This window comes from Xanthomonas bromi, from assembly GCF_900092025.1.
In the GTDB taxonomy this organism is placed as follows: domain Bacteria; phylum Pseudomonadota; class Gammaproteobacteria; order Xanthomonadales; family Xanthomonadaceae; genus Xanthomonas; species Xanthomonas bromi.
The window spans coordinates 1-52,756 of the sequence record NZ_FLTX01000044.1; the positions used below are offsets into that span (position 1 = coordinate 1).

General features: G+C 66.0%; 49 protein-coding genes, 2 other RNA genes and 1 pseudogene. 16 read left to right on the top strand and 36 right to left on the bottom strand.

Annotated elements, in window-relative coordinates; translation table 11 throughout:
* Positions 1–49 precede the first annotated feature (49 nt).
* From XBLMG947_RS14350 to XBLMG947_RS14380, 7 genes are all read right to left on the bottom strand, one after another.
* Positions 50–1,075, bottom strand: coding sequence for an NAD(P)H-dependent glycerol-3-phosphate dehydrogenase (locus XBLMG947_RS14350; protein WP_065469333.1), 1,026 nt, complete (start codon positions 1,073–1,075; stop codon positions 50–52).
* A gap of 15 nt (positions 1,076–1,090) precedes the next feature.
* Entirely contained in the window at positions 1,091–1,603 is a 513-nt protein-coding gene (secB, locus tag XBLMG947_RS14355; RefSeq protein ID WP_065469334.1) for a protein-export chaperone SecB, read from the bottom strand.
* A 109-nt stretch (positions 1,604–1,712) separates the two neighbouring features.
* Positions 1,713–2,147: a rhodanese-like domain-containing protein gene (locus XBLMG947_RS14360; RefSeq protein WP_065469335.1), complete on the bottom strand. Its 435-nt coding sequence runs from the start codon at positions 2,145–2,147 to the stop codon at positions 1,713–1,715.
* 75 nt (positions 2,148–2,222) lie between these two features.
* On the bottom strand, positions 2,223–2,645 hold the full coding sequence (locus XBLMG947_RS14365) for a hypothetical protein (RefSeq protein WP_065469336.1): 423 nt from the start codon (positions 2,643–2,645) through the stop codon (positions 2,223–2,225).
* Between the two features lie 27 nt (positions 2,646–2,672).
* Entirely contained in the window at positions 2,673–3,143 is a 471-nt protein-coding gene (locus XBLMG947_RS14370) for a YiiD C-terminal domain-containing protein (RefSeq protein ID WP_065469376.1), read from the bottom strand.
* A gap of 274 nt (positions 3,144–3,417) precedes the next feature.
* A non-coding RNA gene (locus XBLMG947_RS14375) (sX9 sRNA) lies at positions 3,418–3,489 on the bottom strand.
* Between the two features lie 55 nt (positions 3,490–3,544).
* A complete protein-coding gene (locus tag XBLMG947_RS14380) occupies positions 3,545–4,354 on the bottom strand; it encodes a glycosyltransferase family 25 protein (RefSeq protein WP_065469337.1) in 810 nt (269 codons plus the stop codon).
* Positions 4,355–4,529: 175 nt separating this feature from the next.
* Here XBLMG947_RS14380 and XBLMG947_RS14385 point away from each other — a divergent pair, with 175 nt between their 5' ends.
* The 3 genes from XBLMG947_RS14385 (at position 4,530) to XBLMG947_RS14395 (ending at position 7,676) form a co-directional block, all read left to right on the top strand.
* Positions 4,530–5,333 carry a uroporphyrinogen-III synthase gene (locus XBLMG947_RS14385; protein ID WP_104536909.1) on the top strand — a complete coding sequence of 268 codons (804 nt, stop codon included), beginning with the start codon at positions 4,530–4,532 and terminating at the stop codon, positions 5,331–5,333.
* A gap of 103 nt (positions 5,334–5,436) precedes the next feature.
* Entirely contained in the window at positions 5,437–6,414 is a 978-nt protein-coding gene (locus tag XBLMG947_RS14390; protein WP_065469338.1) for a uroporphyrinogen-III C-methyltransferase, read from the top strand.
* Positions 6,411–7,676, top strand: coding sequence for a heme biosynthesis protein HemY (locus XBLMG947_RS14395; RefSeq protein WP_065469339.1), 1,266 nt, complete (start codon positions 6,411–6,413; stop codon positions 7,674–7,676). Before XBLMG947_RS14390 ends, XBLMG947_RS14395 begins: the two co-directional genes overlap by 4 nt.
* A 291-nt stretch (positions 7,677–7,967) precedes the next feature.
* On the opposite strand, the gene XBLMG947_RS14400 is transcribed toward XBLMG947_RS14395, so the two are convergent.
* Entirely contained in the window at positions 7,968–8,492 is a 525-nt protein-coding gene (locus XBLMG947_RS14400) for a hypothetical protein (RefSeq protein WP_065469340.1), read from the bottom strand.
* Between the two features lie 131 nt (positions 8,493–8,623).
* Positions 8,624–9,919, bottom strand: a complete 1,296-nt coding sequence (locus XBLMG947_RS14405; RefSeq protein WP_065469341.1) for an acetyl-CoA C-acetyltransferase — start codon at positions 9,917–9,919, stop codon at positions 8,624–8,626.
* A gap of 88 nt (positions 9,920–10,007) precedes the next feature.
* Between XBLMG947_RS14405 and XBLMG947_RS14410 the strand changes: the two genes are divergently transcribed.
* Entirely contained in the window at positions 10,008–10,892 is an 885-nt protein-coding gene (locus XBLMG947_RS14410; protein WP_065469342.1) for a hypothetical protein, read from the top strand.
* A gap of 17 nt (positions 10,893–10,909) precedes the next feature.
* Positions 10,910–11,268, top strand: a pseudogene (locus tag XBLMG947_RS23700) (VOC family protein); the annotation flags it as partial.
* A gap of 603 nt (positions 11,269–11,871) precedes the next feature.
* Here the strand turns inward: XBLMG947_RS23700 and XBLMG947_RS14415 are convergent.
* From XBLMG947_RS14415 to glnA, 7 genes are all read right to left on the bottom strand, one after another.
* Positions 11,872–12,519: a superoxide dismutase family protein gene (locus XBLMG947_RS14415; RefSeq protein WP_065469343.1), complete on the bottom strand. Its 648-nt coding sequence runs from the start codon at positions 12,517–12,519 to the stop codon at positions 11,872–11,874.
* 47 nt (positions 12,520–12,566) lie between these two features.
* Entirely contained in the window at positions 12,567–13,175 is a 609-nt protein-coding gene (locus XBLMG947_RS14420; protein ID WP_065469344.1) for a superoxide dismutase family protein, read from the bottom strand.
* Between the two features lie 360 nt (positions 13,176–13,535).
* Positions 13,536–14,969: a nitrogen regulation protein NR(I) gene (ntrC, locus tag XBLMG947_RS14425; protein WP_065469345.1), complete on the bottom strand. Its 1,434-nt coding sequence runs from the start codon at positions 14,967–14,969 to the stop codon at positions 13,536–13,538.
* On the bottom strand, positions 14,962–16,017 hold the full coding sequence (locus XBLMG947_RS14430; RefSeq protein ID WP_065469346.1) for a two-component system sensor histidine kinase NtrB: 1,056 nt from the start codon (positions 16,015–16,017) through the stop codon (positions 14,962–14,964). The genes ntrC and XBLMG947_RS14430 overlap by 8 nt, the downstream gene beginning before the upstream one ends.
* A gap of 264 nt (positions 16,018–16,281) precedes the next feature.
* Complete coding sequence (locus XBLMG947_RS14435) at positions 16,282–17,724, bottom strand: ammonium transporter (protein WP_065469347.1); 1,443 nt, start codon at positions 17,722–17,724, stop codon at positions 16,282–16,284.
* Positions 17,725–17,746: 22 nt separating this feature from the next.
* Positions 17,747–18,085, bottom strand: a complete 339-nt coding sequence (locus tag XBLMG947_RS14440) for a P-II family nitrogen regulator (protein WP_002808480.1) — start codon at positions 18,083–18,085, stop codon at positions 17,747–17,749.
* A gap of 274 nt (positions 18,086–18,359) precedes the next feature.
* The gene (gene glnA / locus XBLMG947_RS14445) at positions 18,360–19,769 is read right to left on the bottom strand and encodes a type I glutamate--ammonia ligase (RefSeq protein ID WP_065469348.1); all 1,410 of its coding nucleotides are present in this window, start codon (positions 19,767–19,769) and stop codon (positions 18,360–18,362) included.
* Between the two features lie 221 nt (positions 19,770–19,990).
* Here glnA and XBLMG947_RS14450 point away from each other — a divergent pair, with 221 nt between their 5' ends.
* Both XBLMG947_RS14450 and XBLMG947_RS14455 read left to right on the top strand, forming a co-directional pair.
* Positions 19,991–20,794, top strand: a complete 804-nt coding sequence (locus XBLMG947_RS14450) for an undecaprenyl-diphosphate phosphatase (protein WP_065469349.1) — start codon at positions 19,991–19,993, stop codon at positions 20,792–20,794.
* A 137-nt stretch (positions 20,795–20,931) separates the two neighbouring features.
* Positions 20,932–21,750: an META domain-containing protein gene (locus tag XBLMG947_RS14455; RefSeq protein WP_065469350.1), complete on the top strand. Its 819-nt coding sequence runs from the start codon at positions 20,932–20,934 to the stop codon at positions 21,748–21,750.
* A 49-nt stretch (positions 21,751–21,799) separates the two neighbouring features.
* Here the strand turns inward: XBLMG947_RS14455 and XBLMG947_RS14460 are convergent, their stop codons facing one another.
* Entirely contained in the window at positions 21,800–22,810 is a 1,011-nt protein-coding gene (locus XBLMG947_RS14460) for a zinc-dependent alcohol dehydrogenase family protein (RefSeq protein ID WP_065469351.1), read from the bottom strand.
* Positions 22,811–22,890: 80 nt separating this feature from the next.
* Here XBLMG947_RS14460 and XBLMG947_RS14465 point away from each other — a divergent pair.
* Positions 22,891–22,966, top strand: a non-coding RNA gene (locus XBLMG947_RS14465) — sX9 sRNA.
* A gap of 71 nt (positions 22,967–23,037) precedes the next feature.
* On the opposite strand, the gene XBLMG947_RS14470 is transcribed toward XBLMG947_RS14465, so the two are convergent.
* From XBLMG947_RS14470 to XBLMG947_RS14520, 11 genes are all read right to left on the bottom strand, one after another.
* Positions 23,038–23,649: a YbhB/YbcL family Raf kinase inhibitor-like protein gene (locus XBLMG947_RS14470; RefSeq protein WP_065469352.1), complete on the bottom strand. Its 612-nt coding sequence runs from the start codon at positions 23,647–23,649 to the stop codon at positions 23,038–23,040.
* 197 nt (positions 23,650–23,846) lie between these two features.
* Positions 23,847–25,919 carry a tetratricopeptide repeat protein gene (locus XBLMG947_RS14475; protein ID WP_065469353.1) on the bottom strand — a complete coding sequence of 691 codons (2,073 nt, stop codon included), beginning with the start codon at positions 25,917–25,919 and terminating at the stop codon, positions 23,847–23,849.
* 128 nt (positions 25,920–26,047) lie between these two features.
* Positions 26,048–26,335, bottom strand: a complete 288-nt coding sequence (locus tag XBLMG947_RS14480) for a hypothetical protein (RefSeq protein ID WP_065469354.1) — start codon at positions 26,333–26,335, stop codon at positions 26,048–26,050.
* A complete protein-coding gene (locus tag XBLMG947_RS14485; protein ID WP_065469355.1) occupies positions 26,332–27,321 on the bottom strand; it encodes a YheT family hydrolase in 990 nt (329 codons plus the stop codon). The genes XBLMG947_RS14480 and XBLMG947_RS14485 overlap by 4 nt, the downstream gene beginning before the upstream one ends.
* 59 nt (positions 27,322–27,380) lie before the next feature.
* A complete protein-coding gene (locus XBLMG947_RS14490) occupies positions 27,381–28,280 on the bottom strand; it encodes a lysophospholipid acyltransferase family protein (protein ID WP_181093270.1) in 900 nt (299 codons plus the stop codon).
* A gap of 21 nt (positions 28,281–28,301) precedes the next feature.
* Entirely contained in the window at positions 28,302–28,730 is a 429-nt protein-coding gene (locus XBLMG947_RS14495) for a hotdog fold thioesterase (RefSeq protein ID WP_065469357.1), read from the bottom strand.
* Between the two features lie 210 nt (positions 28,731–28,940).
* A complete protein-coding gene (locus XBLMG947_RS14500) occupies positions 28,941–30,953 on the bottom strand; it encodes a phospholipase D family protein (RefSeq protein WP_065469358.1) in 2,013 nt (670 codons plus the stop codon).
* A complete protein-coding gene (locus tag XBLMG947_RS14505) occupies positions 30,950–31,522 on the bottom strand; it encodes a YceI family protein (protein ID WP_065469359.1) in 573 nt (190 codons plus the stop codon). The genes XBLMG947_RS14500 and XBLMG947_RS14505 overlap by 4 nt, the downstream gene beginning before the upstream one ends.
* Positions 31,523–31,525: 3 nt before the next feature.
* Positions 31,526–32,002: a SixA phosphatase family protein gene (locus tag XBLMG947_RS14510; RefSeq protein ID WP_065469360.1), complete on the bottom strand. Its 477-nt coding sequence runs from the start codon at positions 32,000–32,002 to the stop codon at positions 31,526–31,528.
* A 15-nt stretch (positions 32,003–32,017) separates the two neighbouring features.
* Positions 32,018–32,650: a ParA family protein gene (locus tag XBLMG947_RS14515; protein WP_065469361.1), complete on the bottom strand. Its 633-nt coding sequence runs from the start codon at positions 32,648–32,650 to the stop codon at positions 32,018–32,020.
* A gap of 343 nt (positions 32,651–32,993) precedes the next feature.
* Positions 32,994–33,911, bottom strand: a complete 918-nt coding sequence (locus tag XBLMG947_RS14520) for an AEC family transporter (RefSeq protein WP_065469362.1) — start codon at positions 33,909–33,911, stop codon at positions 32,994–32,996.
* A 165-nt stretch (positions 33,912–34,076) separates the two neighbouring features.
* Between XBLMG947_RS14520 and XBLMG947_RS23225 the strand changes: the two genes are divergently transcribed.
* On the top strand, positions 34,077–34,244 hold the full coding sequence (locus tag XBLMG947_RS23225) for a hypothetical protein (RefSeq protein WP_167352033.1): 168 nt from the start codon (positions 34,077–34,079) through the stop codon (positions 34,242–34,244).
* 405 nt (positions 34,245–34,649) lie between these two features.
* Here the strand turns inward: XBLMG947_RS23225 and XBLMG947_RS14525 are convergent, their stop codons facing one another.
* Entirely contained in the window at positions 34,650–35,285 is a 636-nt protein-coding gene (locus XBLMG947_RS14525) for a tetratricopeptide repeat protein (protein WP_065469363.1), read from the bottom strand.
* Between the two features lie 158 nt (positions 35,286–35,443).
* Between XBLMG947_RS14525 and XBLMG947_RS14530 the strand changes: the two genes are divergently transcribed.
* The 3 genes from XBLMG947_RS14530 (at position 35,444) to XBLMG947_RS14540 (ending at position 41,217) form a co-directional block, all read left to right on the top strand.
* Positions 35,444–39,187, top strand: a complete 3,744-nt coding sequence (locus XBLMG947_RS14530) for an indolepyruvate ferredoxin oxidoreductase family protein (protein ID WP_181093268.1) — start codon at positions 35,444–35,446, stop codon at positions 39,185–39,187.
* 144 nt (positions 39,188–39,331) lie between these two features.
* The gene (locus XBLMG947_RS14535) at positions 39,332–39,943 is read left to right on the top strand and encodes a helix-turn-helix transcriptional regulator (RefSeq protein ID WP_065469378.1); all 612 of its coding nucleotides are present in this window, start codon (positions 39,332–39,334) and stop codon (positions 39,941–39,943) included.
* Positions 39,940–41,217, top strand: a complete 1,278-nt coding sequence (locus tag XBLMG947_RS14540; RefSeq protein ID WP_065469365.1) for a type II toxin-antitoxin system HipA family toxin — start codon at positions 39,940–39,942, stop codon at positions 41,215–41,217. Before XBLMG947_RS14535 ends, XBLMG947_RS14540 begins: the two co-directional genes overlap by 4 nt.
* A gap of 58 nt (positions 41,218–41,275) precedes the next feature.
* Here the strand turns inward: XBLMG947_RS14540 and egtD are convergent, their stop codons facing one another.
* Both egtD and egtB read right to left on the bottom strand, forming a co-directional pair.
* Positions 41,276–42,262, bottom strand: coding sequence for an L-histidine N(alpha)-methyltransferase (gene egtD / locus XBLMG947_RS14545; RefSeq protein ID WP_065469366.1), 987 nt, complete (start codon positions 42,260–42,262; stop codon positions 41,276–41,278).
* A complete protein-coding gene (gene egtB, locus XBLMG947_RS14550; protein WP_065469367.1) occupies positions 42,259–43,548 on the bottom strand; it encodes an ergothioneine biosynthesis protein EgtB in 1,290 nt (429 codons plus the stop codon). The genes egtD and egtB overlap by 4 nt, the downstream gene beginning before the upstream one ends.
* Positions 43,549–43,613: 65 nt before the next feature.
* Here egtB and XBLMG947_RS14555 point away from each other — a divergent pair, with 65 nt between their 5' ends.
* Positions 43,614–44,795 carry an aminotransferase class V-fold PLP-dependent enzyme gene (locus tag XBLMG947_RS14555; protein ID WP_065469368.1) on the top strand — a complete coding sequence of 394 codons (1,182 nt, stop codon included), beginning with the start codon at positions 43,614–43,616 and terminating at the stop codon, positions 44,793–44,795.
* A gap of 126 nt (positions 44,796–44,921) precedes the next feature.
* On the opposite strand, the gene XBLMG947_RS14560 is transcribed toward XBLMG947_RS14555, so the two are convergent.
* From XBLMG947_RS14560 to XBLMG947_RS14575, 4 genes are read right to left on the bottom strand one after another with little or no spacing between them, the layout of a single operon-like run.
* A complete protein-coding gene (locus XBLMG947_RS14560; RefSeq protein ID WP_065469369.1) occupies positions 44,922–46,394 on the bottom strand; it encodes an ABC transporter permease/substrate-binding protein in 1,473 nt (490 codons plus the stop codon).
* A complete protein-coding gene (locus tag XBLMG947_RS14565) occupies positions 46,391–47,128 on the bottom strand; it encodes an ATP-binding cassette domain-containing protein (protein ID WP_065469370.1) in 738 nt (245 codons plus the stop codon). The genes XBLMG947_RS14560 and XBLMG947_RS14565 overlap by 4 nt, the downstream gene beginning before the upstream one ends.
* A 48-nt stretch (positions 47,129–47,176) precedes the next feature.
* Positions 47,177–47,539: an EF-hand domain-containing protein gene (locus tag XBLMG947_RS14570; protein ID WP_065469371.1), complete on the bottom strand. Its 363-nt coding sequence runs from the start codon at positions 47,537–47,539 to the stop codon at positions 47,177–47,179.
* A 22-nt stretch (positions 47,540–47,561) separates the two neighbouring features.
* Positions 47,562–48,767: a DesA family fatty acid desaturase gene (locus tag XBLMG947_RS14575; RefSeq protein WP_065469372.1), complete on the bottom strand. Its 1,206-nt coding sequence runs from the start codon at positions 48,765–48,767 to the stop codon at positions 47,562–47,564.
* 145 nt (positions 48,768–48,912) lie between these two features.
* Between XBLMG947_RS14575 and XBLMG947_RS14580 the strand changes: the two genes are divergently transcribed.
* The 3 genes from XBLMG947_RS14580 (at position 48,913) to XBLMG947_RS14590 (ending at position 52,288) form a co-directional block, all read left to right on the top strand.
* On the top strand, positions 48,913–49,773 hold the full coding sequence (locus tag XBLMG947_RS14580; protein ID WP_065469373.1) for an ABC transporter ATP-binding protein: 861 nt from the start codon (positions 48,913–48,915) through the stop codon (positions 49,771–49,773).
* A gap of 101 nt (positions 49,774–49,874) precedes the next feature.
* Positions 49,875–50,885, top strand: a complete 1,011-nt coding sequence (locus tag XBLMG947_RS14585) for a TIGR00266 family protein (RefSeq protein WP_065469374.1) — start codon at positions 49,875–49,877, stop codon at positions 50,883–50,885.
* A gap of 365 nt (positions 50,886–51,250) precedes the next feature.
* On the top strand, positions 51,251–52,288 hold the full coding sequence (locus XBLMG947_RS14590) for a patatin-like phospholipase family protein (protein ID WP_065469375.1): 1,038 nt from the start codon (positions 51,251–51,253) through the stop codon (positions 52,286–52,288).
* A gap of 127 nt (positions 52,289–52,415) precedes the next feature.
* On the opposite strand, the gene XBLMG947_RS14595 is transcribed toward XBLMG947_RS14590, so the two are convergent.
* The coding region (locus XBLMG947_RS14595; protein ID WP_139074404.1) for a TonB-dependent receptor domain-containing protein at positions 52,416–52,756 on the bottom strand (341 nt) is incomplete at its 5' end.

The following is a 52,756-nucleotide window of genomic DNA, read 5'->3' on the forward strand; positions in this document are numbered from 1 at the left end:
CGGCATCGCCGGGCTTTTTGTTGATGCCAAGCAGCGCGCGACATGTCGATCAGGTAAACAAGGTCTGCGGGTACTCGGGCTTGCGCTCGCGTGCCAGCAATTCCTTCAAGCCTGCTTCCGGGGTGATTTCGCCATGCAAGACCGCACGCACGGCGTTGGAGATCGGTAGCTCGATGCCGTGGTGTTCGGCCTGGCGCATGACCTCATCGGCCGTCTGCACCGATTCGACCACCTGGCCGATCTCACGGATCGCATCGTTCAAACTCTGCCCGCGACCCAACGCCAACCCCAGCCGTCGGTTGCGCGACAGATCGCCGGTGCAGGTGAGCACCAGATCGCCCAACCCGGCCAGACCCATCAAGGTTTCCGGACGTGCGCCGATCGCTGCCGCCAGACGCAGCATCTCGTTCAGACCACGCGTGATCAGACCGGCACGTGCATTGAGACCCAGCTGCATGCCGTCGGCCACGCCGGTGGCCACCGCCAGAACGTTTTTCATCGCACCGCCCAACTCGGCGCCCACCATGTCGTCGCCGGTGTAGGCGCGGAAGGTGGGGCCATGCATCGCATCGGCCACCACCTGCGCAAACGCCGCATCGTCGCCATGCACGGTGATCGCAGTCGGCAGACCGAGCGTGACTTCCTTGGCGAAGGAAGGCCCGGTCACCACGGCCAGCGGAACGCCGGGGCCGAGGATGTCGCGCGCCACTTCATGCAGGAATCGCCCGGAACCGGGTTCGAAACCCTTGGTCGCCCAGGCAACGCCGGCGCCCGCGGGGCGCAACGGTGCGATCAGCCGGATTGTCTCAGTGAACGCATGCGAGGGCACCACCACCAGGATCCAGGTGGCGTCGGCAACGGCCGCCTGCAGGTCGGTGGTGGCACGCAGGCTGTCGGGCAGTGGAATGCCCGGCAGATAACGCGCGTTCTCATGGGTGCGGTCGATGGTGTCCACCATCGCCGCATCGCGGCCCCAGAGCACGGTCGGATGACCGTGTCTGGCGAGCAGCGCGGCCAGGGCCGTGCCCCAGGAGCCGGCGCCGAGAACGGCGATCTTGTGGGTCGAATCGCTCATCGGCGCAATCGAGGCTTAGGCGTTGCCAGCCGGCTCGGAATCGGCCAGCGAGGTGCCTTCGTTCTGACGCTGACGCAGGGTTTCTGCATACAGGGCTTCGAAGTTGATCGGCTGCAGGTAGAACGGCGGGAAGCCACCGGACTGGATCAGATCGCTGACCAGGGTGCGCACATACGGGAACAGGATGTTCGGGCACTGGGTGCCCAGCAGTACGTCGATCGCCTGCGGCTCCAGGCCGACCAGGCCGAACACGCCGGCTTGCTGCACTTCGGCCACGTAGGCGGTCTTGCCACCGGCGGTGCAGGTCAGGGTCACGGCCAGCACCACTTCGAAGGCGTTGTCGTTGAGGCGCTGGACCTTCTGATTGAGGTTCAGCTGCAGCTCGGGCTGGTTGGCGTCATTGAAGACGGCCGGTGCATTCGGCGATTCGAAGGACACGTCCTTGACGTAAATCTTTTCGATGGTGAAGGCGGGGCCAGCAGCGGCGTCGGCCGGCGCAGTGGCGCCGTTGAGGATTTCGTCGGACATTCCTAACTCCAGAAACGGTTCGGTGGATGCAGCGGTGAGTGATGCAGACGTGAAAGTGCGAGTCTCTCATGTCAGCAATGGGGGCCTGGCGGGCGCCGCACAAGGCGGATCAGCGGCCCTTGATCAGTGGCAGCTCGGCCATCTGCCAGGCAGCGACGCCGCCTTCGAGCCAGTACACCTGCTCGAAGCCAGCTTTCTTAAGCGTCTTGGCCGCACCTGCGGACGTGTTGCCGCTGCGGCAGACCACCACCACGGGCGAGGCCTTGGCGTTGGCCAGCAGCTTGCTGGCCGGGTCGAACTTGGCCAGTGCCACATTCCGGCTGCCGGCAATGTGGCCTTTTTCGAAATCGGCGGTTGGCGACACGTCGATCACCAGCGCGTTGTCGCTATTGATCAGACGGGTTAACTCGGCCGGCTTGAGCGCGCGATAGCCGCGGAACAAGCGCGCGACCTCGGTGACGATCAAGGCGATGGTCAGGCCCACCAGGGCCAGCGACAACATGGGGTTGCGGCCGACAAAGGCCTGCAGCTCTTCGAAATTCACGGGGTCAGGGTCAGTCGAGCGGGCAGGAATTGTCGCACAGCTGGCGCACGCGACGCCCAGCGCGCAGGGGCCGGGCTACTGGCCTTTCCACAAGTCGGGCAGGCCGCTGGCCAGCCACCAGCGCTTCTGGTCGGGATTCCAGCGCCAGATCTCGATGCTGCGCACCAGCCGTTCGGCCTGGGTATTGCGGTTGATCACCCGCAATTCGACCTCGCGGCGCAGATCGCCGTTGGGATCTTCGCCCACGCGCACCTCGCGGTAGCCGGAAATCTGCACTTGCTCGTAGCGCGACCGTTCCAGGTCGCTGAGCGGGTGCGCCTGCGCATACGCCGGCTCGACGAAGCCCAACGCAGCGTCGAAATCGTTCCAGCGCACGGCGGCCGTGTAGGCGGCCTGGGTGGCTTCCAGCGCGCGCGCCTGGGCGCGGCTGCCGGCATTGACCACCCCGCTCAGCGTCGCCAGCCCCAGCAGCACGATCATTGTGATGACTGCACGCATGCGTATTCCCCTGATCCAGCCCGCATCCTACCGTTTTGGAAACGCCACGAAACGCCCGCTCAACGTGGCCGCAGCCGCGCCCGAACCCAACGCGATCTGCGCGCGCATGCCGATGCGCGCCTTGCCGCGCTGCCGGAACGTGGCCAGAAATGCCTCCCAGCCCCCCAGCTCGGACGGCTCGGCATTGGCCACCAGGTCTTCGTACACCGGCGCGACATAGCACAGCTGGCTATCGGCGACGTAGACATCGGCATGATGCCCGGCCAACTGCAGCTGCAGGGTCAGCCATCCCCAGCTTGCCAGCGTCATCAGCGACGCCAGGCTGCCGCCGAACGCATTGGCCTTGTCGTTGACGTTGGCCTGCAGCGGCGCCCGCAGGCGCAGTGCACCATCATGCAAACCGTCGACGGCGATGCCCATCGCCAGCACCGGCGGCATGGCGATGAACTGCTGCTGCAGCGACTGCAGGGCGGATGCGAGCGTGCACGAAGAGGTCATCGGAAGAGACTGAAAGACGGCGAAGGCCGGCATCATGCCGCAATGTCCTGCGAGCGTCTTGTGCACTGGCATGACATGCGGTACCGCATGGTGGATGCAGTCATCGCCGCGCGCTTCGCAGGCTGACATCGCCTTGGCGTTGCATGCAACAGATCGACCGAAATCTCATGCCAGGCCGATGGCGCGCAACGTCGCACGACGCACGCGACCGGCACGCCACGCGACCACCTGCCTGCCAGTGGACATGGCAACCATTGGCGCATGCGCCAAGAGCGGCTAACAAAACGTCGCAAGCGGCCGTCAGGTGCGGGCGGCGCGGAGGAACCGGAGTGTCCACGTGGTCCATGCCGATTCCGAGCACCGACCGCGCCGGCGGCCGCGCAGTAGTTTTGTTAGATGCGCTAAGGCGCAAACACGACCTTGCGATACCCCTGCGCCCCCCGCAACAACGCGGTGGCTTTGGCTTTCCAGTGTGTGCTGCGCTGCTTCTGCGCTTGCGTCAGCGGCGCATCGATCGTGCTGGTGAACACGATGTTTTCCGCCGCCGCATGAAAAAACTTGTCCTGAATACAGGCAGCCGGCGAGAGCTGATAGGTGGACAGTTGATGCGCTACCGGCGATTCGTTCCATCCGAACAGGAAAATATCGGCCATGGTGTGCCAACGCGCCTGCGCAGCCAGCAGCAATCGCGCGGCATCCCTGCTGATGATCAGCGCACCGGCGCACACCGGCCAGCAATGCTGGTAGGTCGATGGGCGGACCAGGCGCAGTTGTCGCCCGGCGACGTCGGCCACCTTGGCATCGAGTTTGATCCGGTTGTAGGACGGCTCCAGCCGCACGATGCTGTTGCCGCCCGGTAGCCAATCGGTGCTGCGCAGCAGCGCCGGCAGCGTTTCCGACAGATGCATGTCGTCTTCGAAAATCGCGGTGTAGGCGTCGGCGGAGTCGGCCGCAATGCGCCACGCCGCCTGGTGACTGAGAAAGCATCCGATATTGGATGCAGTCCACTTCCGCGGGCCGGTGCTGAAGGCATCGCCCGACCCCTCCAGTGGACGCTCACGTACGAAGTCGGCGATCTGCTCGGCCGTCAACGTGGTGCCATCCACGGCAGCGATGCGCTCGAACGGCATCCCCAACGCATGGAAGCGCGCCGACATGGCCTGTAGCCGGTCGCCACTGCGCTGCATATTGATGAGGTAGGACTTGATCAAGACGCCACTCCAGCAAGGTTATCGGACCGGAGCGTGACGGGATTCCCAGCGGGTGCAAGAGGTTCTGCACCGAGACGAAGGGCGCCAGTCAGCGTGCCGAAACAGCGCTCCGGCTGTCGCCGCTTCGCCATTGCTGCGCACTGGCGCACCTGGATGCGGCGACATTGCGGCGCAGGTGACAACGCTCTCGCATAATCACGCCATGACCGGCCCTTCTCATTCCGATGCTGCCTGGACGCTGATCTCGCTGCGGCCCAGCGGCGAACACGCGCCGCTGCGGCGGGCGGTTGCGCGGCATGGCGGGCGTGTGCTCGCGCTATCGCCTTGGCGCTTGCAGACCAACGACACCGCGCAGGCGCGGGAGGCGTTGCGGCAGGCACTGGCAGCGCCGATTGCGGTGTTCACCAGCCCGGCGGCCGTGCAGGCGGCGCATCGTCTTGCGCCGCTGCAGCGCCCGGCGCAGGCGCATTGGGTGAGCGTCGGCGACGGCACTGCGCGCGCATTGCAGGCCTGTGGCATCGACACCGTGGTGCGCCCGACGCGGATGGATAGCGAAGGACTGCTCGCGCTACCGCTGCTGCAGGCGCCACTGCAGGCGGTCGGGCTGATCACCGCCCCCGGCGGACGCGGCATGCTGGCGCCAACGCTGCAACAGCGCGGCGCGCGCATCCTGCGCGCCGATGTCTATCAGCGTATCCCGCTGCGCTTGCGCGCGGCGGCCATCCAGGCCTTGTCGCACGCATTGCCGCGCAGTGTGCTGGCGTTGAGCAGCGCCGAAGCACTGACGTTGGTGCTGCAACAGCTGCCTGCAGCGCTGATCGCGACGTGGCAACAGCGTCCCGTGGTCGCCTCCAGCGACCGCATGCTGGACGCTGCGCGCGCGGCCGGCTTCATCCATCGCATGCGCGCCGAAGGCCCGTTGCCGGTGCAGCTTGCCGCTGCTGCGGCAGCGATCGTGACACCACCACGACCTTGCTGAACTGCGGACTCAAGTACAGCTTGCGGGTGTCCGCCGCTGCACGCCATGCTGTGGCGGATGACCGCGGCGCCTGCGCCGGTCGTGACCGCCCGAGGATGTCCGAATGACAGAAATGCCGGCTACCACGCGACGCTTTCCCTTGGCATGGCTGCTGCTGGCGATGGCCGTGGTGGCTGTCGGCGTGGCGCTATTCCTGGGCTGGCGCGCGTGGCAAAGCTATCAGGCCGCACAACTGCAGGCCGCGCAGGTGCAGCAGCAGCGTTGGGACGGCACCCAGCAGATGCTGGAAACGCTGCGCCGCGATCAGCGCCTGGCCAACGAGCGCTTGCAGGACGCGGCCGCCACCAACCGCGTGCTGCGCGATGAGATGCTTGGCCTGAGCCAGCGCGGCGCGTTGCTGGAAGACACCGTGCAAAAGCTGGCCGATCCCAATCGTCACGGTGCACAGGCGCTGCGCCTGGACGAAGTGGAGTTGCTGCTGCGGCTCGGCCAGCAACGCTTGAGCATCGCTGGCGATGCCGATGGTGCGCGGCGCGCCTATGCGCTGGCCGATGGCGCGCTCAACGGCATCGACGACCCCGGCTACCTCAATCTGCGTCAGGCACTGGTGCAGGAACGCGATGCGCTGGATCGTCTCGGCGCCGGCCCGCAGGCGAAAGTCGGCCAGAACCTGGACAGCCTGGCGGCCGAGTTGCAGCGCCTGCCGGAACAGACCGCACAGCGCAGCGGCGCGGCGCACCCGTGGTGGCAAAAGGTGCTGGCACCGCTGGTGGACATCCGGCCCAGCCGCGGCGATGCCTTGCTGAGCGGCGGCGACCGGCATGCCGCGCGCGATGCGTTGCAGATCGAAATCAGCCTGACCCGCGCGGCTGCGGAACGTGGCGATGCCGCCGGTTTCGCACAATCGCTGCGTCGCGTGGATACCTGGACGACCCGGCTGTGGCCGGACTCACCGCAACGTCGTCAACTGCGTGCACGCCTGCGCAGCCTGCAACAAGCGCCACTGCGTCCGCGCCTGCCGGAGCTGGGCACCACCCTGCTGCAACTGCAGGCCATGCGTGAAGGGAGATCCACCCAATGAAAATGCTGCGTACCGTCTTGATCCTGTTGGTTGCCGTGGCGCTGGGCGTGCTCGGCGCGCAGTGGCTGTCGCACCAGACGACTTACGACCTGGGCAATGTGGTGGTGAGCGTGGGTGGAAACGACTACCACGCCGCGATGCCGCAGGCGCTACTGATCCTGGTCATCGCGCTGCTGGTGGTCTGGCTACTGTGGACATTGATCAGCCTGCCGTTCCGCGTGTGGGGCAAATACCGCAGCAGGAAGGGCCGTGCGCGTTTGATCGAAGGCCTGCGCGCTGCCGATCATGGGCAATGGCAGCGTGCCGAGCGGCTGCTGGTCAGTGCCAGCGAAGACGATGAGGTGAGCGGCATTGCCCTGGCCAGCGCGGTACGCGTGGCCGATGCCCGCGGCGACGATGCAGCCGCCACTGCACTTGCACAGCAACTGGCCGAGCGCGACCCCACCGCACATGCGCTGCTGCAGGGCGAGCGATATCTGGGACGCCAGCGCCCGGTGGAAGCGATCAATGCGCTGGACAGTGCCAACGCGCAGCCGTTGCCGGCACGTGGCCTGCTGCTGCGCACGCATGCGCTGACCCAGATCGGCCGGGCCGACGAAGCCTACGGCCAGCTCGGTGCCCTGCGTCAGCAGGCGGTGTTGGCGCCCGATGCCTATAGCGCACTGGAAGCGACGCTGGCCGAGCAGACCCTGTTGCAGGCCAGTGACGCCAATGCGCTGGCCGAGCGCTGGGAAACATTGCCCAAAGCCTTACGTACCTATCCGGCAGTGGTAGGCGCCTATGCGCAGCGCGCGGCCGTGCTGCATTGGGACGATGCGGCGGTGCATAGCCTGGAGCAGGCGCTCGATACCCAGTGGGACGAATCGCTGGTGCGGCTGTACGGCGTGCTGCCGTTGGAAAAATACGATTCGCGCCGCGCCAGTGCGCAGCGCTGGTTGACCCAGTATCCAGACAGCCCGGGCCTGTTGCTGACCCTGGCGCGGCTCGCGCGTCATCAACAGCAGTGGTCGCAGGCCGAGGAATTTCTGCACCGCGCGATCGCCAACGGTGCCGGCAGCGAAGCCTGGGAAGAGTTGGGACACAGTTTTGCAGCGTCCGGCGATCTGCTGTCGGCACAGCATTGCTACGCCAACGCCTTGCGCGCTGCACGTGGCGAACCGGTGCATGAAGCCATGCCGCAGCAGTCCGTGCGCGAGCCGATCGTGGCGACGTATGACACCGCGCCAGTCGATCCGCATGCAGCGGACGATCCTCTTCTGTAATCCAGACAGCGGCGGTATGCGGTCTGCGTACCGCCGTCCTTGTTTTGCTGACAACGCTTGCCGATGGTCGTCATGTGAGCAGGCAGTTCGTCGATGAAGTCGCGCTTGGCATATCGCCGCTCACAGCGGTTGGGCGTCGAGACGAATAGATGTCGCGGCACATGCATAAGGCACGAGCCATCACCGCTTAGGTACTGCCCTCTTGGGTATGCACTGCGTAGAAGACCCTAGCTCACGTAGCCTCTGACACCACGGTCCGTGTGATGCGCAATCTTGATCGAATCCACAGGTTTACGGCGCGGGAGGCAACGCCCGCAAGAAGTCTTCGCAAGCGCCGAGATAACGTGCCTGCTGGTGATCGATCGACTGCACCGACAGCACCCGCGCACCGAGTCTGCCGGCCACCAACATCGCGACCATTACGCCGGCGCCGGTCACCCAGCGCAGCTCAGTCTGCAACGACAGACCGCACACCAGTAAGGCAAGCACCGATGCCATCGTGATGGCCACAGAGCGCACGCGGCGTTGCTCGTGTTGCGCGCACAGCGTCAACACATGCGCGCTGCGCTTGCGCAACACGATGGCCAGAATCACATACGGCAGTACCCCGATCAGTAGAGCCAGGTAGATCGCCGGGTGATGCCAATGGAAGATGTAGCGGCGCGGCGACATGTCGGCCGGCGCATTGCACTTGACGCAACGCGGCGGCAGATTCGCGCCCGGCGTGCACACCACGACGTCGCCCTCGCGCCACACATCGCCATGTGCGGGGGTCAGATACAGCGTGGGTGGCTCACGTCCATCGGCATTCGACATCTCATGCGTCCTTGCAGGGTTAGATTGGGGATTCGGCATTGGAAATTCGGGATTCGCAAGAGCAGGATTCCCTTGCCGCTTGTGCGAATCCCAATCGCCAGTGCCCAATCCCGTGCCGCGTAGCAGCGGCATCAGCGCTCGACGATGGCCACCACACCCATGCCGCCGGCGGTGCAGATCGAAATCAACGCACGGCCGCCACCGCGTTCTTCCAGTTGCTTGGCGGCGGTGGCCACCACGCGCGCGCCGGTGGCGGCGAACGGGTGACCGGTAGCCAGCGACGAACCCAGCGGGTTGATCTTGTCCGGGTCGATACGGCCCAGCGGCGCGTCCAGGCCCAGCCGGGTGCGGCAGTAATCCTCGCTTTCCCAGGCGCGCAGGGTGCACAGCACCTGCGCGGCGAAGGCTTCGTGGATTTCGTAGATGTCGAAGTCCTGCAGGGTCAGGCCCTGGCGCGCCAGCATCTGTGGCACTGCGATGGTCGGCGCCATCAGCAGGCCTTCGCCGTGCACGAAATCCACCGCCGCAACCTGTGCATCGCGCAGGTAGGCCATCGGCGCGTGGCCGTGCGCCAGCGCCCAGGCCTCGCTGGACAGCAGCACCGCGGCGGCACCATCGGTCAGCGGGGTGGAATTGGCGGCGGTCAAGGTGCCGCGGCTGGAGGTCTTGTCGAAGGCCGGGCGCAGCGTGGCGAGTTTTTCCAGCGAGGTGTCCGCGCGCAGGATGTTGTCGCGCGAGACGCCGCGGAACGGCGCGATCAGCGTGTCGAAGAACCCGCGCTCATATGCCGCCGCCAGCTTGTGGTGCGAGGCCACCGCCCATTCGTCCTGCGAATCGCGCGAGATGTTCCATTCCTTGGCCATGTCCTCGCAGTGGTCGCCCATGCTCTTGCCGGTGCGCGGCTCGGCCACGCCGGGGAACTCGGGCTTGAGTTCGGCCAGCTTGAAGCCGCGCAGCAGCGCCTTGAGTCTGTCGCCGGTGGCCTTGGCGCGGTTGGCGGCCATCAGGCGCGCGCGCAGTTTCTTGCCGTAGACGATCGGCACTTCGGAGGTGGTGTCCGAGCCGCCGCCGATGCCCGAATCGATCTGCCCCAGCGCGATCTTGTTGGCGATGGTGATCACCGAATCCAGACTGGTGCCGCAGGCGCGCTGCAGGGTGATGCCCGGGGTCAGCGGCGACAGACCCGACGACAGCGCGGCCTCGCGCGCCAGGTTCCAATCGGAGGAGTGCTTGATCACCGCGCCCATCGCCACTTCGCCCAATTGCTGCCCATGCAGCCCGAAGCGCTCGACCAGCGCGCCCAGCGTGCGCACCGACATGCCCAGATTGCCCACGTCCGCGTATGCGGTGTTCTGACGACAGAACGGGATACGAACGCCGCCCAGAATGGCGACGGGACGGGCTGCGGGCATCGATTGACCTGGCATGAAGGACTCGGGGACATGGCCTGCACAGGGCCGGCAGGCATAATGTCGGCAGTGTAGCTTCGACCCTGTGATGGGCCAACCGCGAATCATGAGCAAGACCGAACACGGCGTAACCGCCATGGGTGTGCTGGCGCTGGAATTGACCGGCGGAAGCGCGCCCGAGCGCGGCGCATTGGCGCCTGCGCAGGCCGGCATGCTGGCCGAACGCATCGGCCGCGACCTGGCGCAGTGGATCCCGGAAGTCCGCGATCTGGAACTGAGCGTGGCGCTGGCGCATTTCGATCCCGCCGAAGTGCTTCGGCCCGGCTGGCCGCTGCACCGGCGCCTGGAAGAGCTGCAGGCGCGTGCGCCCGGACGCGATCAGGGGCCGCGCGTGCTGGCCTTCGGTGCCGATGCGCAGGGCGAGATTCCGCTGCCGTTCCAGGCCGATGCGCAGCTGGTTGGCGGTGGTTTGCGCGTGCTGCCGTTCCTGCTGTCCGGCGATCCGCAAACGGTCGCCACCGTCGCCGAGGCCATGGAAGAGGTGCTGTTGGCCCAGGGCATGGCGCAGGCCGATACCGCGCTGCTGGCGCAGGAAAGTTTCGGCGCCCGCATCGAACATGCACGGTATCTCACCGCCAACGATCTGGCGGCGATGATGTCGATGCAGTACGACAACCAGGGCCTGGCGCCGCTGTGGCCGCTGATCGAAGCCGCCCTGCTGGCGCCCACCAGCGAAGAGTGGCTGGAGCAGGCGCCGGAGCCGGTCCTGCGCTACGTCGATGGCGAAGTGCGCATTGCTCTGTTCGATCCGGCTGGCTGGTGCGATTACTACGCGCACGACCGCGAACACTGCGAGCGCCTGCGTGGCGTATACGAGCACTATCTCGCGCGCCAGCGGCAGATGGCCGCGGTGTTGGAAGCGCATGGGTTGCCGGTGCTGTATGTGCATATAGAGCCAGGCCAGGATCCGCGGCAGGCCCTGGCAGCGTAAGTCGGACGCCGGTACCCATTGCCCCTTCTGCATTACAAGGCGCGCTTGAAACTGGCGTGTCTGTGGCCGACCTAGAACGCCCATGCGCCTTTTACGCACGCGTGCTGGGTCTGCAACCAATGCATCGCGATGCGCGCATCGCCGCATCCGCGATTGCGCCAGAGCAAGTTTGTTGTTTGCGTGCAAGGCAGCACGTCGGCCACTGTCACGCGGCCGGGCGACACGATTCCGCCGCATGACAGCAAGGGGCGCCTGCATGTCGCACTGGCTATCGCAAGCGATGCCCTACCCGGCTGGGAGAACCACTTGCATGCCTGCGGTGTCGCCGTCGAAGCCCGCAGCCCGCATGTCACGGCCGGGCGGTGGGCAAAGCATGTAGTTCCGCGATCCCGATACGCATCTGCTGGACTGGCAACACTAGGCTTGTGGGCAAATGATTGAGTGATCGCTTCCGCGGTTGAACTGCATATGCAGCGATCGATTAGCGAATGAAGTGATCCGCGCAGATAGCCGGGCTGCAGGCAGACGGGTTCGAGTTCCTTTATCGGCGGGCACTGCTTCTATTCGAAGTGCCCGCTTCGCTGTGGGCCGATCACCGTTGGACGACAGACAGCCACGTCTGCGTTGCACAGAATGACTGGGCTGTGGACCACTCACTGGATGATCGCTGCTTCCGTTGGAGACGCATCCGCGGCTGTCGTTCAACGATCCATGCGCTCATTGCGCAAATGTTGCGCTTCCTTTATCAACAAGGCGCTACACCCATGCGCGCGCATAGCAGTACTCGCCACATTCTGACGCGAGCGGAGTTTCGACGAAGCACAACGCGCCTAGAACGAACGCCGCGGCGATGCTCGGCGCGGCGTTCGTGTGTTCTCTCGATCACTGCCTGGACATACACCGGCACGTCGGCCGACGTCGTCCGCAGCGTGCGTCGTTACTGGACCGCTGCCGTGTATCGGCAGCGGTACCTGAGCGCTTACTTGGTCGCCGCCTGCGCGTTGTCGGTGGTGATCACACCGCACGCCAGACGGCCGCCAGCGTTACCGGTGGGCTGGGTTTTGTAATCGTCTGCATCGGCATGCACGATCACCGCGTGGCCGGCGATATCGAACTGGTCGGCCTTGCCGAGATTGACGTTGCTGGAGACCGGTGCGTCGATGCTGACATTGCCTTGCGCGTCGGCTTTGATGTTGGGCATATCGCCGCCGTGATGCGGGTCGGCGCTGACGTTGCCGTGATCGGACTGGGACGGGTTGAAGTGGCCGCCGGCACTGCTGCCGTCCGGTGCGCTGCAATCGCCCTTTTCGTGGATGTGGAAGCCGTGCTCGGTGTTGGGCTTGAGGCCGCTGAGTTGGCCGGTCACACGTAAGGCGCCGTCGACAGTCTTGAAGCTTACCGTGCCTTTGACGTCGTTGCCCTTGGTCGGCCTGAGCTCGGCGGTGGCGGTGGTCGTGGCGGCCGCTTCGGTCACCATGGAGGCAGCATGTTCAGCGCCGTGCGCGGCGTCGGCCGGGGTGCTGGCCTGTGGTGCGGGTGCCGGGTCTGACGGTGCGGGCTCGTCGCGCTTGCACGCGGTCAGCACCAGGGCAGTGGCGAGAAACAACGTGGTCGGAAGAAGGCGCATGGAGTACTCCTGAAGAAGGCCACAACTGCAGCCGTTGACGCCCCGATTCAGGGCTGCGAAGGGGGCGTGCCCCATTGGGTAACGCGAATGACGCCGCAGGCCAGACGCGCGCCGGCATTGCCGCTGGGCTGGCTGCGATAGTTGTCGGCGTCGGCATGCACGATGAGCGACTTGCCGACCACATCGGTCGGAGCGCTGTCGCCCAGGCTGATGCCTGACAGGATCATGTCCAGATGCACCACGCCTTCGGCATCGGCACGCAGATTGTCCATGTCGCCCAGATGGTGCGCGCCGCTCCCCGCACGTCCGTGCGGCGCACCGCTCGGGTTGAAGTGCGCACCGGCGCTGCTGGCATCGGCTGCGCTGCAATCGCCGCGCTCGTGCACATGGAAACCGGACACTCCGCCCGGACGTAGCCCGCCGATGGTGCCGGTGAGGCGGATGCCCTGCAACGCAGGTACCAGGACGACCCGGCCGCTGACCAGGCTGCCCGAAGCAGATGCCAGCACAGCCTCGGCTTGCTGCACCGGGCGCGCAGGCACTACCCGCGCCGCTGCCGCTGGCGGTGGAGGCGCTTTCGGCGGTGACGGCGTGCTGCTGCAGGCGGCCAGCGCCAGAGCGGTGAGAGCAACGATCGTGGGCGACCGGTAACGCATCAAGCAGTTCTCCTGATCAGGCTGGAAACCTATGCGGGCGCATGTGCACGTGTCATGAAATGCGCTCGGGGCAGCACGGGAGTTTACGGGGTTGGTCTCGCGGGCCGGGATGTCGCCCAGGGCTCTCTACCCACCCCATCTTCCGCAGGCGGGAGAGAGGGTGGGCTGCGACGATCGACGATCGATGCGTGCCTTGCCCGCGTAGCTTGCCGCCTCCCGCATCGGGGAAGGTGTTCGAGGGGGGATGAGGGTGTCGTTCGCCGCCGGATAATCGACACCGCGGCGCGTGCGAGCGAAAACGACGCGCGCATGCACCCACGCAGGAGCCACTCCTGTCGCGGCGGCTATCGGCCGGACCGGTCAGCGCCGTTTGCGCCCCGGGCCGAGTTTGCGGGTGACGGTGTTGCGGCCCAGCCCCAGGCGGGCGGCGGCTTCGGCGCGGCGGCCCTGGGTGAGTTGCAACGCGGCTTCGAGCAAGGTCCGGTCCAGGCGCTCGCGCGCTTCGGCGTGCAGGCCCTGGGCGCCTTCGCTCAGGCGTTGCGCGGCCCAGCTGGACAGCATGTCGTCCCATTGCCCGTCGCTGCGACCGCTGCGGTGACGGCGGCCGCCGCGCGCCAGTGCAGCGTCCACGTCGACCGCATCGATGATGTCGGCAGTCGCCAACGCGGCCAGACGCCAGCACACGTTTTCCAGTTCGCGCACATTGCCAGGCCAGTCGTATTGGCGCAGGTCTTCCAACGCGGCCGACGAGAGCCGCTTGGGCAGCATGTCGAGCTTACGCCCGGCCATGGCCAGGAAATTTTCGGCCAGTTGGGCGATATCGCCGCGCCGTTCGCGCAGCGGCGGCAGTTGCAGGCGCACCACATCCAGGCGGTGCAGCAGATCGGCGCGGAAGCGGCCCTGCTCGACCAGCGCTTCCAGGTCCTGGTGGGTGGCAGCGATCACGCGCACATCGACGCGGATCAATTCGCGGCCACCGACGCGGAAGAATTCGTTCTCTGCCAGCACGCGCAACAGGCGGGTCTGCAGCGGCAATGGCATGTCGCCGATTTCGTCCAGAAACAGCGTGCCGCCATCGGCTTGTTCGAAGCGACCGATATGCCGTTTGGTGGCGCCGGTAAACGCGCCGGTTTCGTGGCCGAACAGCTCGCTTTCCAGCAATTCGGCAGGAATGGCGGCGGTGTTGAGCGCGACGAAGGGTTTGCGCGCGCGCGGCGATTCGTTGTGCAGCGCGCGGGCGACCAACTCCTTGCCGGTGCCGGTCTCGCCGTTGATCAACACCGACAGCGGTGCCTGCGCCAGCCGGCCGATCGCGCGGAACAGCGCCTGCATCGCCGGGGTGTCGCCGATCAGCGACGCCGAGCCTTCGGCCAGCGGGGCGCCGATGATCTCGTCGACACCGGCATCGGCATCGGCATCCGGCAACGCGCGTGCGGCCAAGGCCACCGCATCGTCCAGGTCGAATGGCTTGGACAAGAACTCATGCGCGCCACCGCGGAAGGCGCCGGCAGTGCTGGTCACGTCGGTGTAGGCCGACATCACGATGACCGGCAGTTGCGGGTGCTTGGACTTGAGCTTGTCGAGCAGGCTCAGCCCGTCTTCGCCGGGCATGCGCACGTCGGTGAACAACAGATCCGGGGTCGGCCGCATGGCCAGTGCCTGCAACGCGGCGGCGGCACTCTCGAAGCCATCCACCGCGTAGCCGGCATCGCGCAAGGCGGTGGACAGTACGAAGCGGACCGACCGGTCGTCGTCCACGACCCAGATGTGGGATACGGCGGCGGCCTCAGCCATGCAAATGCTCCTTGTCGTGATCGCCGGCCAGCTCGGGCAGCAGCAGGGTGAAAACGGTATGGCCCGGGCGCGAGCGGTAGGTCAGCGTGCCGTGGTGTTCGCGCGAGACCTGCTGCGCCAGCGCCAGGCCCAGCCCACTGCCTTCGGCGCGGCCGCTGACCAAGGGCAGGAACAGGTGCTCGGCCAGTTCTTCGGGCACGCCGCCGCCGTCGTCGATGATCTCCAGCCGCAGCGACATGGCATGCACACGGTCGCGGATGCGCTGGCCGTGTTCGACGCGGGTGCGCAAGGTCACGCGGGTGGCGCCGGCCTGGAAGGCGTTGCGCACCAGATTCCACACCGCCTGGGTCAGGCGGTCGCCATCGCCCAGAATGTCGGGAATGCTGGGGTCGTAATCGCGCTGCACCTGCACCGACCAGCCGCCTTCGGCTTCGGCCAGACGCAACACGCGTTCGAGCACGACATGGATGTTGAGACGGCCGTGCGGGCGCAACGGGCTCGGCGAGAGCAGCCGTTCCAGCAAGGTGTTGAGGCGTTCGATCTCGGTACCGATCAGCTCGATCAGTTCGCGCTCGTCTTCGTCGCGTCCGGCCGAGCGGCGCGCCAGCAGCTGCGCGGCGCCCTTGAGACCGGCCAGCGGATTACGCAGTTCGTGCGCCAGCCCCTTGAGCGCGGCGCCCAAGGCGTTGGGCAAGGCGTGGGTGGGATCGAGCGCAGGGAATTCGTCGACCGGATGGGTCTCCAGCAACCAGCCACCGTCGTCCAGCCGCGACAGCCAACCTTCGGCAAAGCGTGGCGCGTCGTTGGGCAGGCCCAGCGCCAGCCGGTGCAGACGCAGCACATCACGCTCGTCGTTGAGCAGGAAACGGGCCAGCGCGTCGCCCTGCACCTCCAGCGCGGCCAAGGGCTGTTCGACCAAACGCCGCGCACTGACTCCAAGCCAGCGCGCGAACGCCGGGTTGACACCCAGCACGCGGCCCTCGCGGTCGGCCCAGGCCACCGGCGTGCCCAGATTATCCAGCGATGGCATGGAAGACGAGATCACCATTGCACCAATTTAGTGCAAGCTGCGTCGTAATGCGCGGATGGCGCGCAAAACGAAGCGTGTGTCGAAAAAATCTTGGCCGGCCGGCGGCGGGTTGCACCGATCCAGCGTGCATCCGCGCCGACCGTCACGGGCGTGGGGCTGGTCATGCAGGCACCTCGGCAGTTGTTCCGCGCCCAACCGGACGACGGGGAAAACGGACCCGACTGGGCAGTCCCGGCCGGGTCGTTGCGCCACCCGCGGCAGCGTGGCCGCGGGCGTGCATGCTCAGGACTCGTACGCGGCTTCGCCGTGCGAGGTGATGTCCAGGCCCTCGCGCTCGGCTTCTTCGCTCACGCGCAGGCCGAACACCAGCTTGGCGACCACAAAGCCCACCACCGACACCACGCCGATCCAGCCGATCGTGATCCCGACGCCCAGCGCCTGGATACCGACCTGGTGGACGATGTTGTAATCGCCGCCCTTCTGGCCACCCAGCGAAGCCGCCGAAAACACGCCGGTCAGGATCGCGCCGATGATGCCGCCCAGGCCATGCACGCCGAACACGTCCAGGCTGTCGTCGGCACCGAGCAAGCGCTTCAGACCGGTGACACCCCACACGCACAGCACGCCGGCCGCCAGGCCGATGACGATGGCGCCGAACGGGCCCACCGTGCCGCAGGCCGGGGTGATGCCGACCAGGCCGGCGACCATGCCCGAGGCCACACCCAGGGCGGACGACTTGCCCTTGATGATCTTCTCGGTCAGCGACCAACCCAGGATGGCGGCCGCGGTCGCCAGCATTGTGTTGAGGAAGGCCAGCGCCGCACCGGCATTGGCTTCCAGGTTGGAACCGGCATTGAAGCCGAACCAGCCCACCCACAGCAGCGATGCACCGACGAAGGTCAGGGTCACGTTATGCGGCTTGATCGCCTCGCGCCCCAACCCGGCACGCTTGCCGACGAAGTAGGCGCCCACCAGGCCGGCGACACCGGCGTTGATGTGCACCACGGTACCGCCGGCGAAATCCAGCGCGCCCAATCCGAACAGATACCCACCGGTCGCCCAGACCATGTGCGCCAGCGGCAGGTAGCCGAAGGTGAACCAGATCACCGAGAACAACAGCACCGCGCCGAACTTGGCGCGTTCGGCGAAGGCGCCGACGATCAGCGCGCCGGTGATGCCGGCGAAGGTCGCCTGGAACGCCACGAACACGTATTCCGGCAGGCTCACGCCCTTGGTGAAGGTGGCCGCCAGACTTTCGATGGTGACGCCCTTGAGCAACGCCTTGTCCAGATTGCCGATCCACGCGCCTTCGCCGGAGAACGCCAAGCTGTAGCCGTACAGCACCCACAGGATGGTCAGCAGCGAAAACACCATCGCCACCTGGATCAGCACCGACAACACGTTCTTGGCGCGCACCATGCCGCCATAGAACAACGCCAGGCCCGGCACCACCATCAACAGCACCAGCAAGGTGGAGGTCAGCATCCAGGCGACATCGCCCTTGTTGACCACCGGTGCGGCTTCGGCGGCAGCGGCCGGCGCTGCGGCCGGCTGCGGGGACGCCAGCGGTTCGGTGGTGACCGGCTCGGTCGGCAGTGGGGTGACCTGCGGGCTGGACTGCGCCTGCGCGCTGCCCATGCCGCCGACCACCAGCGTGCTGAACAGCATCAGCATGCATACGCTGTAGAACCGGGCTTTCCACCCGGCAAAAAGAGCTGTCTTCATACGAACTCCGTAGGTGGTAGGGTCAGAGCGCATCGGCGCCGATCTCGCCGGTGCGGATACGCACCACCTGCTCGATCGCGGTGACGAAGATCTTGCCGTCGCCGATCTTGCCGGTGCCGGCGGCGTTCTGGATCGCCTCGACCACCGCGTCCAGGCGGTCGTCGGTGACCACTGTTTCGATCTTGATCTTGGGCAGGAAATCGACGACGTACTCGGCGCCGCGATACAGCTCGGTGTGGCCTTTCTGGCGCCCGAAGCCCTTGACCTCGGTCACGGTGATGCCCGACACGCCCGCTGCGGACAGGGCCTCGCGGACCTCGTCGAGCTTGAACGGCCGGATGATGGCGGTGATCAATTTCATGCGCATACCCCGAATGGTGGAAAGAACCGGCCGGCATTGCGCCGCCCGGCGGTGTCATTCACCTGGATGCCAACCCCGGCATCCGATCGTTCGCGATTGCGCTGACCCCAGCAGATGCCATGCATCCGCCTCGTGGGAGAGGTCAGGCCCGCGCGTCGCGAACTGTGTGCTCTCTCATTACCCTTACGATCCATGGCCGGTGCCATGGACCGATCAAACGTGTGCGGCGATGGCGAAGGTGGGAGGGGGGCCTCCGCCATCGCCGCGGTGGAACTCAGTTGCCGTAGTACAGCTGGTACTCCAACGGGTGGGTGGCAGCACGGAACTTGGTGACTTCCTGCATCTTCAGCGCGATATAGCCGTCGATGAAGTCGTCGCTCATCACGCCGCCGGCCTTGAGGAACTCGCGGTCCTTGTCCAGCGCTTCCAGGGCCTGGTCCAGGCTGGAGCAGACCTGCGGAATCAGCTTCTCTTCTTCCGGCGGCAGGTCGTACAGGTCCTTGTCGCTCGGTGCGCCCGGGTCGATCTGGTTCTTGATGCCGTCCAGGCCGGCCATCATCAGCGCGGTGAAGGTCAGGTAGCCGGACTGCAACGGATCAGGGAAGCGCATTTCGATGCGGCGCGCCTTCGGGTTGGTGACCCACGGAATGCGGCACGACGCCGAGCGGTTACGCGCCGAATAGGCCAGCATCACCGGCGCTTCGAAGCCCGGGACTAGGCGCTTGTAGCTGTTGGTGCCGGAGTTGGAGAACGCGTTGATGGCGCGGGCATGCTTGAAGATGCCGCCGATGTACCACAGCGCCATCTGCGACAGGCCGCCGTAGCCGTCGCCGGTGAACAGGTTGACGCCGCCCTTGGCCAGCGACTGGTGCACATGCATGCCCGAGCCGTTGTCGCCCACGATGGGCTTGGGCATGAAGGTGGCGGTCTTGCCGTTGCGGTAGGCGACGTTCTTGATGATGTACTTCATCGTCAGCAGTTCGTCGGCCTTTTGCACCAGCGAGCTGAACTTGGTGCCGATCTCGCACTGACCAGCGGTAGCCACTTCGTGGTGGTGCACTTCGGTTTCGATACCGACCTGTTCCAGGGTCTTGATCATTTCCGCGCGCAGGTCGTGCAGGGTGTCGGTCGGCGGAACCGGGAAGTAGCCGCCCTTCACGCCCGGACGGTAGCCGCTGTTGCCGCCGTCGTATTTTTCACCGGTGTTCCAGGCCGCTTCTTCCGAGCCCACCTGGAAGAAGGTATGGCCCATGTCGTTGGCAAAGCGCACCGAATCGAAGATGAAGAATTCCGGTTCCGGGCCGAAGAACGCCTGGTCGGCGGTGCCGGACGACTTCAGATAGGCCTCGGCGCGCTTGGCGATGCCGCGCGGATCGCGCTCATAGCTCTGCATGGTGGCCGGGTCGAGGATGTCGCAGGTCAGCACGATGGTCGGATCGGCGAAGAACGGATCCAGATAGGCGGTGCCTGCGTCCGGCAGCAGCACCATGTCCGACTCGTTGATGCCCTTCCAACCCGCGATCGAACTGCCGTCGAACATCTTGCCTTCTTCGAACAGCGCCGGCTCGATGATATTGGCCGGAAAGGTGATGTGCTGCTGTACACCACGCATATCGACGAAGCGCAGGTCGACGAACTCGACCTTGTTGTCCTTGATCAGCTTTTCAACATTTTCCACGGACATCGGGAGAAACCTCAGGCAGGAGTTAAGTGGCTCGTGGGCAGCAATACAGCAGGGACCGTGCCAAGCCATCCAGATTCACAAGCCCTTGATTTTGCTTGCATCGCTCGCGTCCGCTAAAGTCGTCTAGCACCATTAGCGTGCAAACCGCTGGATGCAACGCACCCATATGGTGCGTTCCGCAATGCATTATCCTGGCGCCTCCCCCACCGCGCTCCAGTCCGATGTCCGATCTGATTTCCGCCCTGCTGTTGGGCATTCTCGAAGGCCTCACCGAATTCCTGCCGATCTCCAGCACCGGCCACCTGCTGATCGCCGAGCACATGCCATGGCTCGGACGCCGTTCTGACTTCTTCAATATCGTCATCCAGGCCGGCGCGATCCTGGCCATCTGCCTGGCGCTGCGGCAGCGGTTGTGGACCCTGGCCACCGGCCTGGGCGAACGCGACAACCGCGACTACGTGTTCAAGGTCAGCGTGGCCTTCCTGGTTACCGCCGTCGTCGGGCTGATCGTGCGCAAGGCCGGCTGGCAATTGCCCGAAACCCTCCAGCCCGTCGCCTGGGCGCTGCTGATCGGCGGCGTCTGGATGCTGGTGGCCGAGCACTTCGCCGGCAAGCTGCCCGAGCGCGATGTGGTGACCTGGAAGGTGGCCATCGCGGTGGGCCTGGCGCAGGTCGTGGCCGGCGTGTTCCCCGGCACCTCGCGCTCGGCATCGACGATCTTCATCGCCATGTTGCTGGGCCTGAGCAAGCGCTCGGCCGCCGCGGATTTCGTGTTCATGGTCGGCATTCCGACCATGTTTGCGGCCAGTGGTTACGCGCTGCTGGAAATGTACAAGCAAGGCGGCTTCGGCAACGAAAACTGGGCCGATGTGGCGGTAGCCTTCGTGGCGGCGACCGTTACCGGCTTTGTGGTGGTGAAGTGGCTGCTGGGCTACATCAAGAAGCACCGTTTCACGGTGTTTGCGGTGTACCGCATCGCGCTCGGCGCGGCCTTGCTGCTGTGGCTGCCGGCTGCTGCAGGCTGACGCGCCACGGCAACCGCCGGGCCTGCAGGTCGCGATGACGGCGACCTGCAGGCCAGGCGTCCACGGCGTGATGCCGGTCGTTGCCCCGGGCGCCTGCTGGCGGTATCACTGACGCATCGGATCACCGGGAGCTGCGCATGCGTGCCGTGTTCTTCGCCCCTGCACTGCTGGCGGCGGGCGTGACGGCCTGCGGATCGGGCGCGTCGCCGGACCTGCCCGGCACCAACCACGCGCCGGCCCAGGCGCCTGTGATGGCGGCCCCTGAGACTGACAATGCCCCGTTGCGCAGCGCCCTGCGCGCACAGCACTGGCACTTGCAGCAGGCCAGCGACGCGCACCGCACTGTCTTGCGCAGCCTGTTCGTCGACGGCCTGCCGCCAGTGCAACTGGACTTCAACGATCAGCGCCTTCAGATCAGTCAGACCTGCAACGCGTTGGGCGCCACTTACAGTGTGGCGCAGACGCAATTGCAGATTGGCCGGGTGGTCTCCAGCAAACGGATGTGCGCCGACGCACGCCGGATGGCGCAGGAGCGCGCCGCCAGCGACCTGCTCTCCGGCCGCTTCGCAATGGTGATGGACAACGCCGCGGCCGCGCCCCGGCTGATCCTGACCCGCAGCGATGGCACCCGGCTGCTCTTCCACGGCATCCCCACTGCTTACACCCGCCATGGCGGGCCGGGGCAGACGCTGCTGATCGAAGTGGCCGCAGACACCGTGCCCTGCGTCGCCGATCCGGCGCGTCGCTGCCTGCAATTGCGCGCGCACGACCCGGACGCGCCGGCCAGCGCGCAGACCGCAACGCCATGGCAGCCATACGACGGCACGATCGAGGGTTTCGACCACGAAGAGGGCATCCGCACCCTGCTGCGCGTGACCCGCTACCCGGCCGGCACGGATCCAGACGCCAAGCAGGTGGTGTACGTGCTCGACCAGATGATCGAAGCCGGCAGCTAGACCAGCCCCAGCCGCAGCTTGGACCTGACAGCGACGCCGCCGCTCCGGGTCAGAATCGGATGAGGACTTTACCCACGTGTTCCGCCTTGGCGAAGTAGTCGAAGGCCTGGGGCGCTTCATCGAACCGGTAGGTCCGGCTCTGCAGGGTCTTGATGCGGTGCTGCGCGATCGCCCGCAGTAGGTCCACGAACATCGCCCGGCTTCCATTGGCGATACCGCGAATGGTCACGTTCTTGCGGATCAACGACACATAATCGGGAATCGGCGAAGAGGCTCCGGGGGTGACGCCGATCACCACGATGATCGCGTTGGCCGCCGCTGCCTTGATCGAGTGTCCCAAGGTGTCCTGCCCGCCCGTCTCGATGATGACGTCCGCGCCGCCGCCGGACAGCTGCAGCACTGCGTCGGCCCAGTCGGGATGGGCGCGATAGTTGACGGTGATGTCGGCGCCCATGCGGCGTGCGAGCGCAAGCTTTTCGTCGCTGGAGGAGGTGATGGCGACGCGGGCGCCGTGGCGCTTGGCGAGTTCGAGCGCGGCCATCGAGACGCCACCGGTTCCCAGACAGAGCACCAGGTCGCCGGCCTTGATCCTGGCGACTTCCACCAAGGCGTGCCAGGCGGTGACCGCGGCCGATGCCAGCGCAGCGACATCCTCGTCGTCCAACGACGCGGGCACCTTGATCAGCGCAGATGCAGGCAGCGACACCTTCTCCGCCAGCCAGCCATCGTGGGTCACGCCCAGATCGTGAGCGAACATCTCGGCGCGGAACCTGCCGTCCAGCCAGGTGGGGAAGTGCCCGCAGACGACACGGTCGCCCAGCGCGACCTCGCTGACGCCTGCGCCGACGGAGGTCACGATGCCCACCCCTTCGGCAACGGGAACGCGCGTCTGGGCAAGCTTGCCGGCGTAGGTGCCTTTGAGAATTTGGAGGTCGCGGTTGATCAGGCCGACCAGTCGCGGAGCGACGATGACCTGCCCCGGTCCTGCAACCGGCTCGGGCATCTCGGCCGCGACCAGACTCTGCAGGCCGGTCTGATTGCCGATCTGGAATGCTTTCATGGGGGATTGCCTGTACTAAGAGCAGCTAACAAAACTACTGCGCGGCCGCCAGGCGGGCGCGGCCGGTGCTCGGAATCCTCATGTACCACTCGTACACTCCGGTTCCTCCGCGCCGTCCGCACCCACCTGACCACCGCTCGCTACGTTCTGTTAGCCGCTCTAAGACGCCGGCCGAACGTGGCTGGCGTCGTGGGGGATGGAGCAATCGATGCCACCGTCGTGATCGCTCAGCGCAGCGCCGGATTCAACGTATAGGTGCCATGCAACGCCGCTTCCGACAGCACATGGCCCTGGATCGCCGACAGCACATCGGCGGCGGTGAAGCTGTCGGGCAGGCTGAGCTTGGCCACGTCCAGCGCGAACACCCGGAAGAAATAGCGGTGCATGCGCAGGTCGTTGAACGGCGGGTACGGGCCGTCGTAGCCGTGGTAGTCGCCGGCCATGTCGGCATTGCCGGCGAACCACTGGGTGTAGGAATTCAGGCCCTGCCGGGCACCGGTCGGGCCGGGCGGTTGCTGCTTGCCCTTGACCACGAAACCGTCGCTGCAGCTGCCTGCGGCAATCTCATGCACATCGGCGGGGATATCGGCCATCGCCCAATGCACGAAGTCGGTGCGTGGCTGCTCCACCGGAATCTGCAGATCGTCGCGGCCGACGGTATCGGGCACGGTCGGTACGTCCGGGTCCAGGCACAGCAGCGCGAACGACTGCGTCGCTGCCGGCACCTCGCTCCAGGCCAGGTGCGGGTTGCGGTTGGGCGCAAAGCCGTCCGGCGTACCGGCGGCAAATTCCACTGCGATGGGCTTGCCGTTTTCGATGCTGTTGCTGGTCAGACGCATGGAGAGTCTCCGAGGGAAGCGATACGGACCAGGGTGCCTGGGTCCGTGCCGCAGCGGAAGACGTCGCCATGGAACCTTCTGATGCGCTCGACCGGGTTTACCGCTGCCCGCCGCGCGCTGCACCTGCGCGCAATGCACTAGCGCCAGGCTGCGGCCACGCCCAGGCGGCGCGCGAGCGCGACCGTTCTGATCGCGGCTCAGTCCTGCGGGTAGCCGAAGCGCACGGCGATCGGCGTGAGCCGATCGAACTGCGCGCCGAGCACGCCGCGATAACTGCGCCAGCGGCCCGAGGCCAGCCGCGCCGGGCCACGCGGCTCGACCAGCGGGAAGCTGAGCCCGAACGCGTGTTCCAGCGCAGTCGAAATGCCCTGCGGGTCGCTCTCGATCCCGTCCAGCCGGATGATGCGGTGCGGGTACAGATCGCGTTCGTGCAACACGGCCAGTTGTTCCAGCGCGATCAGCAGCCAATCGGTGGCCTGCTGTGGCGATTGCAGTGCCAGCGGCGCGGACGCACCGGCGGAGAGCCAGTCCAGCAGCATGTCGCGCGGGTCGCGCAGCGCGATCGCCAGACGGCCCTCGGGCAGGTGCGGGCGCAGCGCAGTCAACAGGCTGTTGTCCCACCACAGCAGCCAGTCGATGACGTTGCCATCGTCGATGCCGCGGCGCGGCAGTTGCGCCTTCCATCCTTCCACCAGCGCGGTCGGTGCCAGTTCGCCGGAGGCCAGCTGTTCGAGCGTGCGATAGCTCTGCAGCGCGTCCGACGGCGGCGTGGTGCCATAACGGTCGCCGCGCACCAACGGGGTAGCCGCGTCCATCACCGCGATCAGGCGTTCGACATGCGAGCCGGGCGTGCCCCACACGAACAGCGGGCGCGCGGTGACGGTGTCGGGAATGGCCCCCAGCGCCGGCCACTGCACCGGCGGCTTGGCGGCCTGCGGCGGCAACGGCAGGCGGTGCTGGGCCTGTTCGCGGTGGAATTGCATCCAGGTGCCCACGGCGGCATCGGGCTGGCCGGCGCGGTCCTGCACATTGCCCAGCCACGGCCGCAGCACGGTCTGCTGCGGCGCCGGCAGCGAGTCGATCAACGCTTCGACACAGGCGATCGCCGCCGGTGGGTCGCGCTCCAGCAGCGCTTCGACAATGCGCTGCTCGCCGCTGATGCGGCCCGGCTCCACCGCCACGATCTGGCGCGCCACCATCTCCGCTTGGTCGGCATGGCCCTGCATGTCGTGCACGCGCATCAGCGCTTCCAGCGCCGGCAGGTGTTCGGGCATGGCCAGCAGCCAGCGTTCGATCACTGCCTGCGCCTGTGGCCCGCCGACCGGCTCCACCGCCAGGCGCGCCAGCCACAGGTCGTGCGCAGTGGCCGAGGTGGCCAGCGCGGCATCCAGGGTGTCGCGCGCATCGTCCACCGCGCCCAGCCGCTCCCAGGCGGTGAGCAACGCATGCAAGGTGCGGCGGTCGGCCGGCCAATGCGCCAGCGCCAGGCGCAGATGCGCGGCGGCCTGATCGGGCCGGCCGGCCTGCAGCTCCATCTCGCCGGCCAGCCGGCGCATGGCCGGCAGATCGCCACCGGGCTGGTCGAGTACGCCCTGCATCGCTGCCAGCGCATCGTCCAGACGGCCCTGGCGCTGGGCCAGCTGGGCAATGAAGGCGCGCAGCGCGGTGCCGGGCGGATTGAGTTCGATCACGCGCTCGAAGGCGCGTTCGGCAAACGCAAAATGCTCTTTCTGCAGATAGGCAAAGCCCAGCGAGAACAGCACGCGGGCATCGTCGGGCAGTTGCTCGGCGGCACGGGTCAGCAGCGACAGGGCGCGGTCGCTCTGGCCGCGGCGCAGCTCCACCACCCCATCGACCGCCAGCAATTGCGGATGTTCCGGCGCCAGCCGCGCGGCGGTGCGGCTAAGCCGCTCGGCCTCGTCCAGATCGCCACGTGCCACCGCCAGATGCGCCTGCATCACGTAGGCGTTGAACTGGTTCGGATCCAGCGCGGTAGTGCGCGACAGCGCCGCATCGGCGGCAGACAGATCGCGTGTGGCCAGCAACGCGCCGGCGCGCAGCAGATGCAGGTCGGCATCTTCGGGCGTCAGCATCAGCGCGGTGTCGATGCTGTCCAGCGCCAGCGCCGGCTGCCCTTGCTGCTGCAGCGCAACCGCCAGCCAGCGGTGCGCGGCGGCGTTGTCGGGCGCGGTGGTTGCCCACTCGCGGGCCAGCGCCACCGCATCGTCGGCCGCATTGCGGCGCAGGGCTTGAAGAATGGCGTCTTGCATGGCGGCGCTGGGTCCCGGACAAACGCCTATTGTAACGATGCGCGGTGCGGCGGCTCGCTGTGCGACGGACACTGGCGTCTATGGCTAGGCCGGCATCTTGGGCAAGGCGTGCGTCATCGCCCTTGAACTCAAATCGACCGATCGCGCCGGTGAGGCGTTTGAACGCTTGCCGACTTTCGACGCAGTACGCTCGTGCCATAGGCCACGCAGAGCGCCCCAAACACCAACTGGCCCATGTGCCGGAGCGCAGCTTCGATGCCGACGGAAACCGATCCTGCGCGTGGGCGGAACAGGATATCCCCGGTCTTCAGATAGGTGTAGAAGCTGATCGCGCTGAAGTAGAAAATCACGCAACCGACAACCACCGCTAAAACGGCGACGACTGCATCTATATACGGATGTCGTCTCAGCATCATTCGCGAACTGACGTCAGCCGCTCGGCCACCCAGCGTTCGGCGAAGCCGTCGCCGCGGGCGTTTTCCAGAAAGCCACAGTGGCCGCCCCAGCGCGCGATTTCCAGCTGCGCGTGCGCCGGCAACTGCCAGGCGGCAAAATCCTCAAACGGAATCACCGGATCGTCTTCGGCCATCAGGATGTCGACCGGCACCTGCAGGTTGGCCAGGCGTTCGCCGGCAATCGAATAGCTGTCGAAATACGCTTCCAGCGAGCCATGCCCGGTGTGTTTCACCGCCAGCCAGGCCATCAGCCCGCGCATGTCCAACGCCAGGGTGGCGTCGTCGTAGCCGTGCTGGTCGGGGAATAGCTTGCGCTTGCGCAGCAGCGAGTCGCGCCATTTACGGCGGAAATACCAGTCGTAGAACTGTGGGCCTTTTTCCAGCTGCAGCATCGTGGCGGCAGGGTCCAGCAACGGACACACTGCCGCCACCCGTGCCAGGGGCAGACCGGCGGCAGGCGCACGCAACGCCAGCCGCAGGGCGAAATTGCCGCCCAGCGAATACCCGGCCGCCAACAGCTGCGCCGACGGAAAGCGCCGCCACAGATCGCCTGCGGCGTTGACGACTTCTTCGATCCGATCGGAATGGAACAGGTCCACATTGAGATGGTGGGTGCCGCCGTGGTCGCGGAAGTTCAGCCGGAACACCTGATAGCCCAGGCCGAGCAGGCGCGCGGCGGTCAGTCGCATGTAATTCGAATCGGCGCTGCCCTCCCAGCCGTGCAGCAACAACACGGTGCCGCGCGGCGGCGCATCGCCGGGCGGGACGCTCATCCAGCCCTGCAAGCGCACACCGTCGCCGCCATCGAGAATGTGTTCGCTGGTGACTGCGCCGCTAGCGGCCAACAACTGGCGGCTGCGGATGCGCCGCAACGCGCTGCTGCCCAGCACCGATTGCACATGCGGATTGCGCAGCCAACGCGGCGGCAGATAGTCGGAGGCGTTCATGCGCGCATCGCACCGGCGTCGCGATGGGCCGCAGGGGAGAGGTGCGAGCGCATCGCCAGCTAGGACTCCATCGCTGCGACGATACGCTGGCGCGCGGCGTCGGCCAGGCGGCGACGGCCTTCGATATCCAGCGCGCGGATCGGCTCGAGAAAATGCACTTCGGCCAACCGCGACGGCTCGCCCAGCAGGCGCACGATATTGGCGAAGAAACTTTCGCGCTCACCGAAGGCCACCACCGCTTGCGCATTGCCGCGCACGCCATAACGCAGCGCCACCGGTTGTACCGGCACACCGGCTTCCACCGCCGCCTGGAAAATGCGCGCATGGAACGGGCCAACCTCGGTGCCGCCGCGGGTGCGCCCTTCCGGGAAGACTCCGACCGGTTTGCCGCTGTGCAGGCGCAGCAGCATTGCCTGCAGCACGCCGCCCAGCGATTCGGTATTGCCGCGCTGATGGAAAATGGTCTGGCCCTTGATTGCCAGCCAGCCCACCAGCGGCCAGCCGGCGATTTCGCGCTTGGCCACAAACCCCATCACACGCCGGCTGTGCAGCATGGAAATGTCCACCCAGCTGACGTGGTTGGCCACGAACAAGGTCGCGCCCGGCAGCGGGGTGCCGAAGTGCCGCAGACGAAACCCGAAGATGCGCATCAGGCTGCCTTGCCACCAGCGGACCATCCGCTCGCCCAGGGTGTCCTCGGGGCCGATGCGGATGCGCGCCAGCGGCGGCGTCACCATGCACAGCGTGGCGATCGGCAGGAACACACACAGATGCAGCAGCAGCAGCGGCACCCGATACAGGTACCGGAACCAGCGCAGCGGGCCGCCAGCGTCGTGCGTGGCGTCCAGGGATGACTCGCTCATTCGACCAAGGGGACCGGTAACAGGGGAAGAAGGCACGCCTATTGTGACAGCAGCGTTGCGGCGGCGCAGTGCAGACAACGGGTGGCGCTGTTCCACCCATGCCCTTGCCGGGCCTGCTCAGCCATGGGTGCGCGCCACCACTGCCAGGGTCAGCCGCGACACGCAGACCCGCTTGCCGGCCGGATTTTCGATGACGATATCCCAGACATGGGTGCTGCGCCCCACATGCACCGCGCGCGTCGTGCCGATGACCACGCCATCGGTGGCCGCGCGCAGATGATTGGCATTGATCTCCAGCCCCACGCACATCTGGCTGGTCATATCCACGCACAGGTTGCCGGCGCTGCTGCCCAGGGTTTCGGCCAGCACCACCGATGCGCCGCCATGCAGCAGGCCGTAAGGCTGCCTGGTGCGGGAATCGACCGGCATGGTGGCGCGCAGCCAATCGTCGCCGGCCTCGGTGAACACGATGCCCAGATGTTCGATCAGGGTGTTTCGGCTGGCGGCATTGAGGGCGGCTAGATCGACGGGTTCGCGGAAGGTCATGGGCTGGGATTTGGGAGTGGGGATTGGGGAATCGCAACAGCGTTTGCGGCGACGGGGTGGTGCACGCCGCGACGGTAACAGGCCGAGCAGGGTCCTTGCTTGTCGAACGCTGGCGGGATCGGCCCAACCTGAGGTGATCTCAGGGCCGATCCCGATCGGTACGGGCCCGGTGCTGCATGCGGGGCCGGTGCACGGCCGGCACCGTGGTGCTTACAGGATCGGCACCAGACCGGCGCCGAAGGCGGTCAACATGCGTACCAGCAGCCACTTCGGGCCGACGTTGACTTCCGGGAAGTCGCCGACCGCCACGTAGCACTGCCGAAAGTGCGGGTCCTGCCGCTGCAGCGGAAATGGGCAATCAGGGCCCGGCTGGAACTCGTAGTTGGTGGCGTAACGCCACGGCCAGAAGTCCAGCACCGGCAAGGCTTCGGAGACCTTGCCCACGCTGTAGTTCAACCCGCTCAACAGCGGCGGCTTTTCGCGCGAGGCCACCGTCCATGAATTTTCCGGGGCGATATCGCGTTCGATGCTCGCGGCCAAGGCCTGCGCAAAGCGCGCGTCGTCGATCACCACGGCCGCTTCGGTGTTGTAGTTCTCGCTACGCGGGTCGAAGTTGTGCGTGCCGATCACGCCGATGCGGCGATCCACCACCAACGACTTGGCATGCAGGCCCATACGGGCGCCGGCGCGGGTCACCGGCAGCGGCTTGTTGACGGCGCGCGTGCCCAGGAACGAGGGCCGCGTTTCGGTACGCAGCACGCGCCGATCGACCTGGCTACCGCCGCGCGCACGGCCGCTGCTGCCGCGCAGCGTGCTCGCCGACGGTGGCTGTGCGTCGCCACCGCCGCCACTGCCGCGCATCGCGTTGCCAGCCGCACTGCCGCCGATCAGGCGATTGCTGCGGCTGTCTTCGTTGATCTCCGAAGCAGGGTTGAGCGGATCCGGTACCAGGTTGGCGTAATCCACCGGGGCATTCAGCGGAAACGGCTTGAACTCGTACACGTTGAAGCCCAGCTCGCGCATGTTGCGGCGTTTGAACTTGTACGACAGCGCATACACGATGGGGTTGTCGGTGGCGGCCAGGCTATTGGTCGACACCACGATGCGCGGCGGTTGCGGGTGTTTGCGCAAGTTGCGGAAAATCGCCTGCGCCTGGTCGGACAACACCAGGTATGGCGTCTGCAGCAGCACTTCCTGCTGCGCGCCGGCAATCAGGCTGTCCAGTTCCGGCGCCGTGGAGATCGCCTTGGCGGCGTGTTCCTTGCGGTGTTTTTGCGGCAGATCGGCCACGTACAGCACGCGTTGCACCGGGATGGCCGGGGTCACGAAGGCGTCGCGGACGAATTGCGGGTCGCGCGCCTCCTGATCCACCCGCGCCACCCGGTCCGGGCGGCGGAACTGCACCGGCGGCATCTGCGGCGCGCCCTGCTCCAGCAGCACACGGCCGACATCGTTCAGGCGCTCGGCCGGCACGCTGCGCCGCGCGCGCCAGAACGCATCGAAGTTGGCCGCCATCGCGCGTACTTCCGGCCCGGCCAGGATCACGTCGCGGTCGCGAAAGTTGTATTCGCTGTCCCAGTCGTAATAGTCGTCCTGGTAATTGCGCCCGCCGACCACGCCCAGCACGTCGTCCACCACCAGCAGCTTGTTGTGCATGCGCTGATTGAAGCGGCGGAAACAGCACGCCACGCTGCCGACGTAATCGAAGTAATTGAGTTTGACCTTGCCGAAGGTGGGGTTGTAGATCCGCAGCTGCAGGTTTTCGTGGGTGCTGGCCAGCGCGCCGAGAATCTGCAGATCGGCGATCGCCGACAGCTGATCGATCAGGATGCGCACCTTGACCCCGCGCTGCGCGGCGTCCACCAGCGCATCCAACACCATGCGCGCACTGTCGTCCTTGTCGAAGATGTAGGTCTGCAGATCGACGCTGCGGGTGGCGCTGCGGATCAGGTTGAGCCGGGCCACCAGCGATTCTTCGCCGTGGTCGACGATGGTGGCGTAATGCCGCGGCGCCGCCGGTGTGGAGGCGGTGATCGCCTCGCCGCCCAGCGTACGCAGTGGCGAGGGTTGGGCACAGTGATTGGCCTGGGTGCAATTCACCACGGTGCTGCGCGCGGCAGCGGCAACGCCCGCGGCACGGTTGCGTTCGGTTTGCGACAGGCCGGCGCATCCGGTGCCGAGCAACACCGTTGCCAGCACGAGCACCCTCAACAGGAACGTCACGGGCGCCGCGCCTCCTGCAAACGCCCACGCAAAACGAATGTCACCCTGTCGCCCAGGGCCATCTGCCACGCATTCATTCCGTAACGTCCACGCAGAACCGTGCCTCGACTGATCACATCGCAATCATAGCCCGGCCGCGTGCATTCAGCCGGGGCCAAATGCAGGGTCTCCAGATGGGTGATTCCGCGAAGGGTCAGGTTGCCGGTGATGTCGCCGCCGCGCTTGACCACGTCATCGGTGTACGGCAGCGACTCGAACTCCACCACCGGATAGCGGGCTACGTCGAAGAAATCCTCGCCTCGCATCCAGCCGGTGTAGCGGTCCTTGCCCGGGATCTCCACCTGGGTGGCATCCAGCCGGAACCGCACCTGCTGGCGTTTGTCGGGCAATTCCACCACTTCACCGCGAAACCGCGGGAAAAACCCCTCGATCTTCATGCCGAAGCGGGTTCTGATCTCGAACCCGAAACGCGACTGCGCCGGATCGATGGAATTCACCTTCTGCTGCGCCAGGCAAGGCAGCGTGACCCAGAGCGCGAGCCAGGCGAACCAGCGCAGCGACGATGACACGGATCAAGGCCACCAGAAGGCGGTCAGGCGGGCGATGCCCGGCTCGATGGTGGCCTCCAGCGGCAAGGCCAGCAACGCAATCGAGGCGGTGGGCATGCCGCGGTAATCGCCGGTCTGGCCGCTGTGCATCAACGCCGCCAGTCGCTCCAGACCGGGATTGTGACCGACCAGCAGCAGGCGCTCGGCTTCGCGGTGTTCGTCCACCAGGCTGGCCAGAGTGCCGGGAGTGGCCTCGTAGATGCGCTCGTCCAGGCGTTGTTCGATATAGCCGGTGAGCGCGAGCACCGCCTCCAGGGTTTCGCGCGCGCGCCGGGCAGGCGAGCACAACACCCGGTCGGGCACCAATCGCTGTTCGCGCAGCCAGCGGCCGGCCGATTCGGCCTCGGCGATGCCATGTGGCGACAGCGGGCGATCGAAATCGGCCTGACCGGTATCGGCCGGTTCGGCATGGGCATGTCGCAACAAGATCAATTCGCGCATAGGAACTTTCCGGTTCTAGGACTTCTTGAGCCACTTGAACAGCGGCTCCCAGTCCTGTTGATGGTCGCGCACCTGCGCCGAGCGGTAGTCGAACAAACTGCGCCCCAGCCCGGCCATGACCACGTAGGCCTGGGTGTCGCGCAGTTGGGCCACCAGCGGATACGGCCAGCTGCCGATCATCTCGGCGGCCTGTTGCGAGGTCTGGGTCCAGGGGCGGGCGCGGTTGAGCACCAGGCCCACCGGCAGTTTGCGCTGATGCACGCGCGGCACCTTGGCCAGCGTGTTGAGAAAGCCCACCACCGCTTCGATATCCAGCGCCGAGGACAACACCGGCACCACGATGGCATCGACATGGTCGAGGAATCCGCCCAGCTCGTCGGCCATCGCTCCGGCAGGCGCATCGATGACCAGGGTATCGGTGCCGTCCGGCACCGCGGCCTGCCAGCTGCGGCGCTTGGTGGCGTCGATCGGCAATACGGCACTTTCCAGACTGGCGCGGCGCTCTGCCCAACGGGTGGACGAGCCTTGCGGATCGGCATCTGCCAGCACCGTGCGCTGGCCTTGCAACGCCGCATGTGCCGCCAGATTGGTGGCGATCGTGGTCTTGCCGACGCCGCCTTTGGAGGCGGCCACCAGGACTGTCTTCATGCACGCCTCGCTTCCGGGAGCAGGCCGGCAGCGTACACCGCAGCACGGTGAGGGAGTAGTCGAAACGCGTTAAACGTGTGGATGGCGTACAGGCACAGACAGCGCAGACCTCCAGCCAAGGGACGCAACGCCTTGTGCCGCAGGTGCGCGCGGCAATCACGGCCCCTCATCCAGTCGCGAAATCATCTCCGTAGTTGCCCAGGTGCGGTCGTGCATTGCATGGGCATGGCGTCGTCGCAATGCAGCATGGACGCGACGTTGGACGTTTCGGCATGCCCCGAGCGACCGGGCGCAAGCGCATGCATGCACGACTGCCGCGACGGCCCGTGTCAGCGCCGCTGCCTTACGCCACCAACCGCGCCAGCAGCCAGGCCCACGCCGGCAGCGTCAGCAACGACAACAGGATGCTGTAGCCAACCATTGCTGCAGCCAGACGCGGCGCCAGCCGGTGCGAAATGGCCAGCGCCGCGGCGGTGATCATGGTGGGCATGGCCGATTCGAGCACGGTGGTCTGCAGCATCTGCCCGTGCAGGCCAAGCACCCACGACAGCGGCAAGGCCAGGACCGGCATCAGCAGCAGCTTGAACACCAGGCCCACGGCCAGCGGCTTGAGTTCGTCGGCCGGCAGGCGCAGCTGCAGCGAAAAGCCCACCGACAGCATCACCAGCGGCAACATCGCATCGGCCAGATTCTTGAGGCCGGAGCCGATCCAGTTCGGCGCTTGCTCGGGCATCAGCGTCAAGGCGAACAGCAGCGCCCACAACGGCGGGAACTGCAGCACGCGCAGCAGGATCAGCCGCGCGGTCGGCGGGGTGTCGCCGCTGTACCGGGCCAGCACGTACAGCCCGAACGTGGACAGCAACACAAAGGTGCCGAACTGGTCGTAGACCACGGCATACGGCAGCGCGTGATCGCCGATCAGCGCGCGCACCATGGGGAAGCCGATAAAGCTGGAATTGGTGAACACCACGCACATCAGCAGCGCCGCGTATTCGGCGCGACCGAAGCGCAGCAGGCGGCTGCAGCCCCATAGCAACGGCACGATGATGGCGGTGAGCAGCCACGGGGTCGCAATCACGCCGCCCAGCGCCGCGTCCAGATGCAGGCGTGGGACATAGCTCAGCACCGACGCCGGCAGGCAGATGTACAGCACGATCCGGTTGAGCACATCGGCGCTGTTGTCCGGCAACACCCGCAGGCGGGCGAACAGCAGGCCCAACCCCAACATGGCCAGAATCAAGGCAAATGCATCCACCGCCATGCGCGATCGTATCCGTTGGGAAGCCACGCACAGGATCGCATAGCGCGCGGCACGCGCTTGGTGGGACGTTGGTGGCGCGAGGCGCACGACACCCAAGCTCCGGTCACCGCGAAGCTGCAACGACGTCACTGTTCCCTATGCGGAAGCCAGCGTGTCGAAGGCGCGGTGCCCTCTGCGCTCGCGGGACACGCCGTCACTCCCCCCGGGGGGCGCGTTGGTGGCGTCCAGACTGCCAATAGTCGCGCCAGCGGCGAGGACACCGCACCAGACAGGCGACGGGTGACCTTGTTGAAGAACGAAGACATGGCCTCGCGCGGCGGCTGGCTGCTGTAGCGAAAGCGATGCACACCGACCAACGCACCTGCGCCTGCCCGCCCGCCGTCGCGGGACTTTCCGCGGCATGGATGCCGCCTCAGGGCTTACAAGGACGTACTTGCAGCGTGTCCTGCGATGGTGGGCGGGCAAGAGCCTGATGCCGAGCCGCAGCCCAATGCGCTGCGTCTCCCGCTTCGGCCTCGCAAGTCAGGACGCTACAGCTTTCGGCGTCGTTTCGCTCCCGCGCACAGACCTGATCGGCCCTTCACGGATCCTGTGGAATCGAGGTTACGAGCGTCGTACCGGCAAGCGGCAGGCCGGCGCACCAGATCGCGACGGTGTGATCAGCTGAAAATGCCTGAGCAAGCATCGTCCCGATTCACGACCTGCGCTGCGGGCCATTCCCGCAGCGCGGCAAGGTGCTTACGGGAAGTGTGGCGGGTTGGCCTGCCAGGCTGCGAAGACCTCGGCCAGGGTGGCGCGCTCTGCCTCGCGCCACTCCGGCAATAGGCTGGCGTAGTTGGCGGTGCTGCTCCAACGCTCCGGCCAGGTGCGCACGGCTGCCGCATACCACTCAACCGCCTCGCGCTTGCGTCCGGCGCGCCAGAGCGCGAGAGCGGCCGTGGTCGGCAGCCATTCCGGCGCGGCCGGGCGGCCGTTGGCCAGGTTGGCCCACTGCTGCAACGCCTTGTCGACCTGGTCTGCACGCAGCAGGTCCCACCCATAGTTCCAGGTGATGGCCCGGTACTGCTGGCTGCCGTTGGACACCAGCGCCAGCGCGCCCTGATAGAGCTCATCGCCCAACTCGGTGCGCCCGCCGGCGTAGGCCAGCGACGCCAACTGCGCGCGCGGATCGGCCGCGCGGGCGTCACGCTGCACCATCGATGCAAGCCGGTCGATGACTGCATCGCCCTGGCCCTGTACGGCGACCACCGCCTTGGTGGTACTGCGGTCTTCGTCGAAATAGAACTCCTTGGGCTTGGGCAGGCTCTGCGCCTGTGCCAACGACCACACCCCTCCGAGCAGGGCCACAGCGGCCCACGCGTATTTCCTTTTCACTGTTTTTCCCCTGACAGCAAACGGCTCCTTCCCGTCCACATCCTAACCCGCAGCGTGTCGGCTGCCCATCCGCAGAGGAACGGATGCATGAAAGCTGACTGCTACACTTTGCCCCGCCGTTTGGAATCCGTCGGGTGCGTCAGATAGTTTCAGATGACATGCACCCAGGCCCTGCCACCCTTTCCGGGCACGCCATGACCAGTACCGCTGCACTTTTTTTTCCAGACTCTGCCAACACGCCGGAGCTCAGCCGGATTGATGCGGATTACACGCTGGACCACAAGTACACGCGTATCGATGGGCGCATCTACCTGTCCGGAGTGCAGGCGCTGGTGCGGCTGCCGCTGCTGCAGCGCCTGCGCGATGACGCCGCCGGGCTGCACACCGCAGGCTTCATCAGCGGCTACCGCGGCAGCCCGCTGGGCGGGCTGGACCTGGAACTGTGGCGTGCGCGCAAACACCTCAACGCGGCCAAGGTCACCTTCACCCCGGGCCTCAACGAGGATCTGGCCGCCACCATGGTGTGGGGCACCCAGCAGACCAACCTGTTCCCCGGCGCCAAGGTGCAGGGCGTGTACGGCATGTGGTACGGCAAGGGTCCGGGTGTGGACCGCAGCGGCGACGTGTTCAAGCACGGCAATGCCGCCGGCACCTCACCGTTTGGCGGCGTGCTGGCACTGGCCGCCGACGACCATGCCTGCCGCAGCTCCACGTTGCCGCATGGGTCGGAAGACGAATTCGTCAGCACGATGATGCCCATCCTCAACCCGGCCGGCGTGCAGGACATCCTGGACATGGGCCTGCTCGGCTGGGCGATGAGCCGCTACACCGGGCGCTGGATCGGCTTCAAGACGATTGCCGAAACGGTGGAATCGTCGGCCTCGGTGGACGTGGACCCGTTCGCACGCACGATCGTGCTGCCGGAGGATTTCGCAGTGCCGCCGGGCGGCTTGAGCATCCGTTGGCCGGACCCGCCGATGGATCAGGAAATGCGCCTGCACCGGTATGCGGTCGCCGCGGCGCAGGCCTTCGCGCGGGCAAACCGGATCGACAAGGTGGTGCTGGATTCGCCGCACGCGCGGCTGGGCATCGTCACCACCGGCAAGAGCTACCTGGACGTGTTGCAGGCGCTGGAATACCTGGGTCTGGATGCGCAGGCCTGCGCGCAGATCGGCATCCGCGTGTACAAGGTCGGCATGACCTGGCCGCTGGAACCGGTGGGCATCAGCGCGTTTGCGCAGGGTCTGGAAGACATCGTGGTGGTGGAAGAAAAAAAGGCCTTCATCGAGCGTCAGATGAAGGAGTTGTTCTACAACTGGCCGGCCCGCGCCGGCGCGCGGCCGAGCATTGTCGGCAAGTACGATGAGCAGGGCGCGTGGATCCTGCCTTCCACCGGCGAACTGACGCCGGCCACCATCGCGGCAGTGATCGGCAGGCGCATCCAGCGCCTGCTGCAATCGAGCATGATCAATACCGATTCGATCGAACAGCGCCTGCGCTGGATGGACGCCAAGGAAGCGGAAATGGCCTTGCCGCGCGCGCAGTTCCCGCGCGTGCCGCATTACTGCTCGGGTTGCCCGCACAACACCTCCACCGCGGTACCGGAAGGCTCGCGCGCACTGGGCGGCATCGGTTGCCACTACATGGTGACCTGGATGAACCGCGCCACCGACACCTTCACCCATATGGGCGGCGAAGGCGTGACATGGTCGGGGCAGGCGCCGTTCACCGAGACCCCGCATGTGTTCCAGAATCTGGGCGACGGCACCTACTTCCACAGCGGCTCGTTGGCAATCCGGCAGTCGGTCGCCACCGGGGTCAACATCACCTACAAGATTCTCTACAACGATGCGGTGGCGATGACCGGCGGGCAGCCGGTGGACGGCACGCTCACCGTGCCAGACATCGCGCATCAACTGCGCGCCGAAGGCATCCACGACATTGCGGTGGTGAGCGACGAGATCGGCAAATGGACGCGGCGGCGCGAGCTGTTTCCTGCCGATGTCGCATTTCACGATCGTACTGAACTGGATGCCGTGCAGCAGCATCTGCGCACGGTCAAGGGCGTGTCGATCCTGATCTTCGACCAGACCTGCGCCACCGAAAAGCGCCGCCGCCGCAAGCGCGGCAAGCTGATCGATCCGCCCAAGCGGGTGATGATCAATTCGCTGGTGTGCGAAGGCTGCGGCGATTGCGGCGAGAAAAGTTTCTGCGTGTCGATATTGCCCAAGGAAACCGAATTCGGACGCAAGCGCCAGATCGATCAGTCCAACTGCAACAAGGATTATTCCTGCGTCTCCGGCTTCTGCCCGAGCTTTGTCACCGTGCATGGCGGTGCGCCGCGCAAGGGCAAAAAGCGCGACTCCAGTACGCTGCTGGACACGCTCCCCGAGCCGCCCACGCGCACCGCGCTGGAGCGGCCCTGGAACATCCTGATCACCGGCGTCGGCGGCACCGGCGTGGTGACCATCGGCGCGTTGCTGGGCATGGCCGGGCATCTGGAAGGCAAGGGCGCCACGGTGCTGGACCAGACCGGTCTGGCGCAAAAGGGCGGCGCGGTGACCACGCACATCCGCATCGCACGCCAGCCTGACGACATCCATGCCGTGCGCATCGCTGCGGGCGAAGCAGATCTGGTGCTGGGCTGCGACATGGTGGTGGTCAACGATTATTGGGCGCTGTCCAAGGTGCGCGACGGCCGCACCCAGGTGGTGCTCAATACCTACGAAGCGATGCCGGGCAGCTTCACCACGCAGCCGGACCTGCAGTTTCCCGCTGCCGAAATCATCGCCGGCGTGCGCACCGCGCTCGGCGGCCAGGACCCGTTGTTGCTGGATGCCACGCAGCTGGCCACCGCACTGCTGGGCGATGCCATCGCCAGCAATCTGTTCGTCCTCGGCTATGCCTGGCAGCATGGACTGGTGCCGTTGTCGCATGCAGCGCTGATGCGCGCCATTGAACTCAATGGCGCGGCCGTTGCGATGAATCAGCAGGCATTCGCCTGGGGCCGCCTGGCTGCGGTCGATCTGCCGGCAGTGCGCCGCGCCGCAGGTCTGGCAAGCGCCGACGCGCCGGCACACCTGCATGGCGACACACCGCCAGCGTGCGCTCCAGGCAGCTGGGAAGAGCACGACCTTGGCAGCCAGGGCGCACCGCGTGCGCTGGCACAGACCGATGGCAGCACGCTGCATGGCGACGTCACTGCACCGGCCGCTCCGCTCGACGACGAGCCATTGGCGCAATCGCTGGACGAGGCCATCGCACGTCGCGTGGCGTTCTTGACCGACTACCAGGATGCCGCCTACGCGCAGCGTTATCGCAGCCTGGTCGAACGCGTGCGTACGCACGAGCTGCAGCGTGTGCCTGGCAGCAGCGCACTCACCGAAGCGGTGGCGCGTTACGCCTTCAAGCTGATGGCCTACAAGGACGAGTACGAGGTGGCGCGGCTCTACACGCGTGGCGACTTCCAGCGCCGGTTGCAGCAACAGTTCGAAGGCGATTACACGTTGCGCTTCCATCTGGCGCCGCCGTTGCTGGCAAAGAAAGACGCGCACGGCAACCTGATCAAACGCGAGTACGGGCCGTGGATGTTCACTGCCTTCAAGCTGCTGGCGCGGTTGAAGTTCTTGCGCGGCGGCAAGCTCGATGTATTCGGCTACAGCGAAGAACGGCGTGGCGAGCGTCAGCTGATTGCCGATTACAGCGCAACCGTCGACATGCTGCTGGAACGGCTGGATGCCGATAACGTCGGCCTGGCCGCGCAGATCGCCAGCATCCCGGAACACATTCGCGGCTATGGCCACGTCAAACATGCGCATCTGCAGGAAGCCAAGGCGCGCGAAACCGCGCTGCTGGCGCAGTGGCGCAATCCGAAGGCGTTGCATGTGGTGCAGGCGGCCTGATGTCGCCGAACGATGACATGTTGTTGATGTAGCCGCTCGATGACATTGCGCTGCGGATGTTTGGCTGCCTGAGGTAGAAGCGCCATGCCAATGTAAGCGATCGACGACATTGCGGCAATGTCGTCGATCGCTTACATTGCATCCATGGATACTGTCCGCACGCCTTCCGATATCGGCAACATCATCCGCACCAGGCGCAAGCGCCTGGGCTGGGATCAGGCTCGCCTGGCCCACCAAATCGGCGTGAGCCGGCAATGGGTCGTCGATATCGAGAAAGGCAAGCCGCGCGCGGAGCTGCAATTGATCCTGCGAGCGCTGCAGGCACTGGGGCTGGAGTTGATGTTGGGCCCGGGCGTTGCTCAGGTTTCGGAGGTGCGCGCGCCTGATCGCGACACCGTAACGCCGATCAATCTCGACGCGATCATTGAACATAACCGGGCCAATCCGCCCGTGGGAGCCGACGTTTTCAATGCGTTCAACAACATCAACAATCACCTCTCGTCGCTCGATAGGCTAAAAAGCGCTGGCTTGCACAGACCATCCTCGGCATTGGATGTTCTAAAACAGTCTCCGGCACAGGCAGCATTAGCAGCAATGAATAGATATTCCTCGATGACCGATGCACCAAATGAAAGAAAATTAGTGGGTGAAGCCTTGCAGAAACAGTTTCACGGACTTGATCGTTCGAAGATTGGCGAGACAGCGAAAATATCCAAAGTCATATCGACATCTTCTAAAAAGAAAGGCGTTCCGTGAGACTGGTCGCGCTGATCGAAAACCAGGTGATCGGGCACCTCGCGTCCGACCCGCATGGGCATCCACGATTCACCTACGCGCCGGACTGGCAGCATTCAAAGAGTGCAATGCCGCTGTCGTTGAACCTTCCCCTCAGCAAGGAGCATCACCCGACCGAGGCGGTCAGTGCAGTGCTGTGGGGCCTGCTGCCAGACAACGAAGCCACCTTGCAACGCTGGGCCTCCAGGTTCCAGGTTTCGCCGCGCAATCCGCTCGCCCTCTTGTCGCATGTCGGCGAGGATTGCGCTGGTGCGGTGCAGTTCGTCACCGAAGCTAGGCTTGAGGATGTGCTGTCTGGCGCCAGCGACTGCATCGAACCGCTCACCGATGGCGAACTGGAAGTTCGCTTGCGCAGACTGCGTCAGGACATCGGTGCGGCGCGCCAAGTCGATGACGTCGGGCAGTTCAGCCTGGCCGGCGCGCAGGCCAAGATCGCATTGCTGCACGATGGCCGGCAATGGGCCATCCCGGCCGGACGCATCCCGACCACGCATATTCTCAAACCACCGAGCGGCGAATACGACGGGTTCGTCGAGAACGAGTTGTTCTGCCTACGCCTGGCGCACAGCATCGGCCTGCCGACCGCAGCCGCCCAGGCGCTGCGCATCGGCACTGAAACCGCCATTTGCGTAGAACGTTACGACCGCATCGTTATCGACGGCAGGCTGCTGCGCATACACCAGGAAGACTTCTGCCAAGCACTGGGAGTGATGCCGCAGAGCAAGTACCAGAACCAGGGTGGCCCGGGACCAGCTGCGCTATCGCAGCTGTTGTGGACGCACTCCTCACAGGGGCGGCAGGACGTTGAAACTCTGTTCCAGGCGTTGGTCTTCAACCACCTGATCGGCGGCACCGATGCGCACGCGAAGAATTATTCGCTGCTGCTCGGCCAATATCGGCAGGTACGGCTGGCACCGCTGTACGACATCTCCAGCGCCCTGCCGTATCCGCAGCTGCAACAGCGCAAAATCAAGACGGCAATGAAGATCGGCAGCCACTATCGCTGGTGGGATATTCGTCCAGGCGACTGGCGGCAATTGGCCGAAACGCTGCGCCTGGACGCGACGGCCTGCCTGGCCTGGATGGAGATGGCCGCAAGCGCATTGCCTGATCAGGCGCGTGATCTTGCCGCCGTACTTCGGCAGGAAGGCGTCGCGCATCCGGTGCTGGATGCGCTGGTGGATGCCATCGCTGCTTCGTGCCAACGCATGCACACACTGTTGCAATCGAACTGATCGATGGTTGGAACCGTATCACTGGGCCGCACTCGGCCATGGTGACCATCCGGTTCGCTTACAGCGGGCGCAGCAGGCGCAGGCCGAACCAATCCTTGGCATCGTTCCAGCCGTGCGTGACCTTGAGCCCCGCCGCGGCAGCCAGTTCGGCAAAGCGCGCGTCGGTGTACTTGTAGCTGTATTCGACCTGCATGGCTTCGCCTTCGGCAAATGCCACCTCCTTTCCGCCGACCTGCACCCGCTGCGCGCGCTGGCTGATCAGGAACGTTTCGATGCGGCCACGCTCGCGCGCATATACCGCATGGTGGCGGAAGCCCTCCAGATCGAAATCGCTGCCGATCTCGCGATTGAGCCGCGCCAGCAGGTTCAGGGTGAACTCGGCGGTCACGCCGGCCGCATCGTTGTAGGCGGCTTCGATCAGCCCGGCATCCTTGTCCAGATCGATACCGATCAGGGCGTAGCCGTCGCTGCCCATGGTCTGGCGCATCGCATCCAGCAATTCGATCGCGACAGCATCGGTGAAATTGCCCAAGGTAGAGCCGGGGAAGAACACCACATGGCGCCGCACCGGGCGTTGCGCATCGGGCAGGCGCAGCGGCTTGGTGAAGTCTGTGCACACCGGCAACATCTGGATCTGCGGAAATTGCTGCGCCAGCCGCGCGGTACTTTCCAGCAGCGCGGTACGCGAGATTTCCAGCGGCGTGTAGGCCACCACATCGCGCAGGCCCTGCAGCAGCAATTCGGTCTTGCGTCCACTGCCGCTGCCGTATTCGACCACATGGACGCCTGTGCCGATCGCTTGCGCGATGGAAGTCATGCTGGCTTCCAGCAAGTCCAACTCGGTGCTGGTGAGGTAATACTCCGGCTGCTGCGTGATCGCTTCGAACAGCTGCGAGCCACGCGCATCGTAGAAGTATTTCGACGGCAGCGTCTTGGGCGTTTGCGACAAACCCGCCAATGCGTCGGCGGTGATGTCGTCGGGTTGCGGGCGCAGGTCGGTCAGCGCAGCGTGCGCGCGTTGCGTGGCGTGGGCGGCGACGTTCAAGGCAGATCCTTGGCAAGGCGCACGCCGGCAAATTGCCAACGCGCATCGGGGGGAAAAAAGTTGCGGTAACTGGCACGCAGATGAGTGGCCGGGCTGGCGCAACTGCCGCCACGCAGCACCCATTGCGCATTCATGAATTTGCCGTTGTATTCGCCCAATGACCCGGGCCATGGCGTGAAACCTGGATACGGCAGATAGGCGCTGCCGGTCCATTCCCAGACATCGCCGAACAGTTGCTGGATCCCCGTGTCCACGACTTCAGCGCCGCGCGGATGCAACGCATCGGTGTCGACGAAATTGCCCTGTACAGGCACTCCGGTCGCGGCCTGTTCCCATTCGGTTTCGGTGGGCAGACGCGCACCGGCCCAACGGGCGAACGCATCGGCTTCGAACAGACTCAAATGGCAGACAGGCGCATGCGGGTCGCGCGTGCGCCAACCGTCCAGCGTGAACTCGCGGCCGTCGACATCCCAGTACACCGGATGTTGCCAACCTTGCGCCTGCACCATCGCCCAGCCATCGCTGAGCCAGGCACCGGCGCTGCGGTAACCGCCGGCATCGATGAATTGCTGGAACTCGGCGTTCGTCACCACGCGGTTCGCCAGCGCATGCGCGCCGACCAGCACGCGGTGGCGTGGCGATTCATTGTCGTAGGCGAAGGAGTCGGACTGCGGCCATGGCGCGGCGCCCATCTCGACGATGTGTTCGTCGCGCGCATGCCAGCGCAACGTGCTGGCCACGGCCGCGGGCGGCGCGGCGGCATCACGATACGCGGGCTGCAACGGGTTGCTCCACAGCGCATGTTTGATGTCGGTAAGCAACAACTCCTGATGCTGCTGCTCGTGCTGGATGCCGAGCTGCACGATGGTGCAAGCCTGGGCATCGAGTAGGTCATCGCGCAGGCGCTGTTGCATCTGCGCATCGACCGCAGCGCGGTAATCGCGCACCTGCTGCAACGAGGGACGCGACAACACCCCACGGCGCGCACGCGCATGCATCGGCCCGACGCTCTGGTAGTAGCTATTGAACAGGAAATCCCAGGCCGGATCGAACACGCGATACGCAGGATCGACCTGCAGTACGAAGCGTTCGAAAAACCAGGTGGTGTGCGCCAAATGCCATTTGCTCGGACTCGCATCCGGCATGCTCTGCACCATCGCGTCTTCGGCGCTCAGGGGTGCGGCAAGACGATCGCTCAACGCGCGGGTCTGGGCGTAGCGTTCCAGCAGCGTCAACTGCTGGTGCTGGCGGTGGCCCAGCAGAGGTAAGAGTGCAGACATCTCCATATGTTTGGGCAGCGCCTGTGAACGTGCCGTGTCGGCGGCATGGCAGCCAGCGGTAAGCTGTTGGCATGTCACCACCCTTCCTGTCCAGTACGCTTGCTGCGCCCCTCGATTGGGCCGAACGCCATCAGGCATTTGCGCTGCCTGCCGAGGTTGTCTATCTGGATGCGGCATCGCGCGGCCCCTTGTTGCGCGCTGTGCAGAGGGTGGCACACCACGCAGTCGATGCGATGGCCGCGCCCTGGCGGTTGCCGTTCGATGCATGGTTGCAGCAGATCGAGCAATTGCGCGCGCTTGCCGCCGCGCTGTTCGACGGCGATGCGGATGCGATGGCGATGGTGCCATCGGCCGCGCATGGCCTGGCCACCGCTGCACGCAATCTGCCGTTACAGCGAGACGACGCGGTGCTGGTGCTGGAAGGACAATTTCCTTCCAATTTGTTGATCTGGCAGCGGCGCTGCGCCGAGGTCGGTGCGCAGCTTGTGTCGGTGCCCACAACCGCTGACGACAGCGTGACGAATGCAGTGCTGCAGACGATTGCCGACACGCCGGCGTTGCGTATCGCGAGCTTGCCGCATGCGTACTGGCTGGATGGGCGCGCATTGGATCTGGACCGCATCAGCGCCGCCGTGCATGCACGCGGGGCTGCACTGGTGCTGGATCTGAGCCAGAGCCTGGGTGTGTTGGCGCCCGATCTGCCACGCTGGCAACCGGACTTCGTGATCAGCGTCGGGCACAAATGGTTGCTCGGGCCGATGGGGTTGGCGTGGCTGTGGGTCGCGCCACAGTGGCGTACAGGCGGGGTGCCGATCGAAGAACACTGGATCGGCCGCGATGCCGGCAGCAGTTGGGAATTTCCGGTTGCCGCCGCGCCGCTATATCGCAGCGGTGCGCGACGATTCGATGCCGGCGGGGTTGCCGACCCGTTGCGAATTGCAATGGCCACGGTGGCGTTGCAGCAGATCACCGCATGGCGGCCAGGGCGCATCGCGGCCGCGTTGGGCGAATTGACCACCCGCTGGGACACGGCCTTGCAGGCGCGTGGCCTGGGCCGCTGGTGCACGCCTGGACACGCGCCGCATCTCACCGCATTACAGCCACCAGCAACTGCGCTGGACGCAGTGGCCACAACACTCAACACGCTCGGCGTGATCTGCACGCGTCGGCACGGACGTTTGCGGATTGCACCGCATGTGAGCGTCACCGAAGACGCGTGGTCACAGGTGATTGCAGCGTTACCGGGCGAGTAAGGCGGTGTGCGCGGCGTTGAGCGACTCGACTGACCCAGCCCTCGAAGGAGGAACAGGCAAGTCGGCGACAGGGGTTTCCGATCACGCCGCATCGCGACACCCATTGCTGCCACCGCACACCGCACGTCACTGGCGCTGGCTGATCCGCAACCCGCGCGGCGTTGCCCAGCGCTCCAGTCCTTCGAACACGGCCTGCACCAGCAGCGCCAGCACCGCGGCGGGAATGGCGCCTTCCAGAATCAGACCGATATCGTCCAGGCGAATGCCGGTGAGAATCGGTTGGCCGTAGCCGCCTGCGCCGATCAGCGCACCCAGCGTGGCGGTGCCCACATTGATCACCGCAGCGGTCTGGATGCCGGCCACAATCGTGCGGCGTGCCAGCGGCAGTTCCACACGCCATAGGCGTGTCCACGCCGGTAATCCGATGGCGTGCGCGGTCTGGCGCAGTTCGCGCGGAATCGAGGTCAGCCCGGCGTGGGTGTTGCGCACGATAGGCAGCAAGCTATACAGAAACAGCGCGGCAATCGCCGGCCTGGCGCCGATACCGAACAACGGAATCATGAAGACGAATACCGCAAGCGACGGCAGCGTCTGCAGCACGCCGGTCAACGACAGCACCACCTGCCCCAGACGCGGACGCCGCGCTGCCAGCACGCCCAGCGGCAGCGCAAGCAGCAATGCCAAGCCCAACGAGCTACCGACCAGCGCCAGATGCTCGCGCGTATGCCGGAGCAAGCGCGTCACACGCGAGTCCGCCTCGGAGGCCGGCGCCACGCCCAACCAATGCGCCGCAACCGCCGCTTCGGACTGTCGCTCCAGTTTTACCTGAGCGTTGAGCCGCTGCATGGTGGCTTCATCGATGCGCCCCTGCAGCCCGCGCAATACCTGCAGCATCGCCGGCGAGCGCTGGGCCAGATCCTTGCGATACAGGAAAATCGCTTGGTAATTCGGGAAATAGTGGCGATCGTCGCGTAGCACCTGCAACTGGTAATACGGAATTTCCGCATCGGTGCTGTACAGATCGGTGACCTCGATGGCGCCACTTTGCAGCGCCCGGTAGGCCAGATCGTGATCCAGCCCGGTCGCGGTTTGCGGCAGCGCGTAGGCCGCACGCACGCCCGGCCAGCCATCGGCGCGCTGCATGAACTCGTTGCTCAGACCGATCTTGAGCGTGGGATGCCGTGCAAGATCCGATAACGCGGCGATGCCCAATGCCTGCGCGCGTTCGCGCCGCATACCGAATGCATAGGTGTTCGCAAAGCCCAGCGAATCGGTCATCGCCAGTCCGCGCGCAGCGAGTGCCGCGCGCAGTTCGGCCTGACTGGCCTTTGGCAACTGCAGCAGTTCCTGCGCCAGCGTGCCGGTATATTCGGCATACGCATCGATCTGCCCGGTCTCCAGCGCGCGCCACAGAATGCGTGTGCCGCCGAGTTGCGCGCGGTGCTGGACATCCACACCCTCGCGCTTGCCGGCGGCAGTGGCGATGTCGCCCAGAATCACCGCTTCGGTGAAGTTCTTCGAGCCGATGGTGACCTGCGCGGCATGCGCGCCGAGGCTGCAGATCGACAACACCGCGGCGATGAGCGCACGCGCCATCATGCGGCGTCGCCGATACTGCGTTGCGCGGTGAGAAAGCGCTGCACGAACGTATCGGTCGGCTGCTCCAGCAGCTCGCGCGCAGTGCCTTGCTGCACGACGCGGCCGGCGCGCATCAGCACCAGGGTATCGGCCAGGTAGGCGGCTTCGGCCACGTCGTGGGTGACCAGCACCACGGTCTTGCCCAGCTGCGCGAACAGTTCGCGCATCTGCGCCTGCAGGTCGTAACGCACGATGGGATCGAGCGCACCGAGCGGCTCGTCCAGCAACAACGCGGGCGGGTCCAGCATCAAGGCACGAATCAGCCCCACACGCTGGCGCTGACCACCGGAGAGTTCGGCCGGATAACGCGCCAGCAGTTCCGTTGGCAATTGGCACAAGGCGCAGAGCGTCTCAAGGCGTGCATCGATGCGCTCGCGCGTCCAGCCCTGCGTCTGTGCCAATAAGGTCACATTGCTGCGCGCGTCCAGATGCGGAAACAAGCCGCCCTCCTGGATCACGTAGCCGATACGCTGCCGCTGCGCCTGCAGGTTGGCGCGCTGCACTGGCGTGCCGTCGAAGGCGACCGTGCCGCTGTCCGGCCACTCCAGGCCGACCAGCATGCGTAACACGGTGGATTTGCCGGCGCCGCTGGGGCCGATCAACGCGGTCGTGATGCCGCTGGCGAAATTCAGCGAAACCGCGTCGAGCGCGATGGCCTGGCCGTAGCGCCGGTTGACCTGATCGAGAGTGAACATGCGGCCGAGCTTGCCGAACGCAGCGTCAGCCGCGCGCGAAGGCGCGCATCAGCGCGGCGGCGCCAGCAATTCGCGCGCGCTCAGATAGCCATCGCCATTGGCGTCTTGCCGCGCGAAGCGCTCGATCAAGGTGGCGCGATGCGCCGCGCGGGTAATCGGCTTGCCGCGGCGGCCGGGCAGTTCATCGCCTTGCAGCACGCCATCGTGATCGGTATCGCGCTGGTCGAAGGCATAGCTCATCCAGGCCAGATACTCGTCGCGGCTCACCCGCCCATCGCCATCGGTGTCCATGCGTTGCAGATATTGCTGGCTGTCCTGCACCTGGGCCTGTACGACGACTGCAGGCAACCATGCAAGACACGCGATCAGCAGGGTGCGCACGATCACGCCGCGCGCCGCTCCTGCACGCATCACAGCGTGGCTACCACCCGCATTACGTACCACTCGGCGCATACCCCTTGAGCCGCGCCGCGTAGGCCTGCAAGGCAGCGTGACCGCTGGCCTCGGCCTCGTGGCACCACTGCTGCAATTGCTTGAGCCGTTCGGAGGCGTCGTGACTGCGCGCTTCCAGCACTGCGGTAAGACGCGCGCGATAGTCCACCAGCGTGCGCATGCGCGGGCGTTGCGCCACCCAGACCTGCAGCTGCGCGCGTGCGTCCGGCTTGAGCCAGCGCCCGTCGTCGACCAGGCCCTTGCGCAGACGGCGCGGCAGCAACTCGCGCAGCTTGGCACCGGTGGCGGCCGCCTCTTCGCGCAGCGCCGGCTTGAGCACGTTGCGCTGGTAGTCGGTCATTGCCTGGAAGCGGTGCGACAACAGTGCCTTGAGCGTATCGGTATCAGGCACGGCGATATTCGGGCGGATATCCAGCGATGGCGCCACCCGCAGCACCTTGGCAAGGCCCAGCGCCTGCAAACCGCGAATGGCGACCCAACCGATATCCAGCTCCCAACGCCGCATCGAAAACCGTGCCGAGCTCGGGAACGCGTGATGGTTGTTGTGCAATTCTTCGCCGCCGATCCACAGCGCCCACGGTGTGAGGTTGGTCGAAGTGTCGGCCGATTCGAAATTGCGGTAGCCCCACCAGTGGCCCAGGCCGTTGACCACGCCCGCTGCCCAGAACGGAATCCACGCCATCTGGATCGCCCACAGCGCAACGCCGGGCAGACCGAACAACACGGCATCGATCATCAGCAATGCGATCGGGCCGGCGTTGGCATGCGGCGCGTACAGATGCCGCTCGATCCAGTCGGTCGGCGCGCCCTTGCCGTACTGCTCGATATCGGCGCGCTGCGTGCGTGCCTCGCGGTACAACTCCACACCGCGCCAGAACACCTGCTTGATGCCCTTGGTCTGCGGGCTGTGCGGGTCTTCCTCGGTTTCGACCTTGGCGTGATGCTTGCGATGGATCGCCACCCACTCACGGGTGATCATCGAGGTGGTCAACCAGGTCCAGAAGCGGAAGAAATGCGCCATCACCGGATGGAAATCCACACCGCGATGCGCCTGGCTGCGGTGCAGGTACAAGGTCACCGCAAAGATCGTGAGCTGGGTAAACACCAGCAGCACCGCCAACATGCCCCACACCCCCAGCCCGGCCAGGCCTGACGTCAGAAAGTCGATGATCGGCTCGGACAACATCGGCATCTCCACAGCAGCGCTCTCGGGTTTAGGCAGACATGATGGGGGCGATCACGGCAAACTTCACCCTTCGGATGCGTAGGGTCGCACCTACATTTCTCAAGCAGTTCAGACCCCTTCCCCCACTGCGCCTGATGTCACCCGTATGACTGTTGCTACCGATAATGCTGCCGATTCCGCCGCCGTCGCGAATGCCTCCCCGCTGATCGAACTCGACCAGGCCAGTGTGATACGCGGCCAGGTCCGCGTGCTGCAGGCCTTGCGTCTGCGCATCGCGCTGGGGCAGCACACCGCCATCCTCGGACCCAATGGCTGCGGCAAATCCTCCTTCATCAAATTGATCACGCGCGAGCTGTATCCGCTGGCGCGCGCCGACGGCCTGCCTGCAGTGAAGGTGCTGGGGCAAACGCGCTGGCAGGTGGATCGCCTGCGCTCGCAACTGGGCATCGTCACCGGCGATCTGAGCGTCAATCTGGCCGACATGCCGGGGCTGGATGTGGAAAGCGCGGTGCTGTCGGGATTCTTCGCCAGCTACGTGGTGCCGCCGCATCGCGAGATCAGCGACGCCATGCGCGCACGCGCACGCCAAGCGCTCGCCCTGGCGCAGGCCTTGCCGCTGCTGGAGCGGCCATTTGCCGAGTTGTCGGCCGGCGAAACGCGTCGTGTGCTGATCGCGCGTGCGCTGGTCAATCGCCCGCAGGCGTTGCTGCTGGACGAGCCGTCCACCGGGCTGGACCTGGTCGCGCGCCAGCATCTGCTCGACACGATGCGGCACCTCGCCCGGCAAGGCATCACGCTGGTGCTGGTGACCCATCACATCGAAGAAATCGTGCCGGAAATCGCACGGGTGATCCTGCTGCGTGCCGGCAAGGTGGTGGCCGACGGCTCGCGCGACGCCTTGCTCACCGACGCCAGCCTGTCGGCCGTGTTCGACGGCCCGGTGCGGGTGCAGCGCGATGGCGCGCGTTATTGGGCGACGGTTGGGGAAGCAGACCCGCGCGCGTGAGCCTGCGCTTCGCCCACGCATGGGCTTGGACACGGACGCCACCGCGGCCGCGGCGGTTGCGCTTAGACTCGCCGCACACACACGGATCAGGAGTCGTCCCGATGGCCCAGTGGTATTTTCATCATCCTGGACAGGCCGACCGCATCGGCCCGCTCGACGATGCCAGCGCCCGCGCGCATGTGCAGCGCCAACCCGATGCACTGGCCTGGCGCGACGGGCTCGATGGCTGGACCCCGGCCCGTCAGTTGGCAGAGTTGCAGGGCGGCAGCAGCGCGCCGCCGCCGCTGACCGGCGCCACCGGGCGCGCGGATGAAATCGACTACCGCATCGTCGGCAACGACATGCAGTTCGTCGAGGTCGAACTGGACCCGGGCGAAAGCGCCATCGCCGAAGCCGGCGCGCTGATGTACAAGGACGCCGCAGTGCAGATGGACACCGTGTTCGGCGATGGCTCGCATGCCGGCCAGAGCGGTGGCGGCGGGCTGATGGGCAAGTTGTTGTCGGCCGGCAAACGCGGGGTCACCGGCGAAAGCATGTTCACCACCGTGTTCACCCACACCGGCAGCGGCAAGGCCAGGGTCGCGTTCGCCGCGCCCTACCCCGGCACGGTGCTGGCGCTGCGGCTTTCCGAGCACGGTGGGCGCCTGATCTGCCAGAAAGACAGCTTCCTGGCCGGCGCGCGCGGGGTGTCGTTGGGCATCGCCTTCCAGAGGAAGATCCTCACCGGCCTGTTCGGCGGCGAGGGCTTCATCATGCAAAAACTGGAAGGCGACGGCTGGGTGTTCGTGCATGCCGGCGGCACCGTGGTGGAACGCGAGCTCGCGCCCGGCGAGCGCATCGACGTGGACACCGGCTGCGTGGTTGCCTATCACGCCGGCGTGGACATGGACGTGCGCCGCGTCGCCGGCCTCAAGAGCATGTTCTTCGGCGGCGAAGGCGTGTTCCTGGCGACCCTCACCGGCCCCGGCAAGGTCTGGCTGCAGTCGCTGCCGTTCTCGCGCATGGCCGGCCGCATGCTGCAGGCTGCCCCGCAGGCCGGTGGTCAGCAACGCGGCGAAGGCTCGGTGCTGGGCGGCCTTGGGCGGCTGCTGGATGGGGATAATCGGTTCTGAAGGCTGGGCGCCGTGGCCAGGCCGCCTGGCGTCGGCTGTGGGGCGAAGATCCATGCAGTGAACGCCCACCAGCGGCAATCGGGTCTGGCTCGCTTCGGAAGCCCGTTGCGGATCGACTGCCGGCAATTCCCCCATCCGCCCTGCGGGCACCTTCCCCCGCAGGCGGGAGAAGGAAGTCGCGCGAGGGTGTAGGGACGCCGAGGGAACATCGCGTGCGCGCAGGGATGCCGAGACCGCATGCGAACTCGCCCCTCTCCCGCCTGCGGGAGAGGGGTTGGGGTGAGGGAGAACCAACCATGGTCGCGACGGCCACCGTGACGACACGCGTGTATTCTCCCTCGCCGTCCATCCAACATTCCGTCGCCATGACCGTGCTCCGTCGCCCACGTTTCCTTGCCTTGCTGTCGTTGCTCGGTCTGCTCAGCGCCTGCGGGGGCGAGCCGCGCCCGGCGACACCGGCGCCGGTGGTGCAGGCGCCTTCGGCCGCAGCGCCCAAGCCGATCAAGATCGGTGTCGCGCTCGGCGGCGGTGCGGCCAAGGGCTTTGCGCATATCGGGGTGATCAAGATGCTCGAGGCCAACGGGTTCGCGCCGGTGGTGGTGTCGGGCACCAGCGCCGGCAGCGTGGTCGGCGCGCTGTATGCCAGCGGTATGGATGCGTTCGAAATGCAGGAAAAGGCCGTTGCGCTCGACCAGACCAGCATCCGCGATGTGCGGCTGTTGTCCGGCGGCCTGATGCAGGGCCAGAGACTGCAGGACTACGTCAACGCGCAAGTCGGCGGCAAGCCGATCGAAAAATTGCGCAAGCCGTTCGCGGCGGTCGCCACGCGACTCGAAGATGGCGAACGCACCGTGTTCGTACGCGGCAACGCCGGCCAGGCGGTGCGCGCGTCCAGCAGCATTCCGGGCGTGTTCGAGCCGGTGACCATCGGCAAGTATCACTTCGTCGATGGCGGCGTGGTCAGCCCGGTGCCGGTGGATGCGGCGCGCCAGCTGGGCGCCGAATTCGTGGTGGCGGTGGATATTTCCAGCAAGGCCAGCGGCAAGAATCCGGGCGACCTGCTGGGCACCGTGAACCAGTCGATCTCGATCATGGGTCAGCGCATGGGCGAGGCCGAACTCAAACGTGCCGACGTGGTCATTCGCCCCAACGTCAACGCGATCGGCTCGGCCGATTTCAACCAGCGTGGTGCGGCGATTCTGGAAGGCGAGCGTGCCGCCATGGCGGTGATGCCGCAGATTCGCGCCAAGATTGCGCAGTTGCAGGCCGCGCGCAACAGTGCCACCCAGACCGCCGCCGATCAGGCCAAAGCGGCCAAGCAGCAAGCCTACGAACGCTGCCTGGAACAGCGCTCGCGTTGGGAAAAATTACGCGGCAAGGATGAGGCCTGCGTCGCGCCGTGATGCGCACACGATGCCTGACGGCATGGCCGACGACGCCGCCCCTGTAGGAGCGGCCTTGGCCGCGATGCCGCCCCGATAACGCTGCTGCCGTTCCTGCACCGTTATCACAACAGGCATTGCGCTTGCCTCAATACCGCCAGCGTAGCGACACGCTGACAAAGCGCGGTTCGCCGTAGTTCTGATAATCCAGATTCGCCCAATAGGTCTTATCGAACGCGTTGCGTACGGCCAGCGTGGCAGTCCATTGATCGCTGATGCGGTAGTTCGCGTTGAAATGCACCAGCGCGTACGGACGTTGCACCACGGTGACCGGCGTGGTGGCGCCACTGCCCTCGCCGGTGGGGCGTTCGATATTGAAGCCGCGCACCGCGCTCTGCCAGCTCACGCCACCGCCGATGCTCAGGCGGTCCCACGCGCCGGGCAGGCGCCACTGGGTGGAGAGCTGCAGATACTCTTCGGGCAGATTGG

Coding starts and splice junctions, on each gene's coding strand:
- XBLMG947_RS14515 (WP_065469361.1), bottom strand. CDS start 32,650: ATGAAGACAGTCCTGGTGGCCGCCTCCAAAGGCGGCGTCGGCAAGACC.
- XBLMG947_RS14410 (WP_065469342.1), top strand. CDS start 10,008: ATGAGCAAGACCGAACACGGCGTAACCGCCATGGGTGTGCTGGCGCTG.
- XBLMG947_RS14575 (WP_065469372.1), bottom strand. CDS start 48,767: ATGTTGTCCGAGCCGATCATCGACTTTCTGACGTCAGGCCTGGCCGGG.
- XBLMG947_RS14370 (WP_065469376.1), bottom strand. CDS start 3,143: ATGACCTCTTCGTGCACGCTCGCATCCGCCCTGCAGTCGCTGCAGCAG.
- XBLMG947_RS14405 (WP_065469341.1), bottom strand. CDS start 9,919: ATGCCAGGTCAATCGATGCCCGCAGCCCGTCCCGTCGCCATTCTGGGC.
- XBLMG947_RS14570 (WP_065469371.1), bottom strand. CDS start 47,539: ATGCGTGCAGGAGCGGCGCGCGGCGTGATCGTGCGCACCCTGCTGATC.
- XBLMG947_RS14470 (WP_065469352.1), bottom strand. CDS start 23,649: ATGCGTCTGACCAGCAACAGCATCGAAAACGGCAAGCCCATCGCAGTG.
- XBLMG947_RS14435 (WP_065469347.1), bottom strand. CDS start 17,724: ATGAAGACAGCTCTTTTTGCCGGGTGGAAAGCCCGGTTCTACAGCGTA.
- XBLMG947_RS14565 (WP_065469370.1), bottom strand. CDS start 47,128: ATGTTCACTCTCGATCAGGTCAACCGGCGCTACGGCCAGGCCATCGCG.
- XBLMG947_RS14560 (WP_065469369.1), bottom strand. CDS start 46,394: ATGATGGCGCGTGCGCTCATCGCCGCGGTGTTGTCGATCTGCAGCCTC.
- XBLMG947_RS14555 (WP_065469368.1), top strand. CDS start 43,614: ATGTCACCACCCTTCCTGTCCAGTACGCTTGCTGCGCCCCTCGATTGG.
- XBLMG947_RS14450 (WP_065469349.1), top strand. CDS start 19,991: ATGTCCGATCTGATTTCCGCCCTGCTGTTGGGCATTCTCGAAGGCCTC.
- XBLMG947_RS14430 (WP_065469346.1), bottom strand. CDS start 16,017: ATGGTGATCTCGTCTTCCATGCCATCGCTGGATAATCTGGGCACGCCG.
- XBLMG947_RS14350 (WP_065469333.1), bottom strand. CDS start 1,075: ATGAGCGATTCGACCCACAAGATCGCCGTTCTCGGCGCCGGCTCCTGG.
- XBLMG947_RS14510 (WP_065469360.1), bottom strand. CDS start 32,002: ATGCGCGAATTGATCTTGTTGCGACATGCCCATGCCGAACCGGCCGAT.
- XBLMG947_RS14475 (WP_065469353.1), bottom strand. CDS start 25,919: ATGCAAGACGCCATTCTTCAAGCCCTGCGCCGCAATGCGGCCGACGAT.
- XBLMG947_RS14480 (WP_065469354.1), bottom strand. CDS start 26,335: ATGATGCTGAGACGACATCCGTATATAGATGCAGTCGTCGCCGTTTTA.
- XBLMG947_RS14535 (WP_065469378.1), top strand. CDS start 39,332: ATGGATACTGTCCGCACGCCTTCCGATATCGGCAACATCATCCGCACC.
- ntrC (WP_065469345.1), bottom strand. CDS start 14,969: ATGGCTGAGGCCGCCGCCGTATCCCACATCTGGGTCGTGGACGACGAC.
- XBLMG947_RS14580 (WP_065469373.1), top strand. CDS start 48,913: ATGACTGTTGCTACCGATAATGCTGCCGATTCCGCCGCCGTCGCGAAT.
- XBLMG947_RS14365 (WP_065469336.1), bottom strand. CDS start 2,645: ATGCGTGCAGTCATCACAATGATCGTGCTGCTGGGGCTGGCGACGCTG.
- XBLMG947_RS14390 (WP_065469338.1), top strand. CDS start 5,437: ATGACAGAAATGCCGGCTACCACGCGACGCTTTCCCTTGGCATGGCTG.
- XBLMG947_RS14495 (WP_065469357.1), bottom strand. CDS start 28,730: ATGACCTTCCGCGAACCCGTCGATCTAGCCGCCCTCAATGCCGCCAGC.
- XBLMG947_RS14460 (WP_065469351.1), bottom strand. CDS start 22,810: ATGAAAGCATTCCAGATCGGCAATCAGACCGGCCTGCAGAGTCTGGTC.
- XBLMG947_RS14420 (WP_065469344.1), bottom strand. CDS start 13,175: ATGCGTTACCGGTCGCCCACGATCGTTGCTCTCACCGCTCTGGCGCTG.
- egtB (WP_065469367.1), bottom strand. CDS start 43,548: ATGGAGATGTCTGCACTCTTACCTCTGCTGGGCCACCGCCAGCACCAG.
- XBLMG947_RS14530 (WP_181093268.1), top strand. CDS start 35,444: ATGCACCCAGGCCCTGCCACCCTTTCCGGGCACGCCATGACCAGTACC.
- XBLMG947_RS14415 (WP_065469343.1), bottom strand. CDS start 12,519: ATGCGCCTTCTTCCGACCACGTTGTTTCTCGCCACTGCCCTGGTGCTG.
- XBLMG947_RS14440 (WP_002808480.1), bottom strand. CDS start 18,085: ATGAAATTGATCACCGCCATCATCCGGCCGTTCAAGCTCGACGAGGTC.
- XBLMG947_RS14395 (WP_065469339.1), top strand. CDS start 6,411: ATGAAAATGCTGCGTACCGTCTTGATCCTGTTGGTTGCCGTGGCGCTG.
- XBLMG947_RS14590 (WP_065469375.1), top strand. CDS start 51,251: ATGACCGTGCTCCGTCGCCCACGTTTCCTTGCCTTGCTGTCGTTGCTC.
- XBLMG947_RS14400 (WP_065469340.1), bottom strand. CDS start 8,492: ATGTCGAATGCCGATGGACGTGAGCCACCCACGCTGTATCTGACCCCC.
- XBLMG947_RS14455 (WP_065469350.1), top strand. CDS start 20,932: ATGCGTGCCGTGTTCTTCGCCCCTGCACTGCTGGCGGCGGGCGTGACG.
- XBLMG947_RS14585 (WP_065469374.1), top strand. CDS start 49,875: ATGGCCCAGTGGTATTTTCATCATCCTGGACAGGCCGACCGCATCGGC.
- XBLMG947_RS14485 (WP_065469355.1), bottom strand. CDS start 27,321: ATGAACGCCTCCGACTATCTGCCGCCGCGTTGGCTGCGCAATCCGCAT.
- glnA (WP_065469348.1), bottom strand. CDS start 19,769: ATGTCCGTGGAAAATGTTGAAAAGCTGATCAAGGACAACAAGGTCGAG.
- XBLMG947_RS14520 (WP_065469362.1), bottom strand. CDS start 33,911: ATGGCGGTGGATGCATTTGCCTTGATTCTGGCCATGTTGGGGTTGGGC.
- secB (WP_065469334.1), bottom strand. CDS start 1,603: ATGTCCGACGAAATCCTCAACGGCGCCACTGCGCCGGCCGACGCCGCT.